At 67.0% G+C, this 57,671-nt stretch carries 25 protein-coding genes and 1 pseudogene (2 of these 26 only partly in view); 14 read left to right on the forward strand and 12 right to left on the reverse strand.

The genetic code is table 11. The features are described 5' to 3' along the window. The 12 genes from mshC to W7S_RS11465 form a co-directional block, all read left to right on the forward strand. A protein-coding gene (mshC, locus tag W7S_RS11410) for a cysteine--1-D-myo-inosityl 2-amino-2-deoxy-alpha-D-glucopyranoside ligase (RefSeq protein ID WP_014711525.1) crosses the window boundary here: on the forward strand, positions 1 to 665 show its 3' portion. 571 nt of this gene lie to the left of the window's left edge; the window shows 665 of its 1,236 coding nt (coding positions 572-1,236); its start codon lies beyond the left edge, outside the window; it ends in the stop codon at positions 663 to 665. Positions 666 to 1,206: 541 nt separating this feature from the next. Next, on the forward strand, positions 1,207 to 3,864 hold the full coding sequence (locus W7S_RS11415) for a LuxR family transcriptional regulator (protein WP_020822401.1): 2,658 nt from the start codon (positions 1,207 to 1,209) through the stop codon (positions 3,862 to 3,864). A gap of 459 nt (positions 3,865 to 4,323) precedes the next feature. Further along, on the forward strand, positions 4,324 to 6,957 hold the full coding sequence (locus W7S_RS11420) for a LuxR family transcriptional regulator (RefSeq protein WP_020822402.1): 2,634 nt from the start codon (positions 4,324 to 4,326) through the stop codon (positions 6,955 to 6,957). Between the two features lie 487 nt (positions 6,958 to 7,444). Continuing rightward, complete coding sequence (locus W7S_RS11425) at positions 7,445 to 7,678, forward strand: MbtH family protein (RefSeq protein ID WP_014711528.1); 234 nt, start codon at positions 7,445 to 7,447, stop codon at positions 7,676 to 7,678. A 17-nt stretch (positions 7,679 to 7,695) separates the two neighbouring features. Beyond that, positions 7,696 to 25,518: a non-ribosomal peptide synthetase gene (locus W7S_RS11430; RefSeq protein WP_014711529.1), complete on the forward strand. Its 17,823-nt coding sequence runs from the start codon at positions 7,696 to 7,698 to the stop codon at positions 25,516 to 25,518. Then, positions 25,518 to 27,026 (forward strand): MFS transporter, encoded by a 1,509-nt coding sequence (locus tag W7S_RS11435; protein ID WP_085976443.1) that lies wholly within the window; start codon positions 25,518 to 25,520, stop codon positions 27,024 to 27,026. Before W7S_RS11430 ends, W7S_RS11435 begins: the two co-directional genes overlap by 1 nt. 380 nt (positions 27,027 to 27,406) lie before the next feature. Next, on the forward strand, positions 27,407 to 33,757 hold the full coding sequence (pks2, locus tag W7S_RS11440) for a type I polyketide synthase (protein ID WP_008256246.1): 6,351 nt from the start codon (positions 27,407 to 27,409) through the stop codon (positions 33,755 to 33,757). Between the two features lie 18 nt (positions 33,758 to 33,775). After that, the gene (locus W7S_RS11445) at positions 33,776 to 35,074 is read left to right on the forward strand and encodes a cytochrome P450 (protein ID WP_008256248.1); all 1,299 of its coding nucleotides are present in this window, start codon (positions 33,776 to 33,778) and stop codon (positions 35,072 to 35,074) included. Continuing rightward, entirely contained in the window at positions 35,071 to 35,400 is a 330-nt protein-coding gene (locus W7S_RS11450; protein WP_176476793.1) for a hemophore-related protein, read from the forward strand. Before W7S_RS11445 ends, W7S_RS11450 begins: the two co-directional genes overlap by 4 nt. A 48-nt stretch (positions 35,401 to 35,448) precedes the next feature. Continuing rightward, the gene (locus W7S_RS11455; protein ID WP_014711530.1) at positions 35,449 to 36,216 is read left to right on the forward strand and encodes a siderophore-interacting protein; all 768 of its coding nucleotides are present in this window, start codon (positions 35,449 to 35,451) and stop codon (positions 36,214 to 36,216) included. A gap of 2 nt (positions 36,217 to 36,218) precedes the next feature. Beyond that, positions 36,219 to 37,958 carry an AMP-binding protein gene (locus W7S_RS11460; protein ID WP_008256254.1) on the forward strand — a complete coding sequence of 580 codons (1,740 nt, stop codon included), beginning with the start codon at positions 36,219 to 36,221 and terminating at the stop codon, positions 37,956 to 37,958. Between the two features lie 808 nt (positions 37,959 to 38,766). Continuing rightward, positions 38,767 to 39,645 carry an SDR family oxidoreductase gene (locus W7S_RS11465; protein ID WP_008256256.1) on the forward strand — a complete coding sequence of 293 codons (879 nt, stop codon included), beginning with the start codon at positions 38,767 to 38,769 and terminating at the stop codon, positions 39,643 to 39,645. Here W7S_RS11465 and W7S_RS11470 read toward each other — a convergent pair. Both W7S_RS11470 and W7S_RS11475 read right to left on the reverse strand, forming a co-directional pair. Then, positions 39,642 to 41,087 carry an amino acid permease gene (locus W7S_RS11470; protein WP_008256257.1) on the reverse strand — a complete coding sequence of 482 codons (1,446 nt, stop codon included), beginning with the start codon at positions 41,085 to 41,087 and terminating at the stop codon, positions 39,642 to 39,644. The two genes, W7S_RS11465 and W7S_RS11470, sit on opposite strands and share 4 nt — an antisense overlap. 75 nt (positions 41,088 to 41,162) lie before the next feature. Further along, positions 41,163 to 42,065: a PAC2 family protein gene (locus W7S_RS11475; RefSeq protein ID WP_014380025.1), complete on the reverse strand. Its 903-nt coding sequence runs from the start codon at positions 42,063 to 42,065 to the stop codon at positions 41,163 to 41,165. A gap of 479 nt (positions 42,066 to 42,544) precedes the next feature. Here W7S_RS11475 and metH point away from each other — a divergent pair, with 479 nt between their 5' ends. Then, entirely contained in the window at positions 42,545 to 46,339 is a 3,795-nt protein-coding gene (metH, locus tag W7S_RS11480) for a methionine synthase (protein WP_008256259.1), read from the forward strand. Positions 46,340 to 46,606: 267 nt separating this feature from the next. Here the strand turns inward: metH and W7S_RS11485 are convergent, their stop codons facing one another. From W7S_RS11485 to W7S_RS11530, 10 genes and pseudogenes are all read right to left on the reverse strand, one after another. Then, positions 46,607 to 47,374, reverse strand: coding sequence for a mannan-binding family protein (locus W7S_RS11485; RefSeq protein ID WP_014711532.1), 768 nt, complete (start codon positions 47,372 to 47,374; stop codon positions 46,607 to 46,609). Then, on the reverse strand, positions 47,371 to 48,045 hold the full coding sequence (locus W7S_RS11490; protein ID WP_014711533.1) for a tetratricopeptide repeat protein: 675 nt from the start codon (positions 48,043 to 48,045) through the stop codon (positions 47,371 to 47,373). The genes W7S_RS11485 and W7S_RS11490 overlap by 4 nt, the downstream gene beginning before the upstream one ends. A 30-nt stretch (positions 48,046 to 48,075) precedes the next feature. Continuing rightward, positions 48,076 to 49,335: an MlaD family protein gene (locus W7S_RS11495; protein WP_014711534.1), complete on the reverse strand. Its 1,260-nt coding sequence runs from the start codon at positions 49,333 to 49,335 to the stop codon at positions 48,076 to 48,078. Then, on the reverse strand, positions 49,332 to 50,573 hold the full coding sequence (locus tag W7S_RS11500) for an MlaD family protein (RefSeq protein WP_041297830.1): 1,242 nt from the start codon (positions 50,571 to 50,573) through the stop codon (positions 49,332 to 49,334). The genes W7S_RS11495 and W7S_RS11500 overlap by 4 nt, the downstream gene beginning before the upstream one ends. Further along, a complete protein-coding gene (locus W7S_RS11505; RefSeq protein ID WP_008256270.1) occupies positions 50,570 to 51,709 on the reverse strand; it encodes an MCE family protein in 1,140 nt (379 codons plus the stop codon). Before W7S_RS11505 ends, W7S_RS11500 begins: the two co-directional genes overlap by 4 nt. Then, positions 51,706 to 52,761, reverse strand: a complete 1,056-nt coding sequence (locus W7S_RS11510; protein ID WP_008256271.1) for an MCE family protein — start codon at positions 52,759 to 52,761, stop codon at positions 51,706 to 51,708. The genes W7S_RS11505 and W7S_RS11510 overlap by 4 nt, the downstream gene beginning before the upstream one ends. Continuing rightward, entirely contained in the window at positions 52,754 to 53,809 is a 1,056-nt protein-coding gene (locus tag W7S_RS11515; protein ID WP_008256272.1) for an MlaD family protein, read from the reverse strand. The genes W7S_RS11510 and W7S_RS11515 overlap by 8 nt, the downstream gene beginning before the upstream one ends. Then, a pseudogene (locus W7S_RS11520) lies at positions 53,806 to 55,378 on the reverse strand (MCE family protein). The gene W7S_RS11515 and the pseudogene W7S_RS11520 overlap by 4 nt, the downstream one beginning before the upstream one ends. 23 nt (positions 55,379 to 55,401) lie before the next feature. Next, on the reverse strand, positions 55,402 to 56,265 hold the full coding sequence (locus W7S_RS11525; RefSeq protein WP_014711536.1) for an ABC transporter permease: 864 nt from the start codon (positions 56,263 to 56,265) through the stop codon (positions 55,402 to 55,404). Position 56,266: 1 nt separating this feature from the next. Then, positions 56,267 to 57,109: an ABC transporter permease gene (locus tag W7S_RS11530; RefSeq protein WP_008256279.1), complete on the reverse strand. Its 843-nt coding sequence runs from the start codon at positions 57,107 to 57,109 to the stop codon at positions 56,267 to 56,269. Between the two features lie 304 nt (positions 57,110 to 57,413). On the opposite strand from W7S_RS11530, the gene W7S_RS11535 reads away from it, so the two are divergent. Continuing rightward, on the forward strand, positions 57,414 to 57,671 hold the beginning of the coding sequence (locus tag W7S_RS11535) for a TetR/AcrR family transcriptional regulator (RefSeq protein ID WP_014711537.1). 345 nt of this gene lie beyond the right edge of the window; only the first 258 of its 603 coding nucleotides appear in the window; its start codon is at positions 57,414 to 57,416; its stop codon lies beyond the right edge, outside the window.

A 57,671-nucleotide genomic window follows, 5' to 3' on the forward strand; every position in this document is an offset into this window, starting at 1 on the left:
CGCAGCGGCCCGGCAAGACCGATCAGCTCGACGCCCTGCTATGGCGGGCGGCGCGGCCCGGGGAGCCCAGCTGGCCCTCGCCGTTCGGCGACGGACGGCCCGGCTGGCACGTCGAGTGCGCGGCGATCGCCCTCAGCCGCATCGGCAGCGGCCTGGACATTCAGGGCGGGGGCAGCGACCTGATCTTTCCGCATCACGAATTCACCGCCGCGCACGCCGAATGTGTCCGCGGCGAAAGGCGATTCGCGCGCCACTACGTACACGCCGGGATGATCGGCTGGGACGGGCACAAGATGTCCAAGAGCCGCGGCAACCTGGTGCTGGTGTCGACGCTGCGCGCCCAAGGCGTCGAGGCGGCGGCCATCCGGCTGGGCCTGCTGGCCGGCCACTATCGCGGCGACCGGTACTGGAGCCAGCAGGTGCTCGACGAGGCCGTCGCCCGGCTGCAGCGCTGGCGCACCGCGACCGCGCTCCCGACCGGCCCTGACGCGGCCGACGTGATCGCGCGGGTGCGCCAATATCTGGCCGACGACCTCGACACGCCCAAAGCCCTTGCGGCGCTTGATGGTTGGTCAACCGATGCGCTCGAGTACGGTGGCCACGACGCCGAGGCGCCCCGCCTGGTGGCGACCGCGATCGATGCGCTCCTGGGCGTGGCCCTGTAGTCGCGGTAAACCTATCGCGACGAAAACCGCTCGCACGTTCTGCAACCCCTCGCGGAGGCGACGCGAAAGTCATGCAAGGCGCCTGAGCCAATCCAAGCCGTCCCTATGAGTTTGCTGAGGGGGCCTCGGCCGGTGCCCGGGCAAACTTATGAAACAGCTGTACAATCAGCATATTTAATTTACATATGTGTGAATTGAGGGGCAGAAAATAATTTGCTGTCCGCGGCCTACCCGAGTATATTTCAAGTAATACTGGTTCTAGAGGGGTGAGGTCCCGCGCGTACGAGGAGCGGGTCAGCTCGGTGGATATCGGGCAGACGGCGAGGCTGACCGGCAAGTCGCGATCGTAGTCGGCGGCACAAACAACGTGTGGCGGCTACCGCTGGGCCGTGCCGGCCCCGATGGAGATTTACGACCGAACCCACGGAAGCTGCCTGATATGTATGCACGAAATACGCGCACCGCGCCCTTGAATTAAGTAGGGCTTCAGATGCACGGGGGTAAGGGGTCAGCGTGGCCTGTAGTTGGGCGCGATGTCGAGTTGCGACGATCGCTGGGGGCGCTCAGTAACGGCGAGTTCCAAGGCGTCGCGTTGGTCGGCGACAGCGGCGTGGGCAAGTCGACGCTCGCGCGGATGCTGGCCAAGACGGTGGAGTCGGCCGGGCGCACGGTGCGATTTGCGCTGGGCACTCAAACGGGTCGTGCTGTGCCGTTGGGCGCCTTTTCGCGCGCGGTGAGCCTTGGGGTGGCACACGAGCCGGCGATCATGCTGGCCGCCGCGCATCACACCTTGAGTCAGGACAAGAACCTGGTGGTGGTGGTCGACGACGCACAGCTGCTCGATCCGCTGTCGGCCACCTTCGTCAATCAGCTTGCGGCCGGCCGCAGCGCGAAGTTGATCGTGACCATCCGGTCCGGCGATTCGGTCTTGGACGCGGTGACCGCATTGTTGAAAGAGCGCCTGTTGCTGACCGTCCACATCGATCCGTTCACGCGCGAGCAGACCGAGGCGCTGGCCGGCGCGGTTCTGGGTGGTCCGGTCGACCCACGCTTGGTCGACGAGTTGTCCGAGCGCAGTGCGGGAAACCTGTTGCTCCTACGCGGCTTTCTGACCGCCGGCCGCGAAAATGGGACCCTGGTTCAGGGCGAACACGGCTGGCAACTCCAGGGCCCGCTGCGCGCAGATCGCGAACTTTACGACGTTCTGGAGTTTCAGCTGCGCTCGCTGACCGCAGCGGAGCTGGAGGTAGTGGAGATCTTGGCCACCGGCGAGGTGCTGGGGTGGGAGATCCTGCGGGAGATCTGCGATGCCGACGCGGTGGCGAACCTGGAGCGTCGTGGTCTGATCCAGTTGGTTGCCGACGGATCCCACGCTCTGGCGCAGTTGAACAACCCGATGCTTGGTGAAGCGGCGACCCGACACGCCGGGATGGTGCGCATCCGGGAACTCAACGGCAAGTTGGCGCGAGCCCTTCAAGAGCAGCAGCGGGCAGGGAGCCGGCTACCGGGGTTGCCCGGCCCGCAGGGTCGAATTCGGCTGGCCCAGTTCATGATGCGAAGCGACCTACAGCCCGACCTGGAGATGGTCATCAATGCAGGGGTGGACGCGCTGGCGATGTCGAATGTGGGGTTGGGCGAGGAGTTGGCGAGGTTCGCGGTCGATCGCGGCGGCGGTCTGCCGGCCGCTCTGGTGCTCGCCGAGGCGGTGAGCTGGCAGGGGCGCGGCGAGGAGGCCGATGCCGCGCTCGTCGACGCCGAGCCCGACGGCGGCGACGAGTGGCTGATCGCGCGGTGGGGCTGTCTGCGCGCTGCCAACTTGTACTGGGGTTGCGGGGACGTCGAATCCGCCACCCAGGTACTCGATGACGTGAAAAAGCTTGTCTCGTCCGAGTTGTGCCTTCGCCTCATCAAGGCGCTGGAGGTCTCCATGGCGTACTTCCGTGGCGACGTAGAGACGACGATCGAACTCGGGCCGGGCCTATGCGAACCCGATGCACTGCCGATGGCGACCGTGTGGGCGGTTTTCCCGACATGTTGTGCGTTGGCGGGAGCCGGGCGGTTGTCCGAGGTTCGCGGCTTGGCGGCCATCGGAGCGCGCGCGGCCGAGCTGTGCGGATTGGGGCCGCATCGATTCAACATCGGCATGGCCGAGGTCATGGCGGCGACGGCCGCCGGCGACTATCCGGCCGCGGAGCAGATCTACGAGCGTTACGCCGCGATGGCCGCCGGCCTTCTTGCCGCGGAGGCCATGGTCGACGCGATGCTCGGGCTGGTGCAGGTAGCCCGCGGTGAGCTGGCGTCAGCGTGCGCTGTATTCACCAATGCCACTGCGGTATTCGCCCAGGGTTTTCCGTCGCCGTGGCTGATCGTGGTGGCCGCCTTGCATGCCCAGGCCGAGGGGGCGCGGGGCGACAGTGCGGCGGCCGCCGCGGCGTTGCGGCGAGCGGAGAAAAGCTACGGACCGCATGTCGCGGTGTTCCTGCCCGAACTCGAACTCGCCCGGGCGTGGGAACGGGCAGCTGCCGGTGACACGTCGGCCGCCCAAGCGCACGCGACGCAAGCGGCGCAGATCGCGCGAGCGGCCAGGATGCATGCGGTGGAGATGCGGGCACGCCACACGGCTGTGCGCTTCGGCGATCGTTCGCAGGCCACGCCGCTGGAGAAACTCGCTCGTATCCTGAACACCCCGTTGGCCGCGGCGGTCGCCGACCATGCCTGCGCTCTGGCGAAACACGACGGTGCCCTGCTCGATGCCGCCGCGGGTCGGTTCGCTGATCTCGGCGCATTGGCCCTTGCCGCGGACGCGTGGGCGCAGGCGGCCGGCGAGCATGGCCGCCGAGGCGATCGCGGCAAGAAATTTGAGTCGTCGACCCGGGCGCACGCTTTGGCGAGCCATTGCGAGTTGCACACACCGGCGGTCGAGAGCGCGGCACGCCCACTTCCCTTCAGCGGCCGTGAGCGCCAGATCGTCATGCTGGTCGCGGCCGGTTTATCCAACCGGCAGATCGCCGACCAGTTGGTCATCTCGGTGCGCACGGTGGAGGGACACCTGTATCGGCTTTTCGCCAAACTCGGGATCAATACTCGCGAGCAGCTCATCTGCTTGATGCGCAGGGAGCCGTCCATGCGAAGCGAATTGTCACGTCGCGGCGACGAGTCGCTGCGTTACGAGCGTCACGATCACCCGCGGACCGGCTGAGCCTTCGTCGGTAACCGATCGATTCGACGGGCCGCCACTCGATCTCCAGGCGCGCACCACTCGACTTATATCCGGATTCCGGCGATGCCTGCTCGAGGGACCATACCCTCCGGCACATGAGTGGCAGTCGGAAGCGCGTGGTCGCGATCGTTAACGGTGTCGGCCCGACCGTACCCGCAGAGACGGCCCTGCCGTCGGAGTTGCCGGTAGTCGAGGACCGACGCGCATCGGGCCCATCGGCGCCCACCTCGAGCTCGTTGGACGCCTTCAGGCTTTATCTGGCGGGCGCGCGTTCAGGGTTCATGTAGCGGCGGCCCAGGGCGTCGTCCGGTGGACGACAACGGCACTGGCTCGCGCCCGTCACGGACCAGCAGCAGTCTGGCCGCGACGTCGCGAGCTTGGGGGAGCGGGGAGATACATCATTTGACACAGAGGGCAAATGGGTCGACGTGGCCCATCGTGGGACGCGATGCGGAGTTGCGCCGGTCGCTGGCCGCGCTGAACAACGGGGACTTTCACGGGGTGGCGCTGATCGGCGACAGCGGCGTGGGCAAGTCGACCTTGGCGCGCATGCTCGCGAAGACGGTGGAGTCGGCGGGGCGCACGGTGCGATTTGCGCTGGGCACCCAAACGGGCTGGGCCGTGCCGCTGGGCGCCTTTTCGCGCGCGGTGAGCCTCGGGGTGGGGCATGAACCGGCGATCATGCTGGCCGCCGCGCATAACACCCTGAGCCAGGACAAGAACCTGGTGGTGGTGGTCGACGACGCGCAGCTGCTCGATCCGCTGTCGGCCACGTTGGTCAATCAGCTTGCGGCCGGCGGCGGCGCGCGGTTGATCGTGACGATCCGGTCCGGTGAGCCGGTGCTGGATGCGTTGACGGTGTTGCTGAAAGAGCGCCTGTTGTTGACCGTTCACATCGACCCGTTTACGCGCGAGCAGACCGAGCTATTGGCCGGCACGGTTCTGGGTGGTCCGGTCGACCCACGACTGGTCGACGAGTTGTTCGAGCGCAGTGCCGGAAACCCGTTGCTACTGAGGGGCTTTCTGACCGCCGGCCGCGAAAGCGGGACCTTGGTTCACGCCGAGCATGGCTGGCAACTACAAGGCCCGCTGCGGGCGGATCGCGAACTTCACGACGCTTTGGAGTTCCGGTTGCAGTCGCTGACTCCAGAGGAGTTGGAGGTGGTCGAGATCTTGGCCACCGCCGAGGTGTTGGAGTGGGAGATCCTGCGCGACATCTGCGATGCCGACGCGATGGCAAACCTCGAGCGTCGTGGTCTGATCCAGTTGGTCGCCGACGGATCCCACACCCTGGCGCAACTCAATCACCCCATGCTCGGTGAAGCGGCCACCCGCCACGCGGGGATAGTGCGCTCGCGGCAGCTCAACGGCATCCTGGCGAAAACCCTTCGGAGGCACCTGAGGGCGGGCGGGCGGCGCTCGCACTTCGCCGATCCGCGAGGCCGAATCCGATTGGCTCAGTTCATGTTGCGCAGCGACCTGGAGCCCGACCTCGAGGTGGTCATCGATGCGGCGGCCAGCGCACTGGCGATGTCGAACGTGGCGCTTGGTGAGGAACTGGCCAAGTTCGCGGTCGAACGCGGTGGTGGCCTGCCGGCCGCTCTGGTGCTTGCCGAGGCGGTGAGTTGGCAGGGGCGCGGCGAGGAGGCCGAATCCATTCTTCTGGACGTCGACCTCGGTGACGCCGACGACTGGCTGATCGCGCGGTGGGGCTGCCTGCGCGCCGCCAACTTGGCGTGGGGTTGCGGTGACGCCGAAACCGCGACGCGCGTAGTGGCCGAGGCGAGGCAGCGCCTCGTGGCCGAGGGCGCCCTCCAGCTGCTCGCCGCGCTGGAGATATCGATTGGGTTCTTCTGCGGCGACATCGAGACGACGATCGAGCTCGGGCCGCGCCTGTGCGAGGCCGACGTAGTGCCGATGGCGACCGTGTGGGCGGCCGTCGCGACATGCGGCGCTTTGATGGCGGCCGGACGCTTTTCCGAAGTCAGCCGCATCGCCGCCGCCGGCGTGCGCGCGACGGCACTCTGCAGGGCGGGCGCGCAGCGGTTCGCCATCGGAATGGCCGAGGTGATGGTCGCGACCGCGGCCGGCGACTACCCGGCGGCCGACCGAATCCATAGGCGCTACGCCGCGCTGGCCACCGGTCTCCCCGCGGCGAAGGCCATGGTTGACGCCATGCTCGGGCTCGTGCAGGTGAGCCGCGGCGAGCTGTCGTCGGCGTGCGCCACACTTGACCGGTCCATTTCCCAGCTTTCCCAAGGCTTTCCGTCGCCGTGGCTGCTGGTCGTGGCTGCCCTGCTGGCCCAGGCCGAGGGGGCGCGCGGCGATGGCTCCGCGGCCGCCGCGGCGTTGCGGCGTGCGGAGGAAACGTATGGACCCCACGTCGGGGTGTTTTTGCCCGAACTCGAACTGGCCCGGGCCTGGGAGAGGGCAGCCGCCGGCGACACGACGGCCGCCCAATCGCATGCGATGCAGGCGGCGCAGATCGCGCGAGCGGCCGCGATGCACGTGGCGGAGATGCGGGCGCGCCATGCCGCCGTTCGCTTCGGGGACCGGTCACAGGCCAAGCGCGTGGATGAGCTCGCCCGAATGCTGGGCTCTCCTTCGGCGCAAGCGGTCGCCGACCAAGCCCGCGGTCTGGCGCAGCGCGACGGTGATCTGCTCGATGTCGCCGCGCACAAATTCGCCGATCTCGGCGCGTTGGCTTTTGCCGCCGACGCGTCGGCCCAAGCGGCCGGCGAGCATGCCCGGCGGGGCGAGCGGCGCAAGGAGGTCGAGTCGTCGAGTTGGGCGCATGCTTTGGCCGGCCAGTGCGGCGTGCGTACACCGGCGCTCGAGGCCGCGGCGCGCCCCCTTCCGTTCAGTGGGCGTGAACGTCAGATCGTGCTGCTGGTCGCGGCCGGATTGTCCAATCGTCAGATCGCCGACCGGCTGGTTATTTCGGTGCGCACCGTCGAGGGACACCTGTACCGGCTTTTCACCAAACTCGGCGTCAACAATCGCGACCAGCTCGTTCAGCTACTGAACCTGGATTGGTCCGCGACAAACAACGACGATTCGAGCACGTCATGACGACGGTGCCGCGCCGGCGGATGGCCATCGAATAAGCCGCGCTGGCCGCTCAAGCCGACCTTTCCCGACCCGGCTACCGCATTTGCGGGTCCATCGCCGCGGGGGAGCCGTAGCCCGTCGTCTGCGGCACGTCCGGCTGTCTCTCCCTGCGGCCGTGAACACAGGGCCGGCGCCCGCGTATCCGCCGAACAACAAAGACAGCATTATCGCGAAACACGCTGCAGCAGAATCAAATCCGGGCTACCACGCGAATTCTCGGCGAACTCTGCCTGCCGCCACCAAGGGTCACTCTCGTAAATCGCGCTTACCACTCTATGTGCGCGTCCGGACTACGCTACCCGGCTTGATAAGGCCGACAACAGGATTGAAACCCATACGCTCCCGGTCATGTCGAGACCGATGCCGGGTCAAGCCCCCTAGCGCCCGGTCCAATACAGCACGTGCAGTGAAGTGCGCGACCCATGCGACAACGACATTTGGAGGCCCGATGAGTACCAATCCGTTCGACGACGACACTTGCAGCTTTTTCGTCTTGATCAACGACGAAGAGCAGCACAGCCTATGGCCGGCGTTCGCCGATATTCCGGCCGGCTGGCAGACGGTTTATGGCGAAGCGGATCGCGCCGAGTGCCTGGAGTACATCGAACAGAACTGGCCCGATATCCGGCCGAAGACGCTGCGGAACAGGCTGGCGGCAGCGCGCCAGGCTTCTGACAGGTAGACGGCAAAGGGAATCCGATGACGATCGATGACCGGGCGCTGTCGGTTGGGCGCGAGCGACTGACGGAATCTGACGGTGGGCCATTCCCGCTGACGCGCGGGCAACTCGATATATGGCTTGCGCAGGAAACGGATCGCGGAGGTGCGAGGTGGCAGCTGGGCTATCTTCTGCGAATCGAGGGCACGGTCGACCCTTGGTTGCTGGAGCACACGATCCGTCAAGTGGTGCGCGAGGCCGAACCATTTAGAGCCGCCTTTTTCCAGGTGGATGGCCAGGTGTTCCAAGCGGCGGTTGATTACCCGGATGTCGAGCTTGCTCGCTATGAGCGGATGGGCTCGGAGGATCCTGTCCAGGAAGCCTATCGGCTGGCATCCTCGATTCAGCGCACGGTGATGCCGCTCAGCGGGCCGCTGTTCAAATTCGCGTTGTTGCAGACGCGGGCAGATGAATTTTATTTGTTCGTCTGCTGCCACCATATAGTGGCGGACGGAATCGGCCTCGCTCTTGTTTGTCATCGGATCGGCGATGTCTACAATGCCATGGCGTCGGGCGCACCGATTCCCCCCGCTTTTTTCGGATCGCTGAGTGATCTGATCGCTTGCGAGGCGGAATACGAAGCGTCCACCGATTATCTCGACGATCAGGCCTATTGGACTAAGAACCTGCCGGCCGAAAGCGAACCGCCTTATGGGTTGGCGCCCGCCGCGGACGGCCGTGAACCCTACGAGTCTTCTGTACCGGTGGAATTGGACCCTGTTGCTGTCTCCGGAATCCGAGAGTTGTCGCAGGCGTTGGGGGTGCGTCGTTCGTCGGTGATTGCCGCGGCATGTGCGCTGCTGGTGGGGGGGTGCGACGTCGAGGGTTCGGAGGTGGTTTTCGATTTTCCGGTAAGCAGGCGGGTCCGTCCGGAGACACAGACGGTGCCCGGAATGGTTACCGGGTTCGTCCCATTGGTGTTGAAGGCTTCGCCGGAATCCACGATTGCCAGTTTTTGTGGACATGTCGACACGCGACTGCGAGAAGCGTTGGACCATCAGCGGTTCCCGGTGCATCTCATCGAGTACAGGCGACCCCGCGGCTCCGCGCAGAGGTCGAATCGCGTAATCCTCAATTTCATCCCGACTACAAATCTGGCGAATATCGCCGGTGCCAAGATTTCGGGCACCCTGACCCATACGAATCTCGTCGATCAATGTGGGCTGGACTTCTTCAGCGACCACGATCGGCTCTTCCTCGGCCTGCAACCCGGCGCGAAGACGAGTGGGTTCGGCGGCGCTGGGCAGTGGCTTTCTCGTTGTGACATCCGCGATTTGATCGGTCGGTTGGAGCGGGTGTTGGTGGCGATGGCCGCCGATGCGGGTCGGCGGTTGTCGTCGGTGGATGTGCTGGGTGAGGGTGAGCGCGCTCGCCTGGAAGAGCTTGGTAATAAAGCGGTTTTGGCCATTCCGCACAGCGTTGCGGTGTCGGTGCCGGAGTTGTTCGCCACCCAGGTGGCCCGCACCCCGGATGCGGTGGCGGTGGTGTGCGAGGACCAGTCGCTGACGTATCGGGAGTTGGATGGGTCCTCGAATCGGTTGGCGCATCTGCTTGTTGGGCGGGGGGCGGGTCCGGGGCGGACGGTGGCGGTGGTGTTGTCGCGGTCGGTCGAGGCGGTGGTGGCGATCGTGGCGGTGCTCAAGACGGGGGCGGCGTATTTGCCGATCGACCCGGGTCTGCCCGCGGAGCGGATCGGCTTCGTGCTCGGCGATGCCGCGCCGGTCGCGGCGATCACCACCGCGGCGCTGGCCGAGCGGCTCGACGGCCACGGCGTGGCGGTCATCGACGTCAACGATCCCGCCATCGACGCCCAACCGGACACGGATTTGTCGGGGCCGGAGCCTGGGGATATCGCGTATGTGATTTACACCTCGGGCACCACCGGGGTGCCCAAAGGGGTGGCGATCACGCACCGCAACGTGACCCAGTTGTTGGGGTCGTTGCAGGCCGGGCTGCCCGAGGCGGGGGTGTGGGCGCTGTGTCATTCGTTGGCGTTCGATGTGTCGGTGTGGGAGATCTTCGGGGCCCTGCTGCGCGGTGGGCGGCTGGTGGTGGTGGGCGAGGCGGTGAGCGCCTCACCGCAGGATCTGCATCGGGTGCTGGTGGCCGAGCAGGTCAGTGTGTTGACCCAGACGCCGTCGGCGGTGGCGGCGTTGCCGGTCGAGGGTTTGGAGTCGGTGGCCTTGGCGGTGGTGGGTGAGGCGTGTCCGGCCGAGGTGGTGGATCGGTGGGCGCCGGGGCGGGTGATGGTCAATGCCTATGGCCCGACCGAGACCACGATGTGTGTGGCGATCAGCGCCCCGCTGACGCAAGGATCCGGGACGCCGCCAATCGGTGCGCCGGTCGGCGGGGCGGCACTGTTCGTCCTCGACGGCTGGTTGCATCCCGTGCCCGCGGGGGTGGTCGGTGAGTTGTATGTGGCCGGTGCCGGGGTGGCGGCCGGGTATGCGGGTCGTGCGTCATTGACCGCCTCGCGGTTTGTGGCCTGCCCATTCGGAGCGCCGGGCCAACGGATGTATCGGACCGGGGATCTGGTGCGTTGGCGCGCCGACGGGCAGCTGGATTACCTGGGGCGTGCCGATGAGCAGGTCAAGATCCGCGGCTATCGCATCGAACTCGGCGAAATTCAAAGCGCACTGACGAACCTCGACGACGTGGAGCAGGCGGTGGTCATCGCCCGCGAGGACCGCCCCGGCGACAAACGCCTGGTCGCCTACGTCACTGGGACCGCGGACCCGGCCGACCTGCGTGCCGCGCTGGGCGAGCGGCTACCGGAATATATGGTGCCGGCCGCGGTGGTCGTCCTGGAGGCGCTGCCGTTGACGGTCAACGGCAAACTCGATACCCGCGCCCTGCCCGCACCCGAATACCAGAGCGCCGGATATCGCGCGCCGGCCAACCCGGTCGAAGAGATCCTGGCCGGCGCGTTCGCCGAGGTCCTCGGGATTGAGCGCGTCGGGGTCGACCAGTCGTTCTTCGATCTGGGCGGGGACTCGCTGCTCGCGACGCGCCTGGTCGCCATAATCAACGCCAGCCTCGATGCCGAGCTCTCGGTACCCGCCCTGTTTGACGCGCCCACGGTTGGCCAGTTGGCGCTCCGCGTCGCCGGGGATGGCGGCCGACGCGAGCCCGTGGTGGCCCTGGAGCGGCCCGCGGTGGTGCCGTTGTCGTTTGCCCAGCAACGCTTGTGGTTCATCGACCAACTGCAAGGGCCTTCACCGATCTACAACATACCGGCGGCGTTGCGGCTCAGCGGACGGCTGGATGCCGAGGCGTTAGGGGCGGCGCTGTCCGACGTCGTGGCCCGCCATGAGAGCCTCCGCACGCTCTTTGCGGCGCCCAACGGAACACCGCAGCAGGTGGTTATCCCAAGGGAAGAAGTCGATTTCGGCTGGCAGATCATTGATGCCACCGGCTGGTCGGAAAGCCGGCTGAGTGAGGCCGTCAAAGCCACAGCGTGCCACAAGTTCGATTTGGCCACCGAGATTCCTTTGCGGGCACGGCTTTTCCGCATCGCGGACGACGAACACGTGCTGGTGGCCGTGGTGCACCACATCGCTTCCGACGGCTGGTCGATCACCGCGCTGGTGCGTGATCTGGGACTGGCTTATGCCAGCCGGTGTGCGGGGCAGGCACCCGGTTGGGCGCCGTTGCCGGTGCAGTACGCCGATTACACGCTGTGGCAGCGCACCCAGCTCGGTGAGGTCACCGACAGCGACAGTCCGATCGCCGCGCAGCTGGCGTACTGGGAGCAGGAGCTGGCCGGGCTGCCCGAGCGCCTGGCATTGCCCACCGACCGGCCCTATCCGCCGGTGGCCGACTACCGCGGCGCCAGCGTGGTCGTGGACTGGCCGGTTGAGCTGCAGCTGCGGATTGCTCAGGTCGCCCGCGAGCACAACGCGACCAGGTTCATGGTGATCCAGGCCGCCCTGGCCGCACTGCTGGCCAAGCTGACCGCCAGCAGCGACGTGGCGGTCGGATTCGCGATCGCCGGGCGGCGCGACCCGGCGCTCGACGAGCTGGTGGGGTTTTTCATCAACACCCTCGTGCTGCGGGTCGATGCGGCAGGGGATCCCACCGTGGCCGAGTTGCTCGCTCAGGTGCGGGCGCGCAGCGTGGCCGCCTACGAGCACCAGGACGTGCCCTTCGAGGTGCTCGTGGAGCGCCTCAACCCGACACGAAGCCTGGCGCACCACCCGCTGATACAGGTGGTGTTGGCCTGGCAGAACTTCCCCGGCCACACCAGCGATCCCGCCGCCGGGCTGGACTTGGGTGACCTACAGGTCACGCGTTTGCCGGTGGACACCCAGTCGGCGCGCATGGATCTGACATTCACGCTGGCCGAACGGTTCACCGAGGCCGGTGAGCCCGCCGGGATCGCCGGGGATGTGGAATTCCGCACCGACGTGTTCGACGCGGCCAGCATCGAGGTATTGATCGAGCGGTTGGAGCGGGTGCTGGCGGCGATGACCGCCGATCCCAGCCGGCGATTGTCGTCAGTGGATGTCCTGGATGCCGCTGAGCGCGCACACCTGGACAAGGTCGGTAACCGGGCGGTGTTGGCCCGGCCGGTGCCAACCGCGGCGTCGATTCCGGCGGTGTTCGCCGCTCAGGCGGCGCGCACGCCGGAGGCCGCGGCGATCACTTTTGAAGGCCGGTCGATGACCTACCGGGAGCTCGACGAGGCGTCGAACCGGTTGGCGCACCTGTTGGCCGCCCTGGGCGCCGGCCCGGGACAGTGTGTGGCGCTGCTGTTGCCACGGTCGGCCGGGGCGGTCGTGGCGGTAATGGCGGTGCTCAAGACCGGGGCGGCCTATCTGGCGATCGATCCGGCGCACCCGACGGCGCGAATGGAGTTCATGGTTGCCGATGCCGGACCGATCGCGGCGATCACCACCACAGGGCTGGTCGACCGGTTCGACGGCCGTGACCTGCCGGTCATCGATGTCGACGATCCGCGCATCCTGGGCTGCCCGTGCACGGGCCTGCCGATGCCGGCTGCCGAGGAGATCGCCTACCTGATCTACACGTCGGGCACCACCGGGGTTCCCAAAGGCGTTGCCATTCCCCACCACAACGTGACCCGCCTGCTGACGGCACTGAGCGCCGACCTGGAGCTGTCGCCGGAGCAGGTGTGGACGCAGTGCCATTCGCTGGCCTTCGACTACTCGGTGTGGGAGATCTTCGGTGCGCTGTTGCACGGCGGGCGGCTGGTGGTGGTACCAGAGTCCGTGACGCGCTCACCCGAAGACCTGCACGCGTTGCTCATCGCCGAACAGGTCAGCGTATTGAGCCAGACGCCGTCGGCGTTTTATGCGCTGCAAACCGCCGATGCGCGGGCACCCGAGCGGGGATCTCAGCTGAAGCTCGAGACGGTGGTGTTCGGCGGCGAGACGCTAGAACCCCAGCGCCTGGGAACCTGGTTGGACCGCCACCGCCGGTCACCGCGGCTGGTCAACATGTACGGCATCACCGAGACGACCGTGCATGCCTCGTTCCGCGAGATCAGCGTCGCCGACGTCGACCGCAGTGCCAGCCCCATCGGTGTGCCGTTGGTGCACCTTGGCTTTTTTGTGCTGGACGCGTCGTTGCGTCCGGTGCCGGTCGGGGTGGTTGGGGAGTTGTATGTGGCCGGCGGCGGGCTGGCGTACGGATACCTGGGCCGGGCCGCTTTGACCGGTTCGCGGTTTGTGGCGTGCCCGTTCGGCGCGCCGGGACAACGGATGTATCGCACCGGGGATCTGGTGAGTTGGGGGCGCGACGGGCAGCTGGATTATCTGGGTCGGGCCGATGAGCAGGTCAAGATCCGTGGGTATCGCATTGAACTCGGTGAGATCCGGGCGGCGCTGGCCGCGCTGGATGGGGTGGAGCAGGCGGCGGTGATCGCCCGCGAGGACCGCCCCGGTGACAGGCGCCTCGTCGGCTATGTCACTGGCGCCGTTGACCCGGCCGATGTTCGGGCCCGGCTGGGTCAGCGGCTGCCGGCCTACATGGTCCCGGCGGCGGTGGTGGTGATCGACGCGTTGCCGTTGACGGTCAACGGCAAACTGGACACGCGGGCGCTTCCGGCGCCCGAGTACTGCGAGGGCGATCGCTACCGCGCGCCGGCCACGCCCACCGAGGAGATCGTGGCCGGCATCTACGCCCAGGTGCTCGGGCTCGAGCGCGTCGGGGTCGACGACTCCTTCTTCGATCTGGGCGGGGATTCCCTGTCGGCGATGCGGGTCATCGCCGCCATCAACAAATCCCTGGACGCCGGTCTCGCGGTGCGCACCGTGTTCGAGTCGCCCACCGTTGCCCAGTTGGCGCCCCGTATCGGCGGGGACGGCGGTACGCGTCAGCCGTTGGTGGCCGGCGCGCGGCCGCCGATGGTGCCGTTGTCGTATGCGCAGAGCCGGTTGTGGTTCCTCGACCGGTTCGAGGGCGGGGTGGCGACCTACAACATGCCGACCGCGTTTCGGATCAGCGGGGCGCTGGACGTCGAGGCGTTGACGGCGGCCGTCGATGACGTCATCGCCCGCCACGAGGCGCTGCGCACCATATTTCCCGACATGGACGGTGTGCCGTTCCAGCAGGTGCTGCCGGCCGAGGCCGGGATGTGGCGGCGCGGCGACGCGGCAGTGGTGTCGTTGACCGAGCAGGATCTGCTCGGCGAGTTGGTGGAACTGGCGGGGTATCGGTTCGATCTGGCGACCGAGATCCCGATTCGCGCGCAGATCTATGAGGTGGGCCCCGAGCAACATGTCGTGGGAATTGTGGTGCACCACATCGCATTTGACGGGTGGTCACTGGCTCCGATGGCCCGGGATATCGGCGAGGCCTATCTGGCGCGGCGGCAGGGCCGGGCCCCGCAGTGGGCGCCGTTGCCGGTGCAGTACGCCGATTACACGCTCTGGCAACGGGATTGGTTGGGCGTCGAGTCCGATCCCGACAGTGTGATCGCCGGGCAGCTGGCCTATTGGCGGCAGGAGTTGGCGGAGCTGCCCGAGGTGGTGTCGCTGCCGGCGGATCGGGCCCGCCCGCCGGTGCCCAGCTACCGCGGCGATGCGGTGGACATGCACCTCGACCCGCGGCTGTGGGCGGGGATCAAGGCGTTGGCGGCGGCGCATAACGCAACCGCCTCGATGGTGTTGCAGGCGGCCATGGCGGTGGTGCTGCACCGGGCCGGGGTCGGCGAGGACGTGACCATGGGCACCCCGATCGCCGGGCGGATGGATGCGGCGCTGGATGAGCTGGTCGGGTTCTTCGTCAACACCTGGGTGCTGCGGGTGGGCGTGAGGCCTGCGCACCGGTTCAGCGATGTGCTCGAGCAGGTGCGCCAGAAGGCGCTGGACGCCTACACCAATCAGGATGTGCCGTTCGAGCGACTGGTCGAGCAGCTCAACCCGGTGCGCTCCACGGCGCACCATCCGCTGTTTCAGGTGGCCCTGGCCTTCCAGAACAACGTGCGCCCCGAGGTGGCGCTCGACGGGCTCAGCATCGAGCCGCTGGCGGTGGACAGCCGCACCGCCAAATTCGATCTGGATGTCGACCTGCGGGAGGTGCCCTCCGACGACCCGGCCGCACCGATGGCCGCCGGGGTCGTGACCTATGCCACGGACCTGTATGACCGGGTCACCATCGAGCGCTTCGTCACCTGGTTCACGCGGGTGATCGAAGCGGTCGTCGCGGATGCGTCGGTGGTGGTGGGCGACCTGGCGCTGCTGGATCGCGACGAGCGTGATCTGGTGCTGTCGCGGTGGTCTGGCGCCGGAGTTGGGGCGCCGGCGGGGGTGGCGCCGGAGTTGTTGGACGCGGCGGTGGCCGCCGACCCGGACGCGGTGGCGATCGTCGATCGGGCCCGGAGCTTGTCCTACCGCGAGCTCGACACGTGGTCGACGCGGCTGGCGCGGCTGCTGATCGAGGCGGGGGTGGGCCCGGAACGCGCGGTGGGCGTGGCGATGGGCCGGTCCACGGAACTCGTGGTGGCGTGGTGGGCGGTGCAGAAAGCCGGCGGCGTGTACGTGCCGGTGGATCCCGCTCACCCGGTCGAGCGGATCGCGACGGTGCTGGACGCCGTGGGCGCGGTGTGCGTGTTGACCCGCGACGCCGACACGGTGGCCGGGGCCGGGACGCGCCCGGTGCTGCGCATCGACGGCCTGGACCTGTCCGGGCGGTGCGCCGAGCCGATCACGGACGCCGACCGACTGGCGGAGTTGGGACCGGACAACACCGCGTATGTGATCTTCACGTCGGGGTCCACCGGCACCCCGAAGGGCGTGGCGGTCACCCACGGCGGTCTGCCCGGGGTCGCCGCGGCGCACCGCGAGGCGTTTGGGCTCGGCGCGGACACCCGAATGCTGGCGGTGCTCTCCCCGACATTCGACGCCGCGCTCGGTGAGTTGTTGGTCGCGGTGGGATCGCGCGGCGCGTTGGTCGTCGCGCCGCCGGAGGTGTATGCCGGCGAGGCGCTGACGGCATTGCTGCAGGAGCAACGGGTCAACGCGGCCGTGATGACCCCGACGTTGCTGTCGTCGCTGGATCGAAGCCGGCTGGATGCGTTGTCCACCTTGATCGTCGGCGGTGAAGCCTGCCCCGACGAGTTGGTGGCCGCGTGGGCGCCGGGGCGGCACATGTTCAACGGCTACGGCCCGACCGAGGCCACAATCTGGGCCACCACGGTGCCGCTGGTGGCGGGGCAGCCGGTCCGCATCGGCAGCCCGCTCCCGGGGATGCGCGCGCTGGTGCTCGACGCGCGGCTGAACCCCGCCCCCATCGGGGTGGTCGGCGAGTTGTATCTGGGCGGACCGGCGTTGGCGCGCGGCTACCTGGGCCGCGCGGATCTGACCGCGGAACGGTTCGTGGCCGATCCCTACGGGCCCGCGGGCGCGCGGCTGTATCGCACCGGCGACCTGGCGCGCTGGACGCTCGACGGAACCCTGGACTACCTCGGCCGTGCCGACGCTCAGATCAAGCTGCGCGGGCACCGCATCGAACTGGGCGAAATCGAAAACACCTTGCTGGGCTGCCCGCAGGTCGCCCGGGCGGCCGCCACCGTGCACGAGAGCAGAACCGGCTCCCACCTCGTCGCCTATGTCACCCTCGAGCAGGCCACCACCGCCGAGCGCGACGCCGACACCGTCCAAGCGTGGCAACACCTGTATGACGAGGCGTATAGCGCCGACGTGGACGCGCCGGAATTCGGCATGGATTTCCGCGGCTGGAACAGCAGCTACACCGACGATCCGATCCCGCTCGAGGAGATGATCGAGTGGCGTTCGGCCACGGTGGATCGGATCCTCGAATTGCATCCCGCGCGGGTGCTGGAGATCGGCGTGGGTTCGGGGCTATTGCTTTCCCAGTTGGCGCCGGTCTGTGCCGAGTACTGGGCCACGGACTTCTCCGCGCCGACGATCCAGAGGCTGCAGGCCGCCGTGGCCGGGCAGCCGTGGGGGGATCGGGTGCGGTTGCGGGTGCAGCCCGCCGATGTGGCAGATGCGTTGCCGGAGGGCCATTTCGATGTGGTGGTGCTCAACTCGGTGGTCCAGTACTTCCCGAGCGCGCGCTATCTCACCGACGTGCTGGCGGTCGCGATGCGATTGCTGGCACCCGGCGGGGCACTGTTCGTCGGCGACGTGCGCAATCACAGTCTGCAGGGCGCGTTTCAAACCGGCGTCGCGCTTGTCCGGGCCGCCAACGACACCGCCGACGTTGACGAGATTCGCCAACGAGTTCAGCGCGCCATGCTCGGCGAAGCCGAATTGCTGCTGGCCCCAGAGTTTTTCACCACCTGGGCTGCCGGCCATGAATCGGTTTCCGGGCTGGATATTGAAGTCAAGCGCGGCGCGGCCGACAACGAACTCAACCGGTATCGCTACGACCTCGTCGTCTTTAAAACCCCGGCGCCGGTGCGCTCACTGGCCGCCGCAGACAGCTGGGCGTGGGCCCAGTGCACGGGCCTGGGCGGGCTGCACGACCGGTTGGTGGCCGAGCGACCCGACACGATTCGCGTCACCGAGATCCCCCGCGCGGGAGTGATCAGCGACGTCCACGTCGAACACGCCCTCGCCGACGGGCTCGCCCTGTCCGACGCGCTGGCCCTGGCCGAGAGCGCGGATGCCATTGTCCCCGAACAACTCCACCGCGTTGGCGAGAACGCCGGATACCGCGTCGCGGTCACCTGGGGAGCCCAACCGGGCACCGTGGACGCGGTGTTCGTCACTGCCGCCGACGCTGAGCGGACCTGGGCGCTGACCGATCTGTATCTGCCGCCCGACGCGGCCCACCGAGTCACCAGTCACGCCAACGACCCGCAGACCAACACCAAAATCACCGCCGTGCGTCAGCAGTTGAGCGCGTGGTTGCCCGAATACATGGTGCCGACGCACATCGTGGTGCTCGACGAGTTCCCGATGACGTCCTCGGGCAAGATCGACCGTAAGGCCTTGCCGGCGCCCGTTTTTGCCACCACAGCCTTCCGAGCGCCGCAGACCCAGACCGAAAAGATCGTCGCCGGCCTGTTCGCCGAGGTGCTGGCGATCGACAAGGTCGGGGCCGACGACTCGTTCTTCGACCTGGGTGGGGATTCGCTGTCGGCGATGCGGCTGATCGCCGCGGTCAACAACGTTCTGGATGCCGACCTGTCGGTGCGTGCGGTCTTCGAGGCCCCCACGGTTGCCGAATTGGCGCCCCGTATCGGTCAGGGCGGGGGCCTGGAGCCGCTGGTGCCGGCGGAGAGGCCGGCGGTGATTCCGTTGTCGTTTGCCCAGAGTCGGTTGTGGTTCATCGACCAATTGCAAGGGCCTTCACCGCTTTACAACGTGGTGGTGCCGTTGCGGCTGAGTGGGCGCCTCGATGCGGACGCGCTGGGTGCGGCGCTGGTCGATGTGGTCGGCCGCCATGAGAGCCTGCGCACCCTGTTCCGGGCGGTCGACGGGATACCGCAGCAACTGGTGATGCCCGCCGACCAGGCCGATTTCGGCTGGGACGTCGTTGATGCCACCGGATGGCCGGCTGGCCAGGTGGAGGACGCCGTCGGCGCCGTGGTGCGCTACGGGTTTGACCTGGCCACCGAGATCCCGTTGCGGGCAAGGCTTTTCCGCGTCGCCGACGATGAACACGTGATGGTGGCGGTGCTGCACGAAATCGCCGCCGACGGTTGGTCGACGACCCGCCTGGTGCGAGACATGAGTGTGGCCTATGCAAGCCGGTGCGCGGGCCGGGCCCCCGACTGGGCCCCATTGCCGGTGCAGTATGTCGACTACACGCTGTGGCAGCGCGCGCAGTTTGGCGATCTCGACGACAGTGAAAGCCGCATCGCCGCGCAGCTGGCCTACTGGGAGCAGACGCTGGCCGGGATGCCCGAGCGGCTGCAGCTGCCCACCGACCGGCCCTATCCGCCGGTGGCCGATCAGCGCGGCGCCAGGGTGACCGTCGAGTGGCCGGCGTTGTTGCAGCAGCAGATTGCGCGGATGGCCCGCGAACACAACGCGACCGGATTCATGGTGACGCAGGCCGCCCTGGCGGTGCTGCTGTCGAAGCTCAGCGCCAGCAGCGATGTGGCGGTAGGATTCGCGATCGCCGGGCGCCGCGATCCCGCGCTCGACGAGCTGGTGGGATTCTTCGTCAACACCTTGGTGCTGCGCGTCGATCTTGCCGGCGATCCCACCGTCGCCGAGCTGCTGGCGCAGGTGCGATCACGCGGCCTGGCCGCCTACGAGCACCAGGACGTGCCGTTCGAGGTACTCGTCGAGCGGCTCAACCCCACCCGATCGTTGGCCCACCACCCGCTGGTCCAGGTGATGTTGGGCTGGAACAACTTCCCGGGACAGGTCAGCGTCCCCGAGACCGGGCTGAGCTTGGGTGACCTTCAGGTCACGCCGCTGCTCGGGGACACCCAGACCGCGAAAATGGATCTCGTCTTCTTCCTCAAAGAATGCTGGACCGACGCCGGTGAGCCCGCCGGGATTTCGGGGCAAGTCGAATTTCGCACCGACGTGTTCGACGCGGACAGCGTCTTGGCGTTGATCGGTCGGTTGGAGCGGGTGTTGGTGGCGATGGCCGCCGATCCGGCCCGGCGGTTGTCGTCGGTGGATGTGCTGGGTGAGGGTGAGCGCGCCCGCCTGGAAGAGCTTGGTAATAAAGCGGTTTTGGCCAGCCCGCACGGTGTTGCGGTGTCGGTGCCGGAATTGTTCGCGACCCAGGTGGCCCGGATTCCGGATGCCGTGGCGGTGGTCAGTGAAGGACTGTCGGTGACCTACCGCGAGCTTGATGAGGCGTCGAATCGGCTGGCGCACCTGCTTGTTGGGCGGGGTGCGGGGCCGGGGCGGACTGTGGCGGTGGTGTTGTCGCGGTCGGCCGAGGCGGTAGTGGCGATCGTGGCGGTGCTCAAGACGGGGGCGGCGTATTTGCCGATCGACCCGGGTCTGCCCGCGGAGCGGATCGGCTTCGTGCTCGCCGATGCCGCGCCGATCGCGGCGATCACCACCGCGGCGCTGACCGGGCGGCTCGACGGCCATGACGTGGCGGTCATCGACGTCAACGATCCCGCCATCGACGCGCAACCGTGTACGGGGTTGCGGGGCCCGGAGCCTGAGGATATCGCGTATGTGATTTACACCTCGGGCACCACCGGGGTGCCCAAAGGGGTGGCGATCACGCACCGCAACGTGACTCAACTGTTGGGGTCGTTGCAGGCCGGGCTGCCGGCGGCGGGGGTGTGGGCGCTAGGTCATTCGTTGGCGTTCGACGTGTCGGTGTGGGAGATCTTCGGGGCCCTGCTGCGCGGTGGGCGGCTGGTGGTGGTGGGCGAGGCGGTGAGCGCCTCACCGCAGGATCTGCATCGGGTGCTGGTCGCCGAAGGCGTCAGCGTGTTGACCCAGACGCCGTCGGCGGTGGCCGCGTTGCCCACCGAGGGTTTGGAGTCGGTGGCCTTGGCGGTGGTGGGTGAGGCGTGTCCGGTCGAGGTGGTGGATCGGTGGGCGCCGGGGCGGGTGATGGTCAACGCCTATGGCCCGACCGAGACCACGATGTGTGTGGCGATCAGCGCCCCGCTGACGCAAGGATCCGGGACGCCGCCAATCGGTGCGCCCGTGCAGGGGGCGGCACTGTTTGTCCTCGATGGGTGGTTACGCCCGGTGCCCGCGGGGGTGGTCGGTGAGTTGTATGTGGCCGGTCGCGGCGTGGCATGCGGCTACGTGGGCCGACCCGGACTGACCGGATCACGGTTTGTGGCCTGCCCATTCGCCGGTACGGGCCAACGGATGTATCGGACCGGGGATCTGGTGCGCTGGCGCGCCGATGGGCAGCTGGATTACCTGGGGCGCGCCGATGAGCAGGTCAAGATCCGCGGCTATCGCATCGAGCTCGGGGAGATCCAGACCGCCCTGACCGCGCTGAGTGGGGTGGATCAGGCGGTGGTCATCGCCCGCGAGGACCGCCCCGGCGACAAGCGCCTGGTCGCCTACGTCACTGGGACCGCGGACCCGGCCGACCTGCGAACCGCGCTGGCCGAGCGGCTACCGGAATATATGGTGCCGGCCGCGGTGGTCGTGCTCGACGCGCTGCCGTTGACGGTCAACGGCAAACTCGATACCCGCGCCCTGCCGGCACCCGAATACCAAAATGCCGGATATCGCGCGCCGGCCAACCCGGTCGAAGAGATCCTGGCCGGCGCGTTCGCCGAGGTCCTCGGGATTGAGCGCGTCGGGGTCGACCAGTCGTTCTTCGATCTGGGTGGGGATTCGCTGCTGGCGATGCGCTTGGTCGCCGCGATCGAGATGGGTCTGAAGGCAGAGCTTTCGGTGCGCACCGTGTTCGAGGCGCCCACGGTGACCCAGTTGGCGCTCCGCGTCGGCGGAGGCGGCGGTCGACGCCAGCCGGTGGTGGCTCTGGAGCGGCCCGAGGTGGTGCCGTTGTCGTTTGCCCAGCAACGCTTGTGGTTCATCGACCAGTTGCTGGGGCCTTCGCCGATCTACAACATGGCGGTGGCGTTGCGGCTCAGCGGACGGCTGGATGCCGAGGCGTTAGGGGCGGCGCTCGCCGATGTGGTAGCCCGCCAGGAGACCCTGCGCACCCTCTTCCCGGCGATCGACGGGATACCCGAACAGGTGGTTATCCCGATCGAGCAGGCCGACTTCGGTTGGCAGGTCGTCGATGCCACCGGCTGGCCGGAAACCCGGCTGCAGGAGGCCATCGACCCGACGGTGCGTCACTCGTTCGATCTGGCCACCGAGATTCCTTTGCGGGCACGGCTTTTCCGTATCGCGGAGGACGAACACGTGCTGGTGGCGGTGGTGCACCACATCGCCGCCGACGGCTTGTCGATGTCGCCGCTGGTGGCTGATCTGGCGGTGGCGTACGCCAGCCGGTGTGCGGGGCAGGCACCCGGTTGGGCGCCGTTGCCGGTGCAGTACGCCGATTACACGCTGTGGCAGCGTGCGCAGCTCGGTGATGTCACCGACAGCGACAGCCCGATCGCCGCCCAGCTGGCGTACTGGGAGCAGGAGCTGGCCGGGCTGCCCGAGCGCCTGGCGCTGCCCACCGATCGGCCCTATCCGCCCGTGGCCGACTACCGCGGTGCCAGCGTGATGGTGGAGTGGCCGCCCGAGCTGCAGCAGCGGGTGCGCGCGGTGGCCCGCGAGCACAACGCGACCAGCTTCATGGTGATCCAGGCCGCCCTGGCCGCACTGCTGTCCAAGCTGACCGCCAGCAGTGACGTGGCGGTCGGATTTGCGATCGCCGGGCGCGATGATCCCGCACTCGATGGATTGGTGGGCTTTTTCGTCAACACCCTGGTGTTGCGGGTCGACCTGGCCGGCGACCCGAGCTTCACCGAATCGCTGGATCAGGTGCGGGCGCGCAGTCTGGCCGCCTACGAGCATCAGGACGTGCCTTTCGAGGTGCTCGTGGAGCGGCTCAACCCGACCCGAAGCCTGGCCCACCACCCGCTGATACAGGTGGTATTGGCCTGGCAGAACTTTGCGCGGGAGGACGGTGTCCCCGCCGGGCTGACCCTGGGTGATCTGCAGGTCACACCGCTGGCGGCGGACACCCGGGTTGCCCGGATGGACCTGACCTTCACGTTGGGCGAACGCTGGACTTCCGCCGGTGATCCCGCCGGCATCGGCGGGTCGGTGGAGTTCCGCACCGACGTGTTCGACGCGGCCACCATCGAGGCGCTGATCGAGCGGCTGGAGCGAGTGCTGATCGCGGTCACCGCCGAGCCGTCTCGAGTGTTGTCGTCCGTGGACGTGCTGGACGCGGGCGAGCACGCTCGGCTGGATGAGATCGGCAACCGGGCGGCGTTGACCCCGACGGCGTCACCCTCGCCGTCGATTCCGGCGGTGTTCGCCGCGCAGCTCACCCGCGCCCCGGAGGCCGTGGCGATCAGCTCCGACGGCCGGTCGATGACCTACCGGGAGCTCGACGAGGCGTCGAACCTGCTGGCGCACCTGCTGACCGCCCAAGGCGCGGGTCCGGGACAGTGCGTGGCGCTGCTGTTCAACCGTTGCGCCGAGGCAGTCGTAGCGATGTTGGCGGTGCTCAAGACCGGAGCGGCGTATCTGCCGATCGACCCCGCGCATCCGGCGGAGCGGATCGCGTTCGTCGTGGCCGATGCCGCGCCGATCGCCGCGATCACCACCGCGGCGCTGGCCGGGCGGCTGGATGGGCGCGACCTAACGGTCATCGATGTGGCCGATCCCCGCATTGACGGCTTCCCCGACACGGGATTGCCGGCGCCGGATCCCGATGACATCGCTTACGTGATCTACACGTCGGGCACCACCGGTGTGCCCAAAGGCGTTGCCATCACCCACCGCAACGTCACCGAGCTGCTGGGGTCTCTTGATCCGAGTTTGGCCGGGCCCGAGCAGGTGTGGTCGCAGTGGCACTCCTACAGCTTCGACATCTCGGGGTGGGAGATCTACGGCGCCCTCCTGCACGGTGGGCGGTTGGTGGTGGTGCCCGAGTCGGTGGCGGCCGCACCGGAAGACTTCCGCGCGCTGCTGATCACCGAGCAGGTCAGCGTCCTATGCCAAACCCCCTCGGCGGTGGGGACGTTGTCGCCGGAGGGGCTGGAGTCGGTGGCCCTGCTGGTGGGCGGCGAGGCCTGCCCGGCCGAGCTGACCGAACGGTGGGCACCCGGGCGCGTGATGATCAACGAATACGGCCCGACCGAGACGACGATGTGGGTGGCCTTGAGCGCGCCGCTGACCGCCGGGTCGGATGTTGTGCCGATCGGTTCGCCGGTGCCCGGCGCGGCGTTCTTCGTGCTGGACCGGTGGCTGCGTTCGGTGCCGGTCGGGGTGGTCGGGGAGTTGTATGTGGCCGGTACCGGGGTCGGTGTCGGATATGTGCGCCGCCCGGGGTTGACGGCGTCGCGGTTTGTGGCGTGCCCGTTCGGCGCGCCGGGACAACGGATGTATCGCACCGGGGATCTGGTGAGTTGGGGGCGCGACGGGCAGCTGGATTATCTGGGTCGGGCCGATGAGCAGGTCAAGATCCGTGGGTATCGCATTGAACTCGGTGAGATCCGGGCGGCGCTGGCCGCGCTGGATGGGGTGGAGCAGGCGGCGGTGATCGCCCGTGAGGACCGCCCCGGTGACAGGCGCCTCGTCGGCTATGTCACTGGCGCCGTTGACCCGGCCGATGTTCGGGCCCGGCTGGGTCAGCGGCTGCCGGCCTACATGGTCCCGGCGGCGGTGGTGGTGATCGACGCGCTGCCGTTGACGGTCAACGGCAAACTGGACACGCGGGCGCTTCCGGCGCCCGAGTACTGCGAGGGTGATCGCTACCGCGCGCCGGCCACGCCCACCGAGGAGATCGTGGCCGGCATCTACGCCCAGGTGCTCGGGCTCGAGCGCGTCGGGGTCGACGACTCCTTCTTCGATCTGGGCGGGGATTCCCTGTCGGCGATGCGGGTCATCGCCGCCATCAACAAATCCCTGGACGCCGGCCTCGCGGTGCGCACGTTGTTCCACGCGCCGTCCGTCAGGGGCTTGAGCCGGGAATTGGGCCAAGATGCCGGCGAGGTGGAAGTCGTGCCCGTCGAGTTCCTCAAGGAGGGCACCGGTATTCCGCTGTTCTGCATCCATCCCGCGAGCGGGCTGAGCTGGCCGTATCACGCCCTCGGAAATTACCTGGACTGCCCGATCATCGGAATTCAGCAAGCCCCGCAAAACGGCGAGGCCGAACCCGCGTCAATCCGCGACATGGCGAAAAACTATGCCGACCGGATTCAGGGGGTCGATCCGACCGGACCCTACAACCTTCTCGGCTGGTCTTTCGGAGGCGTCGTCGCCCATGAAATCGCCATCGAGCTTCAGCGACGCGGATGCTCGATCGCACGCCTTATCCTTCTCGACGCCCTCCTGACCGTCCCGAACAGCGACGTCCTCAACAGCGATGTGTTGGTCGAGAAGGCGCTGGAAGAAGTTTTGCGGTTCTGCCGCATCGACATTCCCGATGAGCCGCTCACCTACGAGCTGGCAGAAGAACTACTCCGCGAACGAGGAATCGTCGAATTGGCTCGATACAAGCCGCTCCTCGATTCGATCGTCCGCAACGACGACACGAATCTGGCGTTGGCCCGAGACCATCAACCAGGGGTTTTCAACGGTGACGTGGACGTTTTCGCTGCCGTGGGGGATGACGACGACCAGAATTCGTCTCCGCTGCAGAGTTGGCGACCTCACATTACTGGCGAAATCCATTGCTACGCGGTCGATTCCAGGCATCAAGAAATGCTGAATACAGAATCGCTCATCCAGTATGGCCAACAACTCAAAGTTCTATTAGAACTCGAAGGTGCGCGCACAGAATGATGGCCGTCAAACCGAGCGCGCCGCGCCCCGCGAAGAGGCGCCTTCCGCCTTTGCTGCGGTCTCGCCCGTTCGTCGCCGTCGTTGTCGCGATCGGCGGCATGCAACTGATGGTGGCGATGGACGGCCCCGTCGCGATCTTCGCGCTGCCCAGGATCCAGAACGAGCTGGGCTTGTCGGATGCCGGGCGGAGCTGGGTGATTACCGCCTACATGCTGACCTTCGGTGGCCTGATGCTGCTGGGTGGCCGCCTGGGTGACACCATCGGCCGCAAGCGCGCTTTCATCGTCGGGGTCGCGCTGTTCACTTTCGCCTCGACCTTGTGCGGCATCGCCTGGGACGGGGGGACCCTGATAACGGCGCGGCTGCTGCACGGCGCGGCTTCCGCGATCATGGCGCCGACCAATTTGGCGCTGATAGCGACCACGTTCCCGAGGGGATCGGCACGCAACGTCGCAACAGGGGTGTTCGGCGCGATGTCCGGTCTCGGCGGGGTGCTGGGCCTGGTGGTGGGCGGCGCGCTGACCGACGTGTCGTGGCGGCTGGCGTTTTTGGTGAACGTGCCGATCGGGCTGGCGGTGATCTGCCTGGCCGTCATCATGCTGCAGGAAACCCAGAAGGAGCGGATGAAGCTCGACGCCACCGGGGCCGCGCTGGCCACGTTGAGCTGTACCGCCGCGGTGTTCGGCCTGTCGATGGGCCCGGAGCACGGGTGGCAGTCGGCCATCACGATCGGTTCGGGCCTGGTGGCCCTGGCCGCCCTCGTGGCGTTCGTCGTGGCGGAGCGCACCGCCGAGAACCCCATCGTGCCGTTCGGCCTGTTCTTCGACCGCAACCGGCTGGCCGCGTTCGCGGCCATGTTCCTCGGCGGTGGCGTGCTGTTCAGCCTGACCGTGCTGGTCGGCATGTATGTGCAGACCGTCATGGGCTACAGCCCGCTGCGCGCTGGTGTCGCCTTCATCCCGTTCGGCATCGGGGTGGCCATCGGGGTCGGCGCGGCGTCGAAGCTGGTGATGTGGTTCCCGCCGCGGGTGGTGGTGCTCGCCAGCAGCGGCCTGATTCTGATCGCAACGCTGTACGGCGCGACACTCAACGCCGGGATCCCGTACTTCCCGAACCTGCTTGTGCCGCTCAGCATCGGCGCCCTTGGTATCGGCGCGATCTTCGTCCCGCTCACGCTGTCGGTGATCGCCAGCGTCGGCTCCGACCGGATCGGGCCCACCTCGGCGATTGCCGTGATGCTGCAGACCTTGGGCGGACCGCTGGTGCTGGTCATCATCCAGGCCGCCATCACATCGCACACCCTGCGGCTGGGCGGCACCCTGGGTCCGGTGAAGTCCATGAACGCCGCGCAACTGCATGCGCTGGACCGCGGCTACACCTACGGCCTGTTGTGGCTGGCCGGGGTCGTCGTGCTGCTCGGCGCGGTGGCGCTGCTGATCGGGTACACGGCAGCGCAGGTGGCCCGCGCGCAGGAAGTCAGGAAAGCCGTCGACGCGGGGGAGATCTAGCTCGTCGCGGCCACGGCCGAAGTGTGCGGCGTCGACGAAAAATGCTGTTGCAGAGCGTGATCCGAGCAGCGATCCGGTTTCTGGTGGAGTACTGCCCGCCGCCGGCGCAGCCACCACTCTGTTGGCTCGCGTCGACCACTCTATGTGCGGGTCCTGACTACGCTACCGACTTAATAAGCCTGACAACGGGATTGCAAAACCACAACGCTCTGAATCATGCACCTTGTCGAGCCGTTCCGGGCGATGCCCCAGAGCGCTTGCAACAGCTGTGCACCGATGTGTTCGGCCCTTGCCCACGCGAGATTTGGAGGACCGGTGAGTACCAATCCGTTCGACGACGACCCTGGCAGCCAACTCAGTCGTTGCTGTGAGGGCGCGAAATGACTACCTACCCGATCGACGACGTCATGCAGCGCTCGCCGTCGACCGACTCGCCCCCGATCGGCGCCACACCTGTCACTCCCATTGCTGTGATCGGCATGGCGTGCCGGCTACCGGGAGGCATCGACTCCCCGGAGCAGTTGTGGGAGGCGTTGCTGCGCGGCGACGACCTGGTTACCGAGATCCCGCCCGACCGCTGGGACGCCGACGAATACTACGATCCCGAGCCGGGTGTGCCGGGCCGGTCGGTCTCGCGGTGGGGCGCATTCATCGACGACGTCGCCGGCTTCGATCCCGAGTTCTTCGGGATCAACGAGCGGGAAGCGACCGCGATGGATCCGCAACACCGGATACTTCTGGAAACCTCGTGGGAGGCCATGGAACACGCCGGTCTTACGCGGGAGCGAATCGCCGACTCGCGCACCGGCGTGTTCATGGGATTGACGCATGGTGACTACCAACTGCTGGCCGCCGACGCGCACTCCGTCGAGGGGGCATACGGCTTTTCCGGCAGCAACTTCAGCCTGGCCTCCGGGCGCATCGCCTACGCCCTGGGGGTTCACGGTCCCGCACTGACCGTGGACACCGCCTGTTCTTCCGGCCTGACCGCGATCCACCTGGCTTGCCGCAGCCTGCACGAGCGCGAAAGCGACCTCGCCCTTGCCGGCGGCGCCACGCTGGCGTTGGACCCGCGGAAATTCGCCGCGGGGTCGGCCGAGGGCATGCTGTCGCCGACCGGGCGCTGCCACGCCTTCGACGTCGCGGCCGACGGGTTCGTGGGCGGCGAGGGCAGCGTCATGCTGTTACTCAAGCGGCTGTCCGACGCGCTGCGCGATGGCGACCGGATTCTGGCCGTCGTGCGGGGGACCGCCGCCAATCAGGACGGTCACACCGTGAATATCGCCACTCCGTCGAAGACCGCGCAGACCGCGGTGTATCAGGCGGCGTTGGCCGCCGCGGGTGTCGACGCCCGAACGGTTGCCATGGTCGAGGCCCACGGGCCCGGCACCCCGGTGGGTGACCCGATCGAATATGCCAGCCTGGCCGACGTTTACGGCGTCGAGGGGCCCTGCGCGCTGGCGTCGGTGAAGACCAACTTCGGCCATGCGCAGGCGGCCTCCGGAGCGCTCGGGATGATGAAGGCGATCCTCGCGCTGCAGCACGGTGTGGTTCCCCGGAATTTGCATTTCACCCGGCTACCCGATGACCTGGCCAAGATCGATACGAAACTCTTTGTGCCCCTTGAGACTACGCCGTGGACTACCAACGGGGACCACTCACGACGGGCGGCGGTCTCGTCGTACGGCCTGTCGGGAACCAACGTGCACGCCATCGTGGAACAAGCACCCGAACAAGCCTTGAAAACCGTTGTATCCCAGGCCGAATCGTCGACCACGGAACCGCTGATATTTCCGCTGTCGTCCACCTCGGCCGATGAACTGCGCCGCACGGCCGGCCGGCTGGCCGGCTGGGTGCGAGCACATGACGATCTGGCGTTGCCCGACCTGGCCTACACCCTGGCGCGCCGGCGCGTCCACCGCCCGGTACGTACCGCGGTCATCGCGGATAGCCGGGCCGGGCTCGTCGTGGCGCTGCGCGAGGTCGCCGACGGCGATGCTCCGTATCAGCCCGCGGTCGGACAGGACGACCGCGGGCCGGTTTGGGTGTTCTCCGGGCAGGGTTCGCAATGGGCGGCGATGGGGGCAGACCTGCTGGCGACCGAACCGGTGTTTGCCGCCACCGTCGCGGAAGTCGAACCGCTGATCGCGCGGGAGTCCGGATTCTCGGTGATCGCAGCCATGTCGGCGCCGCAGACCGTGGCCGGCCAAGACCGTGTCCAGCCGACCCTGTTCGCCATGCAGGTCGCGCTGGCGGCCACGATGAAGGCATATGGAGTGCGCCCGGGCGCGGTGATCGGGCACTCCCTCGGCGAGGCCGCGGCAGCTGTCGTCGCGGGTGCGATGTCGCTGGAAGACGGGGCGCGGGTGATCTGCCGCCGCTCGCGGCTGATGTCCCGCATCGCCGGTGCGGGCGCCACAGCATCGGTGGAATTGCCTGCCCAGCAAGTGCTTTCGGAGCTGACGGCGCGTGGCGTCAACGACGTCGTGGTGGCGGTGGTGGCCTCGCCGCAGTCCACCGTGATTGCCGGTGCCGCCCAAACGGTTCGCGACCTGGTCGCGGCCTGGGAGCAGCGCGATGTGATGGCCCGCGAGGTCCCCACGGACGTCGCCTTTCATTCGCCTCAAGTCGATCCGATCATGGACGAGCTGACCGCGATGCTCGCAGAGATCAGGCCGATGACACCGGAGGTTCCGTACTACTCGGCGACCCTGTTCGACCCGCGCGAGCAGCCCGTGTGCGACGCCCGCTATTGGGCGAACAACATGCGCCGTATGGTGCGGTTCGCCACGGCCGTGCAGGCCGCTTTGGAGGACGGCTTCCGGGTCTTTGCCGAGCTGGCGCCGCACCCGCTGCTTACCCGCGCTCTCGAGCAGACCGCGCGCGGTCGGGAGATGCCGATGGCCGCTCTGGCCGGGATGCGCCGTCAACAATCGCTTCCCCACGGGCTGCGTGGTTTTGTGGCGGATCTACACAGCGCGGGCGCGGCGGTCGATTTCTCCGTGCTCTACCCGAGTGGGGGGCTGGTGGACGCGCCGCTGCCGACCTGGACGCACCGCCGGCTGTGGTTGAGCGGCGGCGGCCAGGAATCCCCAACACACGGCGGCTGCACCGTTTCCGTGCATCCACTGCTGGGTTCGCACGTGCACCTGCAGGAGGAGCCCGAGCGCCACGTGTGGCAGGCCGAGGTCGGCACCGCCGCGCAGCCGTGGCTCGCCGACCACCAGATCCGCAATGTGGTTGTGCTCCCGGGAGCCGCGTACTGCGAGATGGCGTTGGCCGCCGCGCGCACCGTGCTGGGCGAGACGGCCGAGGTTCGCGACATCCGGTTCGAGCAGGCGCTCCTGCTGGATGAGCAGACCACGATCGGCGCCTTGGCGTCGTTGTCCTCACCGGGCGTCGTCGAGTTCACCGTCGAGTCGAATCGGGGCGGCGAACAGGCGCGGCATGCCGCCGCAATCCTCCGTGCCGCAGAGGATGACCGGCCCCCCGCGTACGACATGTGCGCGCTCCTCGCCGCGCATACGGGTAGCGATGATGGCGACGAGGTGCGCGCGCGCATGGACCGACGTGGCGTTCAGTACGGTCCCGCATTCGCCGGTTTGGGTGTCGTCCACACCGGCAAGGAGGCGCCCGGCACCGTCCTGGCCGAGGTGGCGCTGCCCCGCCAAATCCGCTCGCAACAGGCTCTTTACGGCGTACACCCCGCATTGCTGGATGCCTGTTTCCAGTCCGTTGAAGCTCATCCGGACGTCCGGGCCCTGGGCGACGGCGCGCTGGGGTTGGTATTGGGTATTCGTCGACTCCGCGCCTACGGCGCCGCCCGCAATGCCCACTACTGCTACACACGGGTGACCAAGGCCGACACTTCCGGGGTCGAGGCCGACATCGACGTGCTCGACGAGCACGGGGCAGTCCTGCTCACCGTGCAGGGCCTGCGGGTGGGCACCAGCGCATCCGAGAGCGGCAACAAAGATCGGGTGCTGGCCGAGCGGCTGCTGACCGTCGAATGGCGGCAACGCGAATTGCCGGAGCCGGACCGCACCGACGCCGGAAGCTGGCTATTGCTTTGCACTTCCGCCACCGCGGACGTGGCCGCCAGCTCGCTCGCCGACGCGTTGAAAATCCACGGGATGCAGTGCACGACCATGTCCTGGCCGCGGCACGCCGACCACAGCTCCACCGTGGGTCAGCTCGGAAATCATCTGCGTACCGGTGGATTCGCCGCAGTGGTGATCCTCACCGGGCCGGACAACGGTGAATCCGAAGAGCAGTGTGCGCTTTTGGGCCGGGACTACGTGCAACATCTGGCGCGCATTGCCCGCGAGCTGGTGGACGTTCCCGGCGAACCGCCGCGCTTGTACGTCGTCACCCGCAACGCCCAAACGGTGGTGTCCAACGACGTGCCCGACCTCGCGCAGGCCGGGCTGCGGGGCCTGGTCCGGGTAATCGGCATGGAACACCCGCATCTGGGCGCCAGTCTGACCGATGTGGACGAAACTACCGACGCCGAGCAGCTGGCACGGCAACTGCTCGCCGATTCGGACGAGGACGAGACCGCTTGGCGAAACGGCGCGTGGTACACCGCGCGGTTGTGCCCCACTCCGCTGCTTGCCGAGGAGCGGAAAACCGCCGTCGCCAACCACGAGTCCGACGGGATGCGGCTGCAGATCCGTACGCCCGGCGACCTGGAGTCACTCGAACTCGTTGCCTGCGACCGCGTTCCACCGGGACCCGGAGAGATCGAGGTCGCCGTCAGCGCGTCCAGCATCAACTTCGCCGACGTCCTCGTCGCGTTCGGCCGTTACCCCGCCTTCGAGGGCCGGCTGCCTGCGCTGGGCACCGACTTCGCCGGCGTGGTGACCGCGGTCGGACCGGGCGCGACCGGCCACCGGGTGGGGGATCATGTCGGCGGCCTGAGCGCCAACGGTTGTTGGGCTACGTTCCTCACCTGCGACGCGCGCCTGGCCGTCACGCTGCCGCCCGGCCTTGCCGACGACCAGGCGGCGGCGGTCACCACCGCACATGCCACCGCTTATTACGGCCTGCATGAGCTGGCCCGAATCAAAGCCGGCGAGCGGGTGCTGATCCACTCCGCGACCGGTGGGGTTGGACAGGCGGCAATCGCCATTGCCCGGGCCGCAAAGGCCGAGATCTTCGCCACCGCGGGCAGCGAGCAACGTCGACAATTATTGCGCGACATGGGTATTGAGCATGTCTACGACTCGCGAAGCGTGGAGTTCGCCGACCTGATACGTCGCGACACCGACGGCTATGGCGTGGACATCGTGCTCAACTCGGTCGTCGGCGCCGCCCAGCGCGCGGGCGTCGAATTGCTGGCGTTCGGTGGCCGATTCGTCGAAATCGGCAAACGCGACATCTACGGTGACACCCGGTTGGGACTCTTCCCGTTCCGGCGAAACCTGACGTTCTACGCCCTCGACCTGGGGTTGATGTCATTCAGCCACCCGGACAGGCTGCGAGACCTGCTGAACACGGTGTACCGGCTCACCGCGGACGGCTCGTTGCCGATGCCGCAGAGCACGCACTACCCACTTGCCGACGCCGCCACCGCGATTCGGGTGATGAGCGGCGCGCAGCACACCGGCAAACTCGTGCTCGATGTCCCGCGCACGGGCCGCAGCCGCGTGATGGTGCCGCCCGCGCAGGTCGGGGTCTTCCGCAGCGACGGGGCTTACATCGTCGCCGGTGGGCTGGGAGGCTTGGGGCTGTTCCTGGCCGAGAAGATGGCTACTCCCGGTTCGGGAGCCGGTTGCGGGCGTATCGTGCTGTCCTCGCGCTCGCAACCAACTCCCGAGGCGCTGGAGATGATCGAGCGCATCCGCGCGATCGGTGCCGACGTCGTGGTCGACTGCGGCGACATCACCGAGGCCGAGACGGCCCGGCGATTGGTGGCCACGGCAACCGCCACCGGGCTTCCGGTGCGCGGTGTGCTGCACCTGGCGGCGGTGATCGAGGACGCCACGCTGACCAATATCACCGACGAGCTCATCGAGCGTGACTGGGCACCAAAGGTTTACGGTGCATGGAATTTGCACACCGCGACCGCTTCGCAGCCATTGGACTGGTTCTGCTCGTTCTCCTCGGCCGCCGCGCTGGTCGGCTCGCCCGGTCAGGGCGCCTACGCCGCCGCCAACAGCTGGCTGGACGCCTTCACCCGTTGGCGCCGGGCTCGAGGTCTGCCGGCCACCGCGATCGCGTGGGGCGCCTGGGCGCAGATAGGACGCGCCACCGCCTTGGCCGACCGCGCCGACGCTGCTATAGCTCCCGACGAAGGCGCTTATGCATTGGAAGCGCTGCTGCGCCATGACCGCGCCTGCACCGGCTACGCCCCGATAACGGCCACACCGTGGTTGGCCGCTTTCGCCCAACGCAGCCCCTTCGCCGAAGCGTTCCGCTCCAACGGGCAAAGCGCCACGGGCACAAGCAGACTGCGCGCCGAGCTCGAAGAGCTGACCCTGGACGAGTGGCCCACCCGGCTGCGGCGATTGATCTCCGACCAGGTCAGCCTGATCCTGCGCCGCAACATTGACCCCGACCGTCCGCTGTCCGAGTACGGACTCGACTCGCTGGGCGGTCTCGAACTACTTACCCGCATCCAGACCGAAACGGGCATACGCGTGACGCCCGCCGACATCGCCAGCATTGGCACCATTCGCGGTCTGGCGGAACTGCTGTGCTCAAAGCTGGCGCCCGCGGACGCGGCGTGAGGCGGAAAGGATTTCATCATGGCTTCCGATCACATGGTCACAGGAAAGTCCGCTCCGAGCGGACCCGAGCACCTCGACTTCTTCACCGACAAGGCGCTCGTCGACGACCCCTACGACTACTACGACGCGATCCGGCGTTGCCCGGTATGGCGTGAGCCGGCGCACGGTGTGGTGATGGTGTCGGGGTACGACGAGGCCCTCGCGGTGCAACGCGACACCGAGCAGGCCCTGTCGGTATGCAACATCGTCAGCGGGCCATGGTCGGGGATTCCGACCAAAACCGACAGCGATGACATCTCGGACGTGATCGAGCGGCACCGCAAGAAGGTTACGTTCGGCGACTACTTCATCACGTTCGATCCACCGAAGCACACCGCGCACCGCTCGCTGTTGAGCCGGTTGTTCACGCCGAAACAGCTCAAGAACAACGAGGACTTCCTGTGGCGCCTTGCCGATGAACAACTCAACCGCTTCGTCGCAAAGGGTAAGTGCGAGATCGTCTTCGACTACAACTTCCCGTTCACGCTCGACGCGATCACCGACCTGCTGGACGTACCCGAGGCCGATCGTGAGCGATTCCGCCACGCGGCGAGAGCCAGCAGGCTCGAAGGCGACCGCAGCGGTTTCGTCGGCGTGAAAGAGGAGTGGTTCGTGGAGTACATCGAGGAACGGCGGCGCAATCCGCGCGACGACGTCCTCACCGAGCTTGCGTTGGCAAAGTTTCCCGACGGCACGACCCCCGACGCGTTAGACGTCGCCCGCGTTGCCACCTTCATGTACGCCGCGGGCCACGGCACGACGATCGACCTGCTGAGTCTGTCGATGCTCACGTTGGCGGAGCGACCGGACCTGCAAGAGCAGCTGCGCGAGGACAATTCAAAGATTCCCGCCTTCATCGAGGAGATGCTGCGCATCGAGAGCCCGATCAAATCGAACTTCCGCCTGGCGCGGCGTAGCACCAGGATCGGAGACGTCGATGTGCGAGCCGGTACCAGCATTCTGGTGATGAACGGTGCGGCAAACCGCGATCCCCGGCGGTTCGACGATCCCGACGAATTCCGCCTCGGCCGCCCGAACATACTGCATCACATGGCGTTCGGCCGTGGTGTTCACACGTGCCCGGGCGCGCCCATCGCCCGCGCCGAAGTGCGGGTGAGCCTGGAACGAATCCTGGCTCGGATGCGCGACATTCGGCTTTCCGAGGCCGAGCACGGTCCCCCGGGCGCTCGCCGGCTCGACTGGGACCGCACCCTGTTGTTCAGGCGCCTCAAGGAATTGCACCTCGAGTTCGCACCCGTTCAGGAGGTGTCCAATTGACCACGACCCGAGTGGCTGTCGGCGTTTGCGCCCTCGCATTGTCGTTGACCGCCGGTGCCGGTCTTGCGTCCGCCGATCGGGACCTGAGTCCGTTCGTCAACACCACCTGCAATTACGGACAGGTGATATCGGCGCTGCAGGCGGCGGATCCGCAAGCCGCCGCACAATTCAACTCTTCGCCGGAGAGCGGGGCCTTCTTGCGTCAGTTCCTCGCTTCGCCGCCGGGTCAACGCCAGCAGATGGCCCAGATGCTGGCCGGCCAGCCGGGGGCCGACCAGCAGTTTGAACTCGTCCAGCGCGTCTTCGGCACCTGCAACAACTACTGAGCAGACCGGCACCCACCGTCGACCACCGAAAGTGTTTTGGAGTTCTTTGTGGCCACCCTCATCGATCGTTTCCCACTGATCAGCACGCTGCGAGACGCTGTTTTCCTCTCCGCGACGGTCAGCGAGATCGAAAGTCTGACACCAAGAATGCGCCGCATCCGGTTCAGCGGCCCGCGGCTGCAGGGACTGACCTGGACGCCGGGTCAGCAGGTCCGGCTGCAGGTCGCGAACCTGCGTGATTCCGTTGTTCGGCTGCGCCCGTACCCGGTGCTCCGCACGTATTCCATCTACGACGTCGACCCCGACCTCGGTGCGCTCGACATCGTGATGGTCGACCACGACGGCGACCCGAAGAACGCGACGCCCGCCAGACGCTGGGCGACGGCCACCTCCGTCGGAGACCAGGCCCAGTTCACCCGCCCCCAGGGCAAATTCGTCATCCGCCGCGGCGCGCCCTACCACGTGTTCGCCGGCGAAGAAACCGCGTCGGTCGCGTTCGCCGCGATGCTGCGCTCTCTGCACCCGTCCGCCGAGGTTTACGGCGTGGTCGAGGCCGCGACCGACACCGACCACCTTCCCCTCGCCACCCCCCTGACCCGGGTCGAGCGCGGTGACGCTCCAGCGGCAGACTCTGCCGTGCTCGCCGATGCCCTACGTAGCCTCCCGCTACCCGCCCATCCCGGCGTCGCCTACCTCGCCGGCGAGGCCCGCACCATACAAACCTTGCGCAAGATCCTGACCACCGAACGTGGCTGGGATCGACGCCAGATATGCACCAAACCCTTTTGGACCCCCGGCCGAGCCGGCATGGAGTGATCATGGTTGAGACGTCCATTTCGAACCTGCTGTGTGAACGAGCCAGCTTGCAGCCCAACGACACGGCGTTCACCTTCATTGACTACGAGCAGGACTGGAACGGAATTGCCGAAAGCCTGACGTGGTCTCAGCTGCAGCGGCGAACGGTGAACCTTGCCCGGCAGCTTCACGATTGCGGGTCGACGGGTGATCGCGCCGTCATCATGGCCCCGCAGGGCCTCGACTACGTCGTGGCGTTTCTCGGCACACTGCAGGCGGGGCGGGTCGCGGTTCCGCTTTCGGTTCCGCTGGGTGGCGTCAGCGATGAGCGGGTCAGTTCGGTGCTGCGCGATGCGTCACCGACGGTCGTCCTCACCACGTCCGCCGCTGCGGAAACCGTTGCGAACTATGTCAAGTCGGAGTCCGGCGGGCCCGTGCCGTCGGTGGTTGAGGTCGACCTGCTGGGCCTGGACGCCCGCACAGGATCCGGCGCCGGGAGCGAGAATCACGCAGATCTTGCGTATTTGCAGTACACGTCCGGGTCGACCCGTCAGCCCGCCGGGGTCATGGTCTCGCATCGGAACTTGCTGGCCAATTTCGGGCAGGTGATGTCCGACTTTTGTGTGGAGTACGGCGGCGTCGCTCCACCCGATACGACCATCGTGTCGTGGCTGCCGTTTTACCACGACATGGGTTTGGTACTGGGGGTGTGCGCACCGGTCCTGGGCGGTATTCACACGGTGCTGATGAGTCCGGTGTCGTTCCTGCAGCGACCGGCCCGATGGATGCAATTGCTGGCCAAGGAAAGTCACGCATTTTCCGCGTCGCCGAACTTCGCTTTCGAATTGGCGGCCCGCAAAACCTCAGACGAGGACATGGCCGGACTGGATCTCGGGGATGTACTGGTCATCCTCAGTGGTAGCGAACGGGTGCATCCGGCGACCTTGCGGCGTTTCACCGGGCGGTTCACGCGCTTCAATCTGCCCGACAAAGCGGTGCGGCCCGCCTATGGGCTCGCGGAGGCAACGGTGTACGCGTTGACCCGCACACCGGCGCAACCACCCAAAATCGCCCACTTCGACTCCGAGAAACTGGCCACCGGGATTGCGCAGCAGTGCGAAAGTTCAACCGGCACACCACTGGTCAGCTACGGGGCGTCGCGGTCTCCGGTGATTCGTGTCGTTGATCCCGACACCAGGATTGAGTGCCCCCAGGGAACGGTCGGTGAGATCTGGGTGCATGGTGACAACGTCGCCATGGGCTATTGGCTAAAGCCCCAGGAGACCGAAAGCGCCTTCGGCGGTCAGCTTGTCGCTCCGTCGGCCGGCGCACCGGAAGCGCCGTGGTTGCGAACGGGGGACTCGGGGTTCTTCTTCGACGGCGAGCTGTTCATCATCGGCCGCATCAAGGATCTGCTAATCGTCTACGGGCGTAACCACTCGCCCGACGACATCGAAGCGACGGTCCAGGAGATCACCCGGGGCCGGTGCGCGGCGATTGCGGTTCCGCATCAGGGCATGGAAAAGCTCGTCGTGATCGCCGAAGTCAAGAACAAGGCCGCGTCCCGCGCCGAGGCGGTGGACACGCTCGCCGTCGTGGAGCGTGACGTCACCTCCGCGGTCTCCCACTCGCACGGCGTCGGCGTCGCGGATCTGGTTGTGGTGGCACCCGGGTCGATACCGATCACCACCAGTGGCAAGGTGCGGCGCTCGGCGTGCGTCGAGCAGTATCGGCAAGGTCAGTTCGCCCGCTTGAACGCGTAGGGGACCACCCACGCCGCCGACACAGCGTTGATCGCCTTATTTCTCCGTCTTTTAGCCGGCGAATTAGGTTACGCCCGTCATTACGCGACGTTCTTCTTTGTCGCCGCATTCCATGTCTTTCCCACCGGGCGCCAGCAGAATAGGTTGCTGCCCTGACGATGCCAGAGATAGGTGTCCACGTCACCGAAGCTGGCATGGGACACAAATTTCCACACGGGTAGATTCGATGGAGTCGATTTTCTGTGCATCATCCCTCCCGTCAATTACTGAAGCCGACTAGGCCGAGGGTGGATGCGTTGTTAAATCCGGCGCGCGGTGGCTGGGTTGGCGGGGCCACCGCGCGCCGGTGGCTTATCGGGTATGGCCGAATTCGACTTCTACAAGGGTCACTGGCGGTGGGGCAGAGCTGTCGACTGTCATCCCGTGGCCCCCGCCGACATGCGCAACTGCGTGTCATGCCCGGAGCCTACGGTCGGCATTGGTGTCGGCGGGCAAGGTGCGAACGAATAGAGTAGTGGGGGCGGCAAGTTAGCGTAGTGTTTACACAGACTCGTCGATCCGCAAAGAGTGGGCGGAGATAACCATCGCCCCGCGACACTTTATGAGACGCGCGCTAAATACCGCCCGCTTTCTGTAATCAATTTCGTGGCCGCTAATTCCATTCGTGCGTAATTCGTCCGCCTGGTGATCCGCGGAGAGCCTCGACCGACCGATCGGCGTCCTCGGCCCGCGCCGCCGAGGCCGATGGCGACCGTCCCGCGCGGGCGGCCGCAGTCACTCCGGTCCACAGCGCGGTACGTTGTCGGCCATGACATCGCTGCGGGACCAAGTCGTTTTCATCACCGGCGGCGCGCGGGGGATCGGCGCCGAGGTCGCGCGCCGGCTGGCCGCCAAGGGCGCCAAGCTCGTCCTCACCGATCTCAACGAGGCCGACCTGACGGCGCTCGCCGACGAGCTGGGCGAGGACCGGGTGCTGACCGCGGTGGCCGACGTGCGCGACCTGTCGGCGATGCAGGCGGCCGCCGCCCGCGCCGTCGAGCGGTTCGGCGGCATCGACGTCGTCGTGGCCAACGCCGGCATCATGAGTTACGGGTCGGTGACCCAAGTCGACCCCGAGGCGTTCAAGCGGGTCCTCGACATCAACGTGCTCGGCGTCTTTCACACGGTCCGCGCCGCCTTGCCCGCCCTGACCGAGCGCCGCGGCTACGTGTTGATCGTCTCCTCGCTGGCCGCCTACACGGCCTGCCCCGGGCTGGCGCCGTACAACGCCTCCAAGGCCGCCGTCGAGATGTTCGCCAATGCGCTGCGGCTGGAGGTGGCCCGCCACGGCGTGCGGGTCGGCTCGGCGCACATGTCCTGGATCGACACCGCGCTGGTCCGCGACACCCAAACCGACCTGTCCGCGTTCAACCAACTGCTGGCCAGCTTCCCGTGGCCGCTGAACAAGACGACGACCGTCGACAAATGCGCCGCCGCGTTCGTCAAGGGCATCCGGCGCCGGCGCACCCGCGTCTACTGCCCGCGCTGGGTGGCCCTGTTCCGGTGGGTCAAGCCGGTGTTGTCCAGCGCGGTCGGCGAAGCGCCCCTGCACAAATCGACCGCCGAGCTGTTACCCCAACTGGACGCCCAGGTCGCGGCGCTCGGCCGTTCCACCAGCGCCTATAACCAGGGACTTGGCAAGTCCTAGCCGGTCTGGGCCGCGCGCTGCGACGCGATGGCCGCCACCCGGTTGCGCACCAGGAGCCACCCCGCGCTCAGCGCCGGGATGACCACCACGACCGTGGCGATGGTCCAGGTGCCGGTCTGTTTGTCGAAGGCCATCATGACCAGGACGCCGGCCAAGAACGCCAGGGTGAGATAGCCCGAATAGGGCGCCCACGGCATGCGAAACCGGGGCCGTTGCAACAGCCCGGCCTTGGCCATCCGGTAGGCGCGCAGCTGACACAGCACGATGGTCGCCCAGCACGCGATGATGCCCGGCGCCACGATGTTGAGCACGATCTCGAAGGCTTCGCCGGGATTGACCGCGTTCAGGGCAATGCCGAACAGGCAGATGGCGGCCGCCATCGTGATGCCGACGTAGGGCACCCCGTTCTTGGACATCCGGGTCGCGAAGCCGGGGGCGCTGCCACTGGAGGCCATCGAGTGCATGATGCGGCCGGTGGAATACAGCCCCGCATTCAGGCTCGACAGCGCGGCGGTGAGCACCACCACGTTCATCACGTCCCCGGCGCCGTGGAAGCCGATCGTGGAAAAGAAAGTGACAAAAGGGCTTTCGGTAGCCTTGTACGAGGTGTACGGCAGCAGCAACGCCAGCAGCGCGACCGACCCGACGTAGAAGATCGCGATGCGAGCGATCACCGAATTGATCGCGCGCGGCATGACCTTTTCCGGCTCCGCGGTCTCCCCGGCGGCCGTGCCCACCAATTCGACGGCGGCATAGGCGAATACCACGCCCGAGGTGGTCAGCAGCATCGCCAGCACGCCGGAGGGGAACATGCCGCCGTGGTCGGCCCACACGCTCAGTCCGGTGCTGTGGCCGTCGATCCGATAGCGCCCCGCCAGGAAGATGATGCCCACGACCAAGAAGGCGATGAGGGCGAAAACCTTGATCAGGGCCGCCCAGAACTCCAGCTCACCGAACCATTCCACCGAGATCAGGTTCATCGACAGCACGACGATGAGGGCCAGTAGCGCCAACACCCACTGGGGGATCGATTCGAAGCTCGTCCACCGCCGCAGATAGGTGGCGATCGCGGTGGTGTCGACGATGGCCGTCATCGACCACCCCAGGAAATACATCCAGCCGATCGCGTAAGCGGCCTTCTCGCCGAAGAATTCGCGCGCGTACGACACGAACGAGCCCGACGACGGGCGATGCAGGACCAGCTCGCCCAGCGCCCGCAGGATGAGAAAGACGAAGAACCCGCACACGGCGTACACCAGGAACATCCCGGGGCCGCCCTTGCCCAGCCGACCGCCCGCGCCCAGGAACAGCCCGGAGCCGATCGCGCCGCCGATGCCGATCATCTGCACTTGCCGGGGCTTGAGGCCCTTGCGGTAGCCGGCGTCTTCGCCGAAGTCGCCGGCTCCTGGGTTGGGGTTGCCGTCATCGGGCAACGAGGGCATGAAACGTCCAATCGGTGGGTGCGAAGCGATGTTTCCGTAGTTGATCGGTCGCCGGCAAGTTCGGCGACCGCGTCATTAACGCCCGAAGCCGGGACGGCGACGGCGCAGGTAGCGCTCGAACTCGGCGGCCAGGGCGTCGCCGTCGATCTTGCCCAGCGCGTCGTTCATGTCGACCTCGGCGTCGCCGCGCTGTTCCAGCGACTGCACGTATTCGGCGAGATCCTCGTCCTCGGCGGTCATCTCGGTGACCGCCTGCTCCCATTCCTCGGCGTCGGTCGGCAAGTCCGCCAGCGGAACCTCGATGTCGAGCACGTCTTCGACGCGGCGCAGCAGGGCTACCGTCGCCTTCGGGTTCGGTGGCTGCGACACGTAATGCGGCACGGCCGCCCAGAACGTCACCGCCGGGATCCCGGCGGCCACGCAGGCGTCCTGAAACACCCCGGCGATTCCGGTGGGCCCCTCGTAGCGGCTCTCCTCAAGGCCGAAGCGCTTCGCCGACTCGGGGGAGTAGGCCGCGCCCGAGACCGGAACCGGCCGGGTGTGCGGGGTGTCGGCCAGCAGGGCGCCCAGGATCACCACGGTGTCCACGTTGAGCTTGTCCGCGATGGCCACCAACTCCGCGCAGAAGGTGCGCCAGCGCATGTTGGGTTCGACCCCGTGCATCAGCACGACATCGCGGTCGCTGCCCGGGGGCCGGCAGTGCGAGATCCGCATCGCCGGCCACACCAGCTCGCGGGTCACGCCGTCCACCTGCCGGATCACCGGGCGATTCACCTGGTAGTCGTAGTACGCCTCGTCGTCGATCTCCAAGATGGGGTCGGCTTCCCAGATGGCCTCGAGGTGTTCGAGCGCGTCGCTGGCCGCGTCGCCGGCGTCGTTCCAGCCCTCGAATGCGGCCACGACGATGGTCTGATGCAGTTCGGGCAGAGCGGCCTTACCACTAGGGAGGCCAAAGGGAGGGCCATCGGGCGGGGTCACAGAATTAGCGTACGGCCTTCCGCGCGACGACGATGCGGACCGCGCGCGGTTCGATGAGGAGTCGGGCAATTGGATCTAGCCCCCATCTTCGGGGCGCGGTGGCGGTGAATTGGCGCCCGCCGAGCGTTTCACCGGGGGCTTTACATAGGCCGACTATTCTTATGGCGTGACTGCCGCTGACGAAGGCCGTGCCGTGGACTTTGTGCTGGACGATCGCTACAACGGCGTCGCCGCGGTCAAGGCGAAATACGGCCGGCTGCAACCTCGTTAACCTTGGTAACTACTCCATTGCCGACAAGACCCGTGCGCTGGCGAGCCGGGGCAGCGCGGGTCGGGTCGAGCCAGGGCGTCCAGGCGTCGGGTGACGACGTAGACTTTTCTGGTCGAGAGGCGTTGCAACGGTTTCTGGAGGGTGCCTGGTCCCCTGCCGGTCTCCGCCACGCTCGGCAGAGTCAAGGACGCCTTCCGCTACGGAAGGAATGCACATGACGGCCGTTGAGACGAAGACTTCCGCGACGAACACTTCCGCGTCGGATGCCTTCGCGCCGAACATCCGCCCCGACTGCACCGACGAACTGACGGCGGCCCTGCGCCAGCGGATCATGGTGATCGACGGCGCGATGGGCACGGCGATCCAGCGGGACCGGCCGGACGAGGCCGGCTACCGCGGCGATCGGTTCACGGAATGGCCGACCGCCCTGCAGGGCAACAACGACCTGCTCAACCTGACGCAACCGCAGATCATCGAGGGCATCCACCGCGAGTACCTCGAGGCGGGCGCCGACATCCTGGAAACCAACACGTTCAACGCGAACGCCATCTCGCTCTCCGATTACGACATGGCCGACCTGGCCTACGAGCTCAACTACGCCGGCGCCGCCCTGGCCCGCAAGGCGGCCGACGAGTACAGCACCCCGGAGAAGCCCCGCTACGTGGCCGGCGCGATCGGGCCGACGACGCGGACCGCGTCGATCTCGCCGGACGTCAACGATCCCGGCGCCCGCAACGTCTCCTACGACCAGCTGGTCGCCGCCTACCTGGAAGCCGCCAACGGCCTGGTCGACGGCGGTGCAGACCTGCTCATCATCGAGACGATCTTCGACTCGCTGAACGCCAAGGCGGCGGTGTTCGCCGTCGAGACGCTGTTCGAGGACCGCGGACGCCGCTGGCCGGTGATCATCTCGGGCACCATCACCGATGCCTCCGGGCGGACGCTGTCCGGTCAGGTCACCGAAGCATTCTGGAACGCGATCAGGCACGCGAAGCCGATCGCGGTCGGCCTCAACTGCGCCCTGGGCGCGCCGGAGATGAGGCCCTACATCGCCGAGATGTCGCGGATCGCGGACACCTTTGTCTCCTGCTATCCGAACGCCGGCCTGCCCAACGCCTTCGGCGAGTACGACGAGACCCCGGAGCGTCAGGCCGGCTACATCGCCGACTTCGCCGAGGCGGGCCTGGTCAACTTGGTCGGCGGGTGCTGCGGAACGGCGCCGCCGCACATCGCCGAGATCGCCAAGGTCGTCGAGGGCAAAGCGCCGCGCGAGGTGCCGACGATCGAGGTGGCCACCCGCCTGTCGGGGCTGGAGCCGCTCAACATCACCGACGATTCGCTGTTCGTCAACATCGGTGAGCGCACCAACATCACCGGCTCCGCCCGGTTCCGCAACCTGATCAAGGCCGAGGACTACGACACCGCGCTGTCGGTGGCCCTGCAGCAGGTCGAGGTCGGTGCGCAGGTCATCGACATCAACATGGACGAGGGCATGATCGACGGCGTCGCCGCGATGGACCGATTCACCAAGCTGATCGCGGCCGAGCCGGACATCAGCCGCGTCCCGGTGATGATCGACTCCTCCAAGTGGGAGGTCATCGAGGCGGGCCTGAAGAACGTGCAGGGCAAGCCGATCGTCAACTCGATCTCCATGAAGGAGGGCGAGGAGAAGTTCATCCGTGAGGCGCGGCTGTGCCGCAAGTACGGCGCCGCCGTCGTCGTGATGGCGTTCGACGAAACCGGGCAGGCCGACAACCTGGAGCGCCGCAAGGAGATCTGCGGGCGCGCCTACCGGATCCTGACCGAGGAGGTCGGCTTCCCGCCCGAGGACATCATCTTCGACCCGAACTGCTTCGCGCTGGCGACCGGTATCGAGGAGCACGCGACGTACGGGATCGACTTCATCGAGGCCTGCGCCTGGATCAAGGAGAACCTGCCCGGGGTGCACATCTCCGGCGGCATTTCGAACGTGTCGTTCTCGTTCCGGGGCAACAACCCCGTGCGCGAGGCGATCCACGCGGTGTTCCTGTTCCACGCCATCAAGGCCGGCCTGGACATGGGCATCGTCAACGCCGGCGCGCTGGTGCCCTACGACTCGATCGACCCCGAGCTGCGCGACCGCATCGAGGACGTCGTCCTGAACCGTCGCGAGGACGCGGCCGAGCGGCTGCTGGAGATCGCCGAACGGTTCAACAAGTCAGAGAAATCCGAAGACCCCGCCGCGGCCGAGTGGCGCAACCTTCCGGTCCGCGAGCGGATCACGCACGCGTTGGTCAAGGGCATCGACGCCCACGTCGACGACGACACCGAGGAATTGCGGGCCGAGATCGCCGCCGCCGGTGGCCGCCCGATCGAGGTGATCGAGGGCCCGCTGATGGACGGCATGAACGTCGTCGGTGACCTCTTCGGCTCGGGCAAGATGTTTTTGCCCCAGGTGGTGAAGTCGGCCCGGGTGATGAAGAAGGCCGTGGCGTACCTGCTGCCGTTCATCGAGAAGGAGAAAGAGCAGAACGGCACCGCGGCAGCCAAGGACACCAACGGCACCATCGTGATGGCGACGGTGAAGGGCGACGTCCATGACATCGGCAAGAACATCGTCGGAGTTGTGCTGCAATGCAACAACTTCGAGGTGATCGACCTCGGTGTGATGGTGCCCGCCGAGAAGATCCTGGCCGCGGCCAAGGAGCACGACGCCGACATCATCGGGCTGTCCGGGCTGATCACCCCGTCCCTGGACGAGATGTCCAACTTCGCCGTCGAGATGGAACGTGAAGGCCTCGAGATCCCGCTGCTCATTGGCGGCGCGACCACGTCGCGGGCCCACACGGCCGTGAAGATATCGCCGCGCCGGTCCGGTCCGGTGGTGTGGGTCAAGGACGCGTCCCGCTCGGTGCCCGTGGCCGCGGCGCTGCTCGACGACAAGCAGCGGCCGGGCCTGCTGGAGGCCACCGAGAAGGACTACGCATCGCTGCGCGAGCGGCACGCTCAGAAGAACGAGCGCCCGATGCTCACGCTGGAGAAGGCCCGCGCGAACCGGACCCCGATCGAGTGGGACGGCTACACGCCGCCGGTGCCCGCCCAGGGCCTCGGGGTGCGGGAGTTCAAGGAGTACGACCTCGCCGAGTTGCGCGAGTACATCGATTGGCAGCCGTTCTTCAACGCCTGGGAGATGAAGGGCCGCTTCCCCGACATCCTCAACAACCCGGCCACCGGCGAGGCGGCCCGCAAGCTGTACGACGATGCGCAGGAGATGCTCGACACCCTGATCAAGGAGAAGTGGCTGACCGCCAACGCGGTGATCGGGTTCTTCCCGGCCAACGCGGTCGGCTCGGGTATCGAGGACATCGAGGTCTACACCGACGACACCCGCACCGAGGTGCTGACCACGCTGCACCACCTGCGTCAACAGGGCGATCACCGGGAGGGCATCCCGAACCGGTCGCTGGGCGACTACATCGCGCCCAAGGACACCGGCCTGGCCGACTACATCGGCGCCTTCGCCGTCACCGCCGGGCTGGGCAGCGGTGAGAAGATCGCGGAGTTCAAGGCGGCCCTCGACGACTACAGCGCGATCCTGCTGGAGTCGCTGGCCGACCGGCTGGCGGAGGCGTTCGCCGAACGGATGCACCAGCGGGTCCGCAAGGAGTTCTGGGGATTTCAGCCCGACGAGCAGTTGGACAACGACGCACTCATCGCCGAGAAGTACCAGGGAATCCGCCCCGCCCCGGGCTACCCGGCCTGCCCGGAGCACACCGAGAAGGCGACGCTCTGGAAGTTGATGGACGTCCACGAGCGCACCGGCATCGAGCTCACCGAGTCGATGGCGATGTGGCCCGGCGCAGCCGTCAGCGGCTGGTATTTCTCGCACCCGCAGTCGCAGTACTTCGTGGTCGGCCGGATGGCCCAGGACCAGGTCGCCGACTACGCGAGGCGCAAGGGCTGGACCCTGAAGGAAGGAGAGCGCTGGCTGTCCTCCAACCTCGCCTACAACCCGGAGGACTGAGCTTTAGCGCCTTCGTGCCGCATCGTCGGGAAGCCGAGTACGTCAGCGTCTGACGCGCGGCGCGCCCGGCGGGCTCGGACTGTGGCCAGAGTCCGGCCGCAATGGCATCACACCTTTTGCCCGCCTCCGAGCGACAACGCTTGCCTCCGAGCGACAACGCTTGCCTCCATCTGAGGTTGTCGCTCGGAGGTGGGCATATCGGCAGTACCCCGGTCCAGATACTCCTGTGATTGGCGGTATGCCTGTGGCGCAACGACTTACGCGGGCCTAGATGCGCAGCACGGAGCTGAGCGCCGACAGCGGGATGTGCGCCTGCACTGTGCCGCCGTCCATGTACCACTGCATGACACCGGGTGTGAAGTTGATCGGGCTGTCGTGGCCGACCGGGTAGTCCGGCATGTAGAGGATCAACTCGTCGGGGGTCACCGCCCAGGCCTTGTACGCCCCGGAATAGACCTTGTCCGGGGTCCAGCGGTCGACGGTGAAGGGGTAGCTGCCGGGGTCGTGCGGCGGCGGCGCCTGATCGAGCGCGGTTTGGACAAACGGTTGAGCCAGTGGGGGAATGGCGGTCAGCGGGTCTGACGTCGTCAGGTCCGCCAGCTGCACCCGCCTGCCGCTCGACATGTCAAACGTGAACGTCCGATAGGCGTTGTTGGACTGGGGGCCATCGGCGTGATAGTCCTCGTGAAACACCGCGCTGAGCAGGTTGGCGTGCCGGAAGACTTCGAAGTTCTCCTCGCCGTAGCTGTCGGCGGCCATGCTGGAGTTGGCGTTTCGCCAGTTGTTGACCAGGGTGTGCAGGTAGTCGCGGATCACCGGTCCTGTGGTCGGATTGTCGACCAGGTCCTCGGGCACCGCGACCTTGATGTCGCGCACGGCGTTGCGTTCCGAGGTGACCGAGGTGTGGCAGTACTGGCCGTCCCAGTTCCCGCCGAGCTCGCCGCAGAACGACGGCGCCGAGGCGTGCGCACGGGCGGTGGTGGGAAGCGTTGCGGCGGCGACCAATACGAGTGCCGCGATGAGCCGGCGCGTCACAGCAGCTGCACCTTGCTTGCCCGCCAGCGGCCGTCGACTTTTTCCATGGTCATCTTGATCCTGCTGCGGTCGATGCGGGGATCGGGTGCGGCCGTGTTGGTGACGGTCTGGTCGATGAACACCAGCACGACGACCTTGTTCATGGATTCGGACTGGATGGCCGAGTCCACCACCACCCCATGCGCGGTCGCCTTGTTGTCGATCAGCAGCTGCCGAAGTTTCACGCTGGACTGGGTGTACATGTCCTTGAATTCGCCGGTCGCGCCGTCGAGCACCTGCCGGAAGTTCTCGTCGACCTTGTTCGAGTCGATGCTCGTCAGCACCTGCGCGTAGGCGATCGCCGCCTGCTGGGCCTGTTCGCCGGCCAGCTTGACCCGATGGTCCTGCCACTGCCGCCATCCCAGGAATCCCGAAACGGCAAGCGAGGCAACAAGTAACAGCGGCAGGATGCTGCGGCGCAGATATTGCTTCAGATCCTGTTTCCGAGGCCGCTTGCGGCGCTCGGCGTCGGGACGCTTGCGCGTGAGCAGACCGCCCTCGTCGTGATCCTCGGCCTCGCCGGCGGTCACGTCGTCGACATCGTCGGACACGTCTTGCGCCGATTCGGCGTCCGGCTCCGTCTTGACGGCCTCGGATTTCGGATTCTTTTGGGAGGTCACGATCACGGTCATCTCCTAGGATCGGCGCGGACGGTTCGGGGCCTAGTGCGGCGGTTCGATCGGCAGCTGCGGGCCGCCGTAGGGGGTCGGAATGGTAAAGCGGCCCTTGGGGGTCGGATCGGTCCGGCGACCCAGGTTGGCCCCCATCGGCGGACCGGCCGTGTCGTCGCCGCCCGGCCGCGGCGCGTTCTTGGCGCCCCGGATCGAGACGGCGGGGTCGTCGTCGCGGCAGTAGGTGTACATGAAGGGCTCGTAGTAGTCGGCGGCCGACGGCGGGTGCGACGGTGTCCCATAATCGCACACGTAGCGGGGGTACAGGTCGGCGATCGCCCACACCCCGTTGTCGTGGAACGCGCTCGTCACTGCGTCCAACACCGACCCACGGTAGTCCGGGAACAGCGCGTTGAGCGCCGGAACCCGCAGATACAGCAGCTGCGATACGGTCGCCATGCTGCCCAGTAGCTGCACCATCGTGTCGGAATTGTCGGCGAACAGATTGTCGACGGCCGACAGGGTGCGCGGCGTCTGCGCAGTCAACCGGCGATAGCCTGCCTGCATCCTGGCCACGCCGGACAGCGTGCGGTTGAGTTCCGTTGCGGCCGCGCCCAAGCCGGAGTTCTCGTCGCTTGCCAGGGTGAGCACGACCCGGCTGGTCTTGATGATGCTGGTGGTCTGGGGCAGCACCGAGTCGAGCGTGGACAGCAGGAAGGTGCCGCCGTCGACGATGGCGGTCAGCTTCGCCGGGCCCTCCTTGCTCAGGCTCAGTTCCTTCTTGATCAATTCGATCTTGTGGGGATCGACCTGGGACAGCAGCCCGTCGGCGTCGCCCAGCAACCGCGCCAGGCTGACGGGAACGGTGGTGTGGTCCAGGGCGATACGGCTGCCGTCGTGCAGATAGGGTCCAGCGTCGGACGCGGCCTCGAAGTTGATGTACTGCTCGCCGGCCGGCGACAGCGCCGAGACGTGCACGACGGCGTTCGCGGGGATCCGCACCTTCGAGGTGATGCTGGCGACGGCGTTCACCCCGTCGTCGGTGATCTGCAGCGACTCCACACGGCCGATGCGCACCCCGCGCAGCGCGACATCCTGATTGGGGAGCAGCCCGCCGGATTCCGGCAACTGCACCGTGACCCGGTAGGACGAGGCGAAGGGCTTCACCCGCAACGCGCCGACGAGCAGGTAGGCGGTGGCGACGACGAGGATCAGCACCAATCCGGCCACCGACAACCAAACCTGTTGCCGGTGGCCCCTGCGTACCACCCGGACAACGAAATTCGCGAGCGTGGCGATGGTGCGGATCATGGGTGGGGTCCCGGCGGCGGCGGTTCGGGCGGCCCCGGTGGCGGGGCGGGCCCGGGCGGGGGACCGGGGGCGACGTCGATTTGGCCCGGGATGGTCGGGTCCGGAATCACCGGAACCTGTGGCGAATCCGGCCCCCGGCCCACCACGCGCTCCTGCAGGCGCCACAGGGTGTACTTCAGCGTGCCGACGAGCAGGTTCACGTTGTAGTGATGGGGGCCGTGCAGCCCGATGTCACCGGGGTATCCGATATCGGGAAGCGACCCGAGCAGAATCTTGTCCACGCTGACGTTCACCGAAATCGAGTTCCCCGCAGTCGATTTGATTAACGGGGGAATCAGTCGATTCACCGACAGCCAGCTGGTGTCGGGGCTCACCGCCACATCGTTGGCGGCCCCGGCGACCGTGTTCAGGTCGCGGATCAGGCTGCGGCCGCTGGTGTCGGTTCCGCCGATCGACGGGAACCTGGCCAGCAGCCGGGAGGTGTCGCCCACCTGCACGGCCAGATTGGAGAGCTGGGCGGTGTTGTCGGCCAGGGCCGATGTGGCGGGACGGGCGGCCGACATCAGGTCGCTGATGGTGTGATTCTTGGCGTCGAGTTGGTCGGCCAGGTGCGACAATTGGGTCAATGCGTTCTTGATCTGATCGGACCGCGAATCCAGCGTCCCGAGCAGCTCGTTGGATTTGCGGATCATGTCCCCGAACGCCTGGCCCTGGTCGCCGGTCGCCTTGCCGAAACCGTTGATGATGTTGGTGAAATTGCGGACCGCCCCGCCGTTGACCAGAATCGCCGCCGAGCTCAGCACCGACTCGACGGTCGCGGCGGCCGCCGTGGAATCGAGGCCGATGGTGTCGCCGTTGCGCAGCAGCGGCGCATCCGTTCCACCGGCGGTCGGTGGCTTCAGGGCGACGAACACGTCGCCCAGCGGTGTCGCGGTGCGCAATTCGGCGGTGCTGCCGCGGGGGAGCTGCACGCCGTCCCTGATCCGCAGCCGGGTCAGTGCGGTGTAGTTGCGCGCGATCATCGATTCGAGCTGCCCGACGTCGGCTCCGGCGAGCTTGACCTTGGCGTTCATCGGGAGGTTGAGCGCGTTGGAGAACACCGCGTTCAGCGAATAGCCGCCCGAACCCAGCCCCGGCGCCGGAAGGGGCAGGCTGGCAAGGCCATTCGTGGCGCATCCGGCGCTCACCATGACCGCGGCCAGCAGCAACGGCATTGTCCGCCCGCGGGTGGTCATCATTTCTGCCCCATGGCGGCCATGCCGTCCAGCACATAGGTCAACCCGAAATCGGGGCCGAAGTCCTGGATGGTCCCGGTGCTGCAGCCCAGTTGCCGAAGACCCATCAGGTTGCAGATCTCCTTGGTGTACTGGCTGTCGAAGATCAAACGGTCCGTGAGGAAGCGGGCCCGCACGGCGCCGTTGGCCCGGTCGATCATGTTGTAGGCGTTGTCGGCCAGCAGCGGGGCCAAATCCAGGAGCTCGGCCAGGTCGCGCCGCTGGTCGGCCACCGTCTTCAGCGTGGTGTTGCCGCTGCCGACGGCCTGCTTGACGTTGTCGCGGTTGGCGTCGAGCAGGTCGCCCGCCCGCTGGATCAGGTGGTCGAGCTTGCGTCCGGTGCTGCCGCTGCCGAGGTCCTCGTCCGCCATGATCTGGCTGACTTGGTGGATGGTGGAGGCGAATTCGCGCAATTTCGTGTCGTTGGCGGCCACGGCGTCGAACAGCGTGCTGATGTTTTTGACGATCGTGGTGATCTGCTCGCGGGTCGTCGTCCCGCCGTCGCTGGACAGGCGCAGCGCCTTGGACAGCTCGCCGAGAGCGGCTTTGATCTTCTCGCCGTTGCCGCTGACCACCGCGGTGCCACCGTTCAGCACGTCGGCGATCGGGCCGCCGCCGTGGCCGTCGCCCTCGAGCGATTTGGTCACCTTGTCCAAAACATTGAGGACGCTGCTGAATTCGACGGGTGTCTTGGTGCGGGGTAACCCGATGGTGTCGTGGTTCTGCAGGGTCGGCCCGTCGTGATAGGGCGGCGTGAGTTCGATCTGCCGGTCGGTGAGGATGGAGGTCGACACCGTCACGGCCTGCGCGTCGGCGGGAATTTTGACGTGGCGGTCGACGGTGAAGTCGACCTCGACGTAGCCGCCCTTGGCGTTGATCTTGGTGACCTTGCCCACCGGCATGCCCAGCACCGCGACCACGTTGCCCTCGTAAAGGCCCGAGGCGCTGTCGAATTGGGCGGTCACCGTGATCGTGTCCTCGTCGGAGCGCAGGTACCACCAACCGGCGACGGCCACCACCGCGATGGCCGCCACGGCGGCGACGACGGCCACCACCTTGACGACGAGCGAGGCGCCGGCGTTGTTCGTGCGGCCCCTCACTTGCAATCCTTGAAGTACTGGATCATGCCGAACTGCTTGGCGCGACCGCTGATCGCGCACATCCACGAGTCGATCAGCGGAACGTTGGGGGCGTTGAAGTTGACCGCGTTGCCCTCGCCCGTGAGGTTGGCCGCCTCGCGGAAGAAGATCGGGCTGATTTGCAGCATGCTGTGCAGCAGGTCGTCGTGCGCGGACATCAAGGCGGTAAAGTCCCGCATGTCTTTGATCAGCGCGTCCAGCCCCGCCCGGTCGTTGACCACGACCTGGCTCATGGTGTCGACGAGACTCGTCAACGACTGCATCATCGCGTGGAAGACGGCGCGCCGCGCGACGAATTGGCCGAGCAGGTCTTGGCCCTGGTTGACCAGATTGCCGATGCCGGCCTGCTGGCGGCGCAGGGTGTTCGTCACCTGCTCGGTGCTGCGCAGTAGCTGGCCCAGCTGGTCACGGCGCACCGCGATGATCGACGACAGCGTGTTGATGTTCGTGATCGCCTGCGGCACAACCGCGGGCAGGCCCTCGAGCTGCTTGCCCAGCACCGCCAGCGATTGGGCGAACCTGTCGGAGTCGACCTGCTCGAACGTGGTGGTCGCGTCCTGCAGCGCGGCTTGCAGGTCGTAGGGCACCTCGGTGTGAGCCAGGTCGAAGGTGTTGTGGGGCAGGTGCGCCGGGCCGCTGGGTTCCAGCGCGAGGTACCGCGACCCCAGGATGGTGGTGACCTTGATCCGGGCGCGGGAGTCCTTGCCCAGCGCGATGTTGTCCCGAACCTTCAGCCCGGCCTCGACGTGGTCGCCGACGAGTTTCATGCTCGTGACGTTGCCCACCGGGATGCCCGCGACCACGATCGGATTACCGGCCCGCAGCGAGGCGGCTTGCAGGAACTCCGCGGTGTAGTGCCGATAGCCGGCGCCGATGGCGTGCAGCAGCAGCATGACGCCGATCACCACCGCCACCACCGCGACCGCGATGAATCCGAGCCACGTCTTGTTGTAGCTTTCCAGCGGGCGCCGCTTCATCCCCGAAAGCCGTTGCCGCACAGTCTTGTCAGCCATCGACGGTGCTCCTGCATCTCGGGGTGTGCCACGCCCTGTTTCCCGGCGTGGCCGCGTTGATGATGATCGGCACGACATCGTTGAGGCCGGGGAAGAACCCCAGGAAGTTCACGTCACACACGTAGGCGTTGCCGTAGGCGCCCTGATTGCCGACCCGGACAAGTCCTTTCAGCAGCAGCGGGATGTTGTCGCCGAAGAACGCCACCTGCGGCTCGACGTCCATGATGTGCCGGGCCACGCCGGGCTTGCGATCGATGAATTCGCGCAGCGCCGGATAGACGTCGGACGCCGAGGTCGACAGGCGGCCGGTCACCCGCGCCAGCGAGCCCACGGAGGCGACCAGGTCGGGGCGCCGCCGGTCGAGCTCGCCGACGACGCTGCGGGTCTCGGTGATGACCCCGTCGAGATCGTCGTTCTGCGCCGCGAGGTTGCCCACCACCTTGTTGAGGTTGGTGATCACGCTGCCCAGCGCCTGATCCCGGCCCGCGAATGTCTCTGTGAGCGTGGACGTCTGGCCGACGAGCGTGGCCAGCGACGAGGTGTCGCCCTGCAACGACTGGATGATGCCCTTGGTGAGGTTGTCGGCGTCGTGCGGGTTCAGCAGGCTGAACAACGGTTCGTAGCCGTTGAGCAACGTGGTGACGTCGAACGACGGCTCGGTGCGTTCCACCGGGATGGTGCTGCCCGGCGCGAGCAGCTCCGGACTCCCTTCCTTGCCCAACGACAGTCCGAGGTAACGCTGGCCGACGATGTTCTGGTAGGTCACCGACGCCAGGGTGTTTCCGAACAACCGCTGTTCTTGCTGCACGACGAACGAGACCTTCGCCAGTTTCCGGTCGAGCTCGACCTTTTCGACGCGGCCGACGCGCACCCCGGCCATGCGGACGTCGTCGCCCTCGCGCAGCCCGTACACGTCGGTGAACACCGCCGAATAACGTGCGGTGTCGCCGGCCACGTCACGGCGCAGGCTCACATACACCAGCCAGGTCAGCGTCAACGAGACGACCATGAACAGCGCCAGTGCGATGAGTGGACCGCGAAACTTCATGGGGCCTCCCCGGACGGGCGGCTCAGCGACACCGTGCTGCCACGGGCGACCGGTCCGAGCAGCAGCTCGGTGGCCGGCGAGGCGGGCGTTCCGGTGATCACGCCCAACAGGTTTCGTTCGTACTGGCTCCCGACGGGTCCCACGTTCCCCCCGAATCGAGAGCCCCCGAAGGCGGACTGCGGAATCCACGGCGCCTTGGGCGCCACCGGGGCGACCCACGGCTGGTGCGGCTGCGGAGTCGCCGGCGCCCCCGGCGACGGGTTGTCGGGATTCGCGCTCCCTGGCACGGGCGGCGACGGCGTGATCCCCGGGGCCAGCGGGGGATTGGGATCGGTCAGATTGGGAGTCGGGTTGATCAGCGGCGGGCCCACCGCGACAAGATTCCCGTCCGGCCCGATCACCGTGCCCGGCGGGGGCGCCAGATCTTTGGGCGGATGATAGTTCTGCGGCAGCAGCACCTCGGGCAGGTCGGGGCGCACCGGAATCAGCGGCGCGGTAAAGCAGCTGGGCCCCTTGAGTTCGCCGTAGTGCGGACAGTCGGCGCGTGTGTAGGTGGAACTGGGCGTGAACGTCAGCATCGCGTGCATGTTGCCCAGGTTCTTCTCCGGGTTCCAGACCTGCTCCATGAACTGGTTGGCCAGGTTGTCCAGCTTGGTCACGGCGGGAACGAAGTTGTTCGACTTTTGCGCCAGCACGCCGAGCACCGGCGTGAAATCGGTGGTGATCCGGATGAGTTGGTCGATGTGGTTGTCGAACGACTGCCGCGTCGTGCCGACCGTGTAGTCCGCACCCGACACCAGCGAAGCCAGCTGCTCGCGCGTCTCGGCGAAAGTCCGCATCGGTTCGACGGCCTGATGCAATGCGTCGAGAAGATCGGGGGCGGTCTGCGCTAGCCCCGTCGTCGCATCCAGCAGGGCGGACACCGTCGACGGGCCGGTATCGGTGCTGACAATCGAATTGAGCTGGTCGAGAAGGCGATTCAATTGCGCGCCGGCATTGAGCAGGCTGACGCGACGGTGGTCGGTGGCCGCACCCAGGGCGGCCAGGATCCCCACCGACCTGTCGTCGCGGCCGCGCCCCCGCGGCGGCCAGCAGGTCGCGCAACTTGCTGACGGTGGTTTGGAACAACACGGTCGGCAGCTGCTTGTCCTCCGGAATATGCGCGCCCTGGCGGATTTTTGCCCCCGGCCCATTACCTACCAACTGCACCGACGACACCGCGAACACATTGCTGGGCACCACGCGCGCGGTCACGGCGGCCGGAATCGCCTGGGCGTATTCGGGTTTGAGGTCGATGTGGACATAGTTGGGTTTGCCATGCGCCGCCGGGACGACGTCGTTGACCATGCCGACAAGCACGCCGTGGTATTTGACGTCCGACTTCTGCGGAAGGCCATCGCCCACGTTGACCAGATCGGCAACCACTCGCACGTAATCGTTCAGCCTGCCAGTGGATTTGACCAACATCATGGCCGTGACCAGGGCGCTGACCACCACCACGGCGATGCCAACGCCGAACAGCTGGCGCTCGGAGGGGCCGCGTCCGTCCAGCTCAAGGGAATTGGGCATCATCCACCGACCTCGCCACGGGCCTACCCGCCGAACCTTGCGCCGGAATCCACACCCCACAGCGCCATGGTGAGCAGCATGTTCACGATGATCACGACCGTGATGCTGGCCCGCATGCCGTGCCCCGCGGCGACCCCGACGCCTTCGGGTCCGCCGCTGGCGTAATAGCCGTAGTAGCACTGGATGGTGGAGGCGATCCACACGAAGATGACGGCCTTGATCAGCGAATAGACGATGTCCTGGCCGGCGAGCATCAGCGTGAAGTAGTGCAGGTAGGACCCGGTCGAACCGCCGCTGCCGATGCCCACCACGACTTGCGTGCTCAAGTAGCCGATAGCCAGGCAGGCGGCATAGAGCGGAATGATCGCCACCACCGAGGCGATCAGCCGGGTGGTCACCAGGTAGGGAATGGGGCGGATCGCGATCGACTCCAACGCGTCGATCTCCTCGGCGATGCGCATGGATCCCAGTTGGGCGGTGAAGCGGCAGCCGCCCTGCATGGCGAAGGCGAGCGACGCCATCAGCGGAGCCAGCTCGCGCGTGTTGACCAACGACGAGACGAACCCGGTGGCGGGCCCCAGACCGAGCAGGTCCAAGAAGTTATACCCCTCGATCCCTACGAGTGCGCCGACCGTCATGCCCAGCACCACCGCCACGCCCGCGGTGCCGCCGCCGACCACGATCGAGCCGTTGCCCCAGGTGATGTTCGACAGCAGCCGCAAGAATTCGCCGCTGTACTGGCGCACGGCGAGCGGCACGGCGACGGCCGCCCGGACGAAGAAGACCAGCAGATGGCCGAGCCGGATGATCGGCACTTTGCCCCTGCGGTAGAGCCGGACCAGCGGCGTCGAAATCGGTGCGAAAGGCTCATACGCCGAGGCCGTCACGTCAGAGCCCCGTCCTGGGCGACAGCATGATGTAGAGCTGGCTGATGGCAACGTTGACGATCATCAGCAGCAGGATCGCCTCGACGACGGCGGCGTTCACCGAGTTCGCGACGCCGGTCGGTCCGCCCTTGGTGGACAAACCTTTTTGGCTTGACACGATGGCCACGATGGCGCCGAACACGATCGCCTTCAGCAGCGCCAGGACCATGTCACCGGTCGTCGCGAACGACGCGAACGTCGACACGAAGCTGCCCGGCGCGCCGTTCTGGAAGTACACGTTGAACATGTAGCTCGCGAAAAATCCGGCGAAGCATACGACGCCGGTCAGCGCCACACCGATCATCACCGCGGCTGCGAAGCGGGGGACTACCAACCGCCGGATCACCGAGACCCCCATCACCTCCATCGCGTCGGTTTCCTCGCGCATGGTGCGCGAACCCAGATCGGCGGTGATCGCCGACCCGACCGCCGATGCCATGAGCACCGCCGCCACCAACGACGCGCCCTGGCGGATGACGGCGAGTCCGCTGGCCGCGCCGGCCAGCGAGGTGGCGCCGACCTGGCCGGCCAGCAGTGCGAACTGGATGGACAGAGTGACGCTGATCGGCAGCGAGACCAGGATCGTCGGCAGCACGGCGGTGCCGGCCATGAACGCGCCCTGCCGGACGAATTCGTGCCATTGGAACCGCCCGGTGATCAGGTCGACGAAGAAATATTGAACGGTGCGCACACCCAGGACGAACTGTTCGCCCACGGTCGTCAGGGAGGCGACCGGATGACGTTTGACGTATCCGACGGACCAGTCCCGGATGGCGACAACGCCGTCAAGCTGTGCCGTCGTCATAGCGGCGCGACCTGCGGTCGGTCTAGCAAACCCATGGCACAGGTCATCGCGTACCAGCTACCGCTGTCATCGGCCCTCTTCCCACCCCTAAGTCCTGAGTGCCGAGCAGAGGCCGTTGGGCGGCCGTTGGACGCTAATTTTATTAAAATAGTGTCAACAAGCGCCAAGTCTCTGCAGTTCATCGGTGTGTGCTGCATCACACTAGCCTATTTGATAGGGACTTTCAATAGTGTAGAGTCCCTCATCTGAGTTCGTCGCTGGACGCACCGCGGGGTTGTTTTGTCGGATTGACGAAGGTGATGGCATGCCCTCAGCAAACACCGGTTCGTTGCGGGACCGACGCCGTGCTGAGCTGCTGTCCCAGATCCAGCAGACCGCGCACCAGCTCTTCGCCGAGCGGGGCTTCGAGGCGGTGACGACCGAGGACATCGCGTCGGCCGCCGGGATCTCCATCAGCACCTATTTCCGGTACGCGCCCACCAAGGAGGGCCTGCTGGTCGACCCCGTCCGGGATGCGGCCGCCGAGATCGTGGGTTCCTACAGTGCGAGACCGCAACACGAG

Origin of the sequence: Mycobacterium sp. MOTT36Y (genome assembly GCF_000262165.1) — a bacterium.
In the GTDB taxonomy this organism is placed as follows: Bacteria; Actinomycetota; Actinomycetes; order Mycobacteriales; family Mycobacteriaceae; genus Mycobacterium; species Mycobacterium intracellulare.

What these genes read in the sequence shown, in the direction of transcription:
- W7S_RS11425 (WP_014711528.1), top strand. Translation starts at nt 7,445, where the DNA reads ATGAGTACCAATCCGTTCGACGACGACACTTGCAGCTTTTTCGTCTTG.
- W7S_RS11430 (WP_014711529.1), top strand. Translation starts at nt 7,696, where the DNA reads ATGACGATCGATGACCGGGCGCTGTCGGTTGGGCGCGAGCGACTGACG.
- W7S_RS11435 (WP_085976443.1), top strand. Translation starts at nt 25,518, where the DNA reads ATGGCCGTCAAACCGAGCGCGCCGCGCCCCGCGAAGAGGCGCCTTCCG.
- pks2 (WP_008256246.1), top strand. Translation starts at nt 27,407, where the DNA reads ATGACTACCTACCCGATCGACGACGTCATGCAGCGCTCGCCGTCGACC.
- W7S_RS11445 (WP_008256248.1), top strand. Translation starts at nt 33,776, where the DNA reads ATGGCTTCCGATCACATGGTCACAGGAAAGTCCGCTCCGAGCGGACCC.
- W7S_RS11460 (WP_008256254.1), top strand. Translation starts at nt 36,219, where the DNA reads ATGGTTGAGACGTCCATTTCGAACCTGCTGTGTGAACGAGCCAGCTTG.
- W7S_RS11465 (WP_008256256.1), top strand. Translation starts at nt 38,767, where the DNA reads ATGACATCGCTGCGGGACCAAGTCGTTTTCATCACCGGCGGCGCGCGG.
- W7S_RS11470 (WP_008256257.1), bottom strand. Translation starts at nt 41,087, where the DNA reads ATGCCCTCGTTGCCCGATGACGGCAACCCCAACCCAGGAGCCGGCGAC.
- metH (WP_008256259.1), top strand. Translation starts at nt 42,545, where the DNA reads ATGCACATGACGGCCGTTGAGACGAAGACTTCCGCGACGAACACTTCC.
- W7S_RS11490 (WP_014711533.1), bottom strand. Translation starts at nt 48,045, where the DNA reads ATGACCGTGATCGTGACCTCCCAAAAGAATCCGAAATCCGAGGCCGTC.
- W7S_RS11495 (WP_014711534.1), bottom strand. Translation starts at nt 49,335, where the DNA reads ATGATCCGCACCATCGCCACGCTCGCGAATTTCGTTGTCCGGGTGGTA.
- W7S_RS11500 (WP_041297830.1), bottom strand. Translation starts at nt 50,573, where the DNA reads ATGATGACCACCCGCGGGCGGACAATGCCGTTGCTGCTGGCCGCGGTC.
- W7S_RS11510 (WP_008256271.1), bottom strand. Translation starts at nt 52,761, where the DNA reads ATGGCTGACAAGACTGTGCGGCAACGGCTTTCGGGGATGAAGCGGCGC.
- W7S_RS11515 (WP_008256272.1), bottom strand. Translation starts at nt 53,809, where the DNA reads ATGAAGTTTCGCGGTCCACTCATCGCACTGGCGCTGTTCATGGTCGTC.
- W7S_RS11530 (WP_008256279.1), bottom strand. Translation starts at nt 57,109, where the DNA reads ATGACGACGGCACAGCTTGACGGCGTTGTCGCCATCCGGGACTGGTCC.